At 68.6% G+C, this 49,423-nt stretch carries 49 protein-coding genes, 4 tRNA genes and 1 other RNA gene; 30 read left to right on the top strand and 24 right to left on the bottom strand.

Annotation, left to right across the window (positions count from 1 at the left end):
- Positions 1–267 precede the first annotated feature (267 nt).
- On the bottom strand, positions 268–1,335 hold the full coding sequence (gene hisC, locus AB0M24_RS45265; protein WP_363780940.1) for a histidinol-phosphate transaminase: 1,068 nt from the start codon (positions 1,333–1,335) through the stop codon (positions 268–270).
- Positions 1,336–1,411: 76 nt separating this feature from the next.
- On the opposite strand from hisC, the gene AB0M24_RS45260 reads away from it, so the two are divergent.
- The 7 genes from AB0M24_RS45260 to AB0M24_RS45230 all read left to right on the top strand — a co-directional run bounded on the left by AB0M24_RS45260 (position 1,412) and on the right by AB0M24_RS45230 (position 7,104).
- Entirely contained in the window at positions 1,412–2,053 is a 642-nt protein-coding gene (locus AB0M24_RS45260) for a dienelactone hydrolase family protein (protein WP_363780938.1), read from the top strand.
- 134 nt (positions 2,054–2,187) lie between these two features.
- Positions 2,188–2,706, top strand: coding sequence for a hypothetical protein (locus tag AB0M24_RS45255; protein ID WP_363780936.1), 519 nt, complete (start codon positions 2,188–2,190; stop codon positions 2,704–2,706).
- Positions 2,703–3,977: a hypothetical protein gene (locus tag AB0M24_RS45250; protein WP_363780934.1), complete on the top strand. Its 1,275-nt coding sequence runs from the start codon at positions 2,703–2,705 to the stop codon at positions 3,975–3,977. Before AB0M24_RS45255 ends, AB0M24_RS45250 begins: the two co-directional genes overlap by 4 nt.
- Positions 3,974–4,726, top strand: a complete 753-nt coding sequence (locus tag AB0M24_RS45245) for an ESX secretion-associated protein EspG (RefSeq protein ID WP_363780932.1) — start codon at positions 3,974–3,976, stop codon at positions 4,724–4,726. The genes AB0M24_RS45250 and AB0M24_RS45245 overlap by 4 nt, the downstream gene beginning before the upstream one ends.
- Before the next feature lie 75 nt (positions 4,727–4,801).
- Entirely contained in the window at positions 4,802–6,745 is a 1,944-nt protein-coding gene (locus AB0M24_RS45240; protein ID WP_363780930.1) for an acetoacetate--CoA ligase, read from the top strand.
- Between the two features lie 155 nt (positions 6,746–6,900).
- Positions 6,901–6,990 (top strand) — tRNA-Ser (locus AB0M24_RS45235).
- Between the two features lie 41 nt (positions 6,991–7,031).
- Positions 7,032–7,104 (top strand) — tRNA-Arg (locus AB0M24_RS45230).
- Positions 7,105–7,157: 53 nt separating this feature from the next.
- On the opposite strand, the gene AB0M24_RS45225 is transcribed toward AB0M24_RS45230, so the two are convergent.
- Positions 7,158–8,018: a helix-turn-helix transcriptional regulator gene (locus AB0M24_RS45225; protein WP_363780928.1), complete on the bottom strand. Its 861-nt coding sequence runs from the start codon at positions 8,016–8,018 to the stop codon at positions 7,158–7,160.
- 127 nt (positions 8,019–8,145) lie between these two features.
- Between AB0M24_RS45225 and AB0M24_RS45220 the strand changes: the two genes are divergently transcribed.
- The 3 genes from AB0M24_RS45220 to AB0M24_RS45210 all read left to right on the top strand — a co-directional run bounded on the left by AB0M24_RS45220 (position 8,146) and on the right by AB0M24_RS45210 (position 11,408).
- Positions 8,146–8,913 carry an SDR family NAD(P)-dependent oxidoreductase gene (locus AB0M24_RS45220; RefSeq protein ID WP_363780926.1) on the top strand — a complete coding sequence of 256 codons (768 nt, stop codon included), beginning with the start codon at positions 8,146–8,148 and terminating at the stop codon, positions 8,911–8,913.
- A gap of 81 nt (positions 8,914–8,994) precedes the next feature.
- A complete protein-coding gene (locus AB0M24_RS45215; protein WP_363780924.1) occupies positions 8,995–10,158 on the top strand; it encodes an LLM class flavin-dependent oxidoreductase in 1,164 nt (387 codons plus the stop codon).
- Positions 10,159–10,205: 47 nt separating this feature from the next.
- A complete protein-coding gene (locus tag AB0M24_RS45210) occupies positions 10,206–11,408 on the top strand; it encodes a cytochrome P450 (protein ID WP_363780922.1) in 1,203 nt (400 codons plus the stop codon).
- On the opposite strand, the gene AB0M24_RS45205 is transcribed toward AB0M24_RS45210, so the two are convergent.
- On the bottom strand, positions 11,405–11,884 hold the full coding sequence (locus tag AB0M24_RS45205) for a macro domain-containing protein (protein WP_363780920.1): 480 nt from the start codon (positions 11,882–11,884) through the stop codon (positions 11,405–11,407). The two genes, AB0M24_RS45210 and AB0M24_RS45205, sit on opposite strands and share 4 nt — an antisense overlap.
- A complete protein-coding gene (locus tag AB0M24_RS45200; RefSeq protein WP_363780918.1) occupies positions 11,878–12,582 on the bottom strand; it encodes a hypothetical protein in 705 nt (234 codons plus the stop codon). Before AB0M24_RS45200 ends, AB0M24_RS45205 begins: the two co-directional genes overlap by 7 nt.
- Before the next feature lie 204 nt (positions 12,583–12,786).
- On the opposite strand from AB0M24_RS45200, the gene AB0M24_RS45195 reads away from it, so the two are divergent.
- Both AB0M24_RS45195 and AB0M24_RS45190 read left to right on the top strand, forming a co-directional pair.
- Positions 12,787–13,632, top strand: a complete 846-nt coding sequence (locus AB0M24_RS45195) for an SDR family oxidoreductase (RefSeq protein ID WP_363780916.1) — start codon at positions 12,787–12,789, stop codon at positions 13,630–13,632.
- Positions 13,633–13,636: 4 nt separating this feature from the next.
- A complete protein-coding gene (locus tag AB0M24_RS45190) occupies positions 13,637–13,963 on the top strand; it encodes a hypothetical protein (RefSeq protein WP_363780914.1) in 327 nt (108 codons plus the stop codon).
- Here AB0M24_RS45190 and AB0M24_RS45185 read toward each other — a convergent pair.
- Positions 13,940–14,764: a serine hydrolase domain-containing protein gene (locus tag AB0M24_RS45185; protein WP_363780912.1), complete on the bottom strand. Its 825-nt coding sequence runs from the start codon at positions 14,762–14,764 to the stop codon at positions 13,940–13,942. The two genes, AB0M24_RS45190 and AB0M24_RS45185, sit on opposite strands and share 24 nt — an antisense overlap.
- A gap of 23 nt (positions 14,765–14,787) precedes the next feature.
- On the opposite strand from AB0M24_RS45185, the gene AB0M24_RS45180 reads away from it, so the two are divergent.
- Positions 14,788–15,699 (top strand): ribonuclease Z, encoded by a 912-nt coding sequence (locus AB0M24_RS45180; RefSeq protein ID WP_363780910.1) that lies wholly within the window; start codon positions 14,788–14,790, stop codon positions 15,697–15,699.
- On the opposite strand, the gene AB0M24_RS45175 is transcribed toward AB0M24_RS45180, so the two are convergent.
- Positions 15,644–16,501, bottom strand: coding sequence for an NAD-dependent epimerase/dehydratase family protein (locus tag AB0M24_RS45175; RefSeq protein WP_363780908.1), 858 nt, complete (start codon positions 16,499–16,501; stop codon positions 15,644–15,646). The genes AB0M24_RS45180 and AB0M24_RS45175 overlap by 56 nt on opposite strands.
- A 66-nt stretch (positions 16,502–16,567) precedes the next feature.
- Between AB0M24_RS45175 and AB0M24_RS45170 the strand changes: the two genes are divergently transcribed.
- Entirely contained in the window at positions 16,568–16,780 is a 213-nt protein-coding gene (locus AB0M24_RS45170) for a hypothetical protein (RefSeq protein ID WP_363780906.1), read from the top strand.
- Between the two features lie 126 nt (positions 16,781–16,906).
- Here AB0M24_RS45170 and AB0M24_RS45165 read toward each other — a convergent pair whose 3' ends face one another.
- Positions 16,907–17,119: a hypothetical protein gene (locus AB0M24_RS45165; protein WP_363780904.1), complete on the bottom strand. Its 213-nt coding sequence runs from the start codon at positions 17,117–17,119 to the stop codon at positions 16,907–16,909.
- 18 nt (positions 17,120–17,137) lie between these two features.
- Between AB0M24_RS45165 and AB0M24_RS45160 the strand changes: the two genes are divergently transcribed.
- Complete coding sequence (locus AB0M24_RS45160; protein WP_363780902.1) at positions 17,138–18,394, top strand: hypothetical protein; 1,257 nt, start codon at positions 17,138–17,140, stop codon at positions 18,392–18,394.
- Here AB0M24_RS45160 and AB0M24_RS45155 read toward each other — a convergent pair whose 3' ends face one another.
- Positions 18,395–19,159: a hypothetical protein gene (locus AB0M24_RS45155; protein WP_363780900.1), complete on the bottom strand. Its 765-nt coding sequence runs from the start codon at positions 19,157–19,159 to the stop codon at positions 18,395–18,397. It lies immediately after the preceding gene.
- Positions 19,160–19,221: 62 nt separating this feature from the next.
- On the opposite strand from AB0M24_RS45155, the gene AB0M24_RS45150 reads away from it, so the two are divergent.
- On the top strand, positions 19,222–20,427 hold the full coding sequence (locus tag AB0M24_RS45150; protein ID WP_363780898.1) for a DNA cytosine methyltransferase: 1,206 nt from the start codon (positions 19,222–19,224) through the stop codon (positions 20,425–20,427).
- A gap of 310 nt (positions 20,428–20,737) precedes the next feature.
- Positions 20,738–21,952, top strand: coding sequence for a thioester domain-containing protein (locus tag AB0M24_RS45145; protein ID WP_363780896.1), 1,215 nt, complete (start codon positions 20,738–20,740; stop codon positions 21,950–21,952).
- Between the two features lie 70 nt (positions 21,953–22,022).
- Here the strand turns inward: AB0M24_RS45145 and AB0M24_RS45140 are convergent, their stop codons facing one another.
- Entirely contained in the window at positions 22,023–23,348 is a 1,326-nt protein-coding gene (locus AB0M24_RS45140) for a BNR-4 repeat-containing protein (protein WP_363780894.1), read from the bottom strand.
- A gap of 189 nt (positions 23,349–23,537) precedes the next feature.
- On the opposite strand from AB0M24_RS45140, the gene AB0M24_RS45135 reads away from it, so the two are divergent.
- Together AB0M24_RS45135 and AB0M24_RS45130 are read left to right on the top strand one after the other, a co-directional pair.
- Positions 23,538–23,708 carry an antitoxin gene (locus AB0M24_RS45135; protein WP_082114497.1) on the top strand — a complete coding sequence of 57 codons (171 nt, stop codon included), beginning with the start codon at positions 23,538–23,540 and terminating at the stop codon, positions 23,706–23,708.
- Positions 23,709–23,789: 81 nt separating this feature from the next.
- Positions 23,790–24,350 (top strand): putative glycolipid-binding domain-containing protein, encoded by a 561-nt coding sequence (locus AB0M24_RS45130; protein ID WP_363780891.1) that lies wholly within the window; start codon positions 23,790–23,792, stop codon positions 24,348–24,350.
- Positions 24,351–24,416: 66 nt separating this feature from the next.
- On the opposite strand, the gene AB0M24_RS45125 is transcribed toward AB0M24_RS45130, so the two are convergent.
- Together AB0M24_RS45125 and AB0M24_RS45120 are read right to left on the bottom strand one after the other, a co-directional pair.
- Positions 24,417–26,486, bottom strand: a complete 2,070-nt coding sequence (locus tag AB0M24_RS45125) for a prolyl oligopeptidase family serine peptidase (protein ID WP_363780889.1) — start codon at positions 26,484–26,486, stop codon at positions 24,417–24,419.
- 28 nt (positions 26,487–26,514) lie between these two features.
- Positions 26,515–27,108, bottom strand: coding sequence for a DUF4097 family beta strand repeat-containing protein (locus AB0M24_RS45120; protein WP_363780887.1), 594 nt, complete (start codon positions 27,106–27,108; stop codon positions 26,515–26,517).
- A 145-nt stretch (positions 27,109–27,253) separates the two neighbouring features.
- Between AB0M24_RS45120 and AB0M24_RS45115 the strand changes: the two genes are divergently transcribed.
- Positions 27,254–27,949, top strand: a complete 696-nt coding sequence (locus tag AB0M24_RS45115; RefSeq protein ID WP_363780885.1) for a helix-turn-helix domain-containing protein — start codon at positions 27,254–27,256, stop codon at positions 27,947–27,949.
- Here AB0M24_RS45115 and AB0M24_RS45110 read toward each other — a convergent pair.
- The 6 genes from AB0M24_RS45110 to AB0M24_RS45085 form a co-directional block, all read right to left on the bottom strand.
- Positions 27,946–29,130, bottom strand: coding sequence for an acetyl-CoA C-acyltransferase (locus AB0M24_RS45110; protein WP_363780883.1), 1,185 nt, complete (start codon positions 29,128–29,130; stop codon positions 27,946–27,948). The two genes, AB0M24_RS45115 and AB0M24_RS45110, sit on opposite strands and share 4 nt — an antisense overlap.
- A gap of 18 nt (positions 29,131–29,148) precedes the next feature.
- Positions 29,149–30,870: a hypothetical protein gene (locus AB0M24_RS45105; protein WP_363780881.1), complete on the bottom strand. Its 1,722-nt coding sequence runs from the start codon at positions 30,868–30,870 to the stop codon at positions 29,149–29,151.
- A gap of 19 nt (positions 30,871–30,889) precedes the next feature.
- Positions 30,890–32,440: a hypothetical protein gene (locus AB0M24_RS45100; protein WP_363780879.1), complete on the bottom strand. Its 1,551-nt coding sequence runs from the start codon at positions 32,438–32,440 to the stop codon at positions 30,890–30,892.
- A 9-nt stretch (positions 32,441–32,449) separates the two neighbouring features.
- A complete protein-coding gene (locus AB0M24_RS45095; RefSeq protein ID WP_363780877.1) occupies positions 32,450–33,388 on the bottom strand; it encodes a prephenate dehydrogenase in 939 nt (312 codons plus the stop codon).
- Between the two features lie 46 nt (positions 33,389–33,434).
- Positions 33,435–33,635: a hypothetical protein gene (locus AB0M24_RS45090; protein ID WP_363780875.1), complete on the bottom strand. Its 201-nt coding sequence runs from the start codon at positions 33,633–33,635 to the stop codon at positions 33,435–33,437.
- Between the two features lie 258 nt (positions 33,636–33,893).
- Entirely contained in the window at positions 33,894–35,099 is a 1,206-nt protein-coding gene (locus tag AB0M24_RS45085; RefSeq protein ID WP_363780873.1) for a M20 family metallopeptidase, read from the bottom strand.
- Between the two features lie 60 nt (positions 35,100–35,159).
- Between AB0M24_RS45085 and AB0M24_RS45080 the strand changes: the two genes are divergently transcribed.
- The 3 genes from AB0M24_RS45080 to AB0M24_RS45070 all read left to right on the top strand — a co-directional run bounded on the left by AB0M24_RS45080 (position 35,160) and on the right by AB0M24_RS45070 (position 36,211).
- Entirely contained in the window at positions 35,160–35,648 is a 489-nt protein-coding gene (locus tag AB0M24_RS45080) for a tRNA adenosine deaminase-associated protein (RefSeq protein ID WP_363780871.1), read from the top strand.
- Positions 35,649–35,662: 14 nt separating this feature from the next.
- Complete coding sequence (locus tag AB0M24_RS45075; protein ID WP_363780942.1) at positions 35,663–36,094, top strand: nucleoside deaminase; 432 nt, start codon at positions 35,663–35,665, stop codon at positions 36,092–36,094.
- A gap of 32 nt (positions 36,095–36,126) precedes the next feature.
- Positions 36,127–36,211, top strand: a tRNA-Ser gene (locus tag AB0M24_RS45070).
- A gap of 43 nt (positions 36,212–36,254) precedes the next feature.
- On the opposite strand, the gene AB0M24_RS45065 is transcribed toward AB0M24_RS45070, so the two are convergent.
- Both AB0M24_RS45065 and AB0M24_RS45060 read right to left on the bottom strand, forming a co-directional pair.
- A complete protein-coding gene (locus tag AB0M24_RS45065) occupies positions 36,255–37,025 on the bottom strand; it encodes a maleylpyruvate isomerase family mycothiol-dependent enzyme (protein WP_363780869.1) in 771 nt (256 codons plus the stop codon).
- A 2-nt stretch (positions 37,026–37,027) separates the two neighbouring features.
- Complete coding sequence (locus AB0M24_RS45060) at positions 37,028–37,801, bottom strand: maleylpyruvate isomerase family mycothiol-dependent enzyme (protein ID WP_363780867.1); 774 nt, start codon at positions 37,799–37,801, stop codon at positions 37,028–37,030.
- A 199-nt stretch (positions 37,802–38,000) separates the two neighbouring features.
- On the opposite strand from AB0M24_RS45060, the gene AB0M24_RS45055 reads away from it, so the two are divergent.
- Positions 38,001–40,436, top strand: coding sequence for an endonuclease/exonuclease/phosphatase family protein (locus tag AB0M24_RS45055; RefSeq protein WP_363780865.1), 2,436 nt, complete (start codon positions 38,001–38,003; stop codon positions 40,434–40,436).
- 21 nt (positions 40,437–40,457) lie between these two features.
- Here AB0M24_RS45055 and AB0M24_RS45050 read toward each other — a convergent pair whose 3' ends face one another.
- The 5 genes from AB0M24_RS45050 to AB0M24_RS45030 all read right to left on the bottom strand — a co-directional run bounded on the left by AB0M24_RS45050 (position 40,458) and on the right by AB0M24_RS45030 (position 43,857).
- Positions 40,458–41,093: a GPP34 family phosphoprotein gene (locus tag AB0M24_RS45050; protein ID WP_363780863.1), complete on the bottom strand. Its 636-nt coding sequence runs from the start codon at positions 41,091–41,093 to the stop codon at positions 40,458–40,460.
- Between the two features lie 22 nt (positions 41,094–41,115).
- On the bottom strand, positions 41,116–41,715 hold the full coding sequence (locus tag AB0M24_RS45045) for a GPP34 family phosphoprotein (protein ID WP_363780861.1): 600 nt from the start codon (positions 41,713–41,715) through the stop codon (positions 41,116–41,118).
- 1 nt (position 41,716) lies between these two features.
- On the bottom strand, positions 41,717–42,370 hold the full coding sequence (locus tag AB0M24_RS45040; RefSeq protein WP_363780859.1) for a GPP34 family phosphoprotein: 654 nt from the start codon (positions 42,368–42,370) through the stop codon (positions 41,717–41,719).
- A gap of 20 nt (positions 42,371–42,390) precedes the next feature.
- Complete coding sequence (locus tag AB0M24_RS45035) at positions 42,391–43,674, bottom strand: glycosyltransferase family 39 protein (protein WP_363780857.1); 1,284 nt, start codon at positions 43,672–43,674, stop codon at positions 42,391–42,393.
- Positions 43,675–43,772: 98 nt separating this feature from the next.
- Positions 43,773–43,857 (bottom strand) — tRNA-Ser (locus AB0M24_RS45030).
- Positions 43,858–43,977: 120 nt separating this feature from the next.
- Between AB0M24_RS45030 and AB0M24_RS45025 the strand changes: the two genes are divergently transcribed.
- The 6 genes from AB0M24_RS45025 to AB0M24_RS45000 all read left to right on the top strand — a co-directional run bounded on the left by AB0M24_RS45025 (position 43,978) and on the right by AB0M24_RS45000 (position 49,145).
- Positions 43,978–44,607: a hypothetical protein gene (locus tag AB0M24_RS45025; protein ID WP_363780855.1), complete on the top strand. Its 630-nt coding sequence runs from the start codon at positions 43,978–43,980 to the stop codon at positions 44,605–44,607.
- Positions 44,608–44,744: 137 nt separating this feature from the next.
- The gene (locus AB0M24_RS45020; protein WP_363780853.1) at positions 44,745–45,083 is read left to right on the top strand and encodes a YciI family protein; all 339 of its coding nucleotides are present in this window, start codon (positions 44,745–44,747) and stop codon (positions 45,081–45,083) included.
- A gap of 7 nt (positions 45,084–45,090) precedes the next feature.
- Positions 45,091–46,269 carry a DUF6596 domain-containing protein gene (locus tag AB0M24_RS45015; RefSeq protein ID WP_363780851.1) on the top strand — a complete coding sequence of 393 codons (1,179 nt, stop codon included), beginning with the start codon at positions 45,091–45,093 and terminating at the stop codon, positions 46,267–46,269.
- A complete protein-coding gene (locus AB0M24_RS45010; RefSeq protein WP_363780849.1) occupies positions 46,266–46,838 on the top strand; it encodes a maleylpyruvate isomerase family mycothiol-dependent enzyme in 573 nt (190 codons plus the stop codon). The genes AB0M24_RS45015 and AB0M24_RS45010 overlap by 4 nt, the downstream gene beginning before the upstream one ends.
- Positions 46,839–46,855: 17 nt before the next feature.
- Positions 46,856–46,952: signal recognition particle sRNA small type (gene ffs / locus AB0M24_RS45005), an RNA gene on the top strand.
- A gap of 30 nt (positions 46,953–46,982) precedes the next feature.
- Complete coding sequence (locus AB0M24_RS45000; protein WP_363780847.1) at positions 46,983–49,145, top strand: DNA polymerase III subunit gamma and tau; 2,163 nt, start codon at positions 46,983–46,985, stop codon at positions 49,143–49,145.
- Positions 49,146–49,423 lie beyond the last annotated feature (278 nt).

Below are 49,423 nucleotides of genomic sequence, written 5' to 3'. Positions count from 1 at the left end.
TGGTGCGGTCCGGCGGGCCCCGTCACGAGTCGCGTCCGAGCGAGCCACACCAGAGGGGATGGGTCAAGTCGACGAAAAGCGTGTCGACTTGACCCATCCCCTCTGGCGCGGCAAACGTTCAGCCACGACTCGTGACGGGGCCCGCCGGAGCGCACGGAAAAGCAAGCTCGCCTTCGGCATCGCCCAAAGCAGCTCGGCTTCGCCTTCGCCCAGGCAGCTCGCCTTCGGCGTCGCCTAGGCAGCTCGGCTTCGCCTTCGCTTTGCGTGTTAGGCGGTGAATGAGCGGGCTGCGGCCAGGAAGGCGTCGTTCTCGTCCGGCTCGCCGATCGTCACGCGGGCGCCCTCGCCCACGAACGCGCGCACGACGACCTTGTGCGCCAGGCAGTGTTCGTTGAACGCTCCGGTGCGGTCGCCCAGCGGGAGCCACACGAAGTTCGCCTGGGTCTCGGGGACGTCGTAGCCCATGGCCAGCAGTTCGCCGCGGACCCGGCCCCGCTCGGCCACGATCGCGCGGCAGCGGACCATCAGCTCGTCCTCGGCGTCCAGGGAGGCCAGGGCGGCTACCTGGGCGAGGGCGTTGACGGAGAACGGCACGTAGACCTTGCGCAGGGCCTCGGCCACTACCGGGGAGGCGACCGCGTAGCCGACTCGCAGGCCCGCCAGGCCGTACGCCTTGGAGAAGGTGCGGAGTACGGCGACGTTGTTGTGGCCCGCTGCCCACTGCTGCTTGGCGAGCTCGACGCCGTCCGGGATGTGAGCGTCGTCCACGAACTCCTTGTAGGCCTCGTCGATCACCACGAGGACGTCGCGGGGGACGCGGGCGATGAAGGCCTCGATCTCCTCGGTGCGCAGGGCCGTGCCGGTCGGGTTGTTCGGGTTGCAGACGAACACCATGCGGGTGGCCGGTGTGATCGCCGCTGCCATCGCGTCCAGGTCGTGGACGTGCTCCGAGGTCAGGGGGACGCGGACCTGGCGTGCGCCTGCCACGTGCGTGACGATCGGGTAGGCCTCGAACGAGCGCCATGCGAAGAGCACCTCGTCCTGCTCCGTGCAGGTCGCCTGGATGAGCTGCTGGCAGAGCATGACTGAGCCGCAGCCGAGCGCCACCTGGTCCGCGGGGACGCCTAGTTTGTCGGCTAGGCGGGCGGTGAGTTCAGTGCAGCCCGAATCCGGGTACCTGTTGATACCGGTCGCCGCCTCGGCGATCGCCTTGACGACGCTCGGGAGCGGTCCGGCGGACACCTCGTTGCTCGCGAGCTTGATGGCGCCGGGGATGGTCCTGCCGGGCACGTAGGACGGCAGGGACGCCAGGTCAGCACGGGTTCGCACGGTCATGCCCCCGATCCTCGCATTGCTCCGTCCGATTGGACACGTTGACTGGAGTTCACCCCGGCGTGGAAGGGTGAGAAACATGACCACTACCCGCATCGAGACGCTTTCCCTCACCGACGGCCGTGAGCTGCGGGTGACGATCGCCGAACCTGACAGCGTCGTGCGCGGCGGGCTCGTCGTGTTGCACGAGGCCCGCGGCATCACGGAAGGGGTGCGGTCGCTCGTCAGCAGCCTGGCCGCGGAGGGCTGGCTCGCCATCGCGCCGCACCTCTACGACGCGGACCGCGTGCACGGAGACGACATCAGGGACCAGGTCAGCAAGCTGTCGGGCGACCGTTTGCTGGAGGACACCGACGTCGCGTTCGTCTGGTTGGGGCAGCGGGGTGTCAGTGCGGACCGGATGGGCGTCGTCGGGTTCGACATCGGCGGCACGGTCGCGATGGTGGTCGCCGCGAGTCGCACGATCGGGGCAGCCGTCACCGTTTCGGGGCCCGGCATTCTCGAACCGCTGTCGGACGGGCTGCCCGCTCTGGTGGACGTGGCGGGCGACCTCACGTGCCCCTGGCTGGGCATCTACCCCGACGGGGACTCGGAAGAAGTGAGCAAGCTTCGGGATGCTGTGATCAGCTCGGAAACCGCTTCGGATGTGGTCCGTTTCGACGTTTCCAGTGACGAAGCGTGGACTCGTGCGTTGAACTGGTTCGACGCACACATGAGGTAAGAGTCTTTACGGCGGATTGGAACCGAACCGTACTCCAGGTACATCTAAGGGATGCTTCGGACGGCTGACTGGGTGTAGCTGTGAGTAACACTCAGTGCTGCGGTGACGAGTAAGGCAGTGCAGGGGGTTGAGGGATGGCTGAAGGCACTGGGACAGGCACTGGGACTGACGCGTCGGCGGTGACGCCCGCGGTGTCGACGGCGACGACCACGCCGATCACCGCTGAGCAGCTGGCGGCGGTGAAACCTGTTCTCCAGCAACAGATGCTGGTGGACAAGGCGGAGGCGAGCCACGCTGCGGCGAAGCTCGACCAGGCGGCGGACAGCGGCAAGCTGACGCTGGACGTCGACGCCGCGGACGCGTTGATCAAGGCGGTCGACACGGCGCGTGACCAGGTCATGGACCTGTGGAAGCGCACGAGTGATCAGCTCGCGACGCCGTTGCAGCTGGGGGAGAACCCGGTCGCGAAGGCGATCAGCGCGCGGTTCTCCGAGCTCGCGGTCGGCGAGGACTCCGGAGCGGCGAAGGCGTTGCTGGACCTGTTCAAGGTTCTCGACGACATCAGCAACGCGCTCAGCAAGAACCGCGACACCATCCGCGCCGCAGAAGAGGAAGCGGAGCACGGCTTCCAGAAGGCCGGGGGATCCCAGTGACTCACGACAACAAGGGCAACAGCGGCAACAGCGGCAACGACAAGCACGAGCCCGTGAACCGCTACCACGACGACGACAAGTACGACCGCAACGACCTCCACGAGCCGGTCGACTGGATGGTCTACACGCACCAGCAGCTCTACGACATGGTGACCAAGGGCGTGAACCTCGCCGGTGCGCAGGCCGCCGCGACGAACTGGCAGAAGATCGGCGAGGACATCGCGGGCGTCCGGGCGAGCCTGCTCAAGGCCGTCGAGGACTCCGCGGTCGGCTGGAACAGCGAGTCGGCGCGCCTGGCCCGTGACGGCCTGACCGAGGTCACCAACTGGGTCGACGACACGTCGGCGTACGCGCACAAGGTGTCCGCGGCGATCACGACCGAGACCAACAACGTCGAGGCCGCCCGCACCGCGATGCCGCCGCCTCCCGCCCCGCCCGAGACGCCCGCGCCGGAGCCGGCGCCGGTTCCTCCGCGGCCTCTGCTCATGCGGGACCGGCTGACGATGATGGACTCGGCCGCAGACCTCGTGGGCGTCGAGACCGACCGCGCCGCCGCGCTGCGCCAGCCCGCCATCTCCGGCTTCCAGGGCTTCGCGACCGTCGGCACCAGCCCGGTCGAGGCCCTCGCGGCCAGCGACGCCTCGCACCGGCGTGCGGCGGACGTGATGGCGGCGTTCCAGCGCAACTCGGCGGCGGTCGACCAAACCGTTCCGCAGCAGTTCACGCCTCCCGTGAACCCGGTCAACCCGAACACCCCGACGCTTGGCGGCGGTGACCTCAGCGGCCGCACTCCGACGGACACCGGTGCCGGTGGCGTGGGCGGTCCGGTGACGGCGGCCGGTGTCCAGGGCAACCGCGGCACCACGAACGCCTCGCGCACCTACGGCGGTGGCGCCGGCGTCCGCGGTGGTGGCGGTGGCGGTGGTTTCACCGGCGGCATGATGCCCGGCCGGTTCGGGCAGAACTCCGGCAACCAGGGCGGTCCCGGTGGTGGCGGTGGCGCTGGTGGTCCCGCCGGCAGCGGTGGCATGGCGGGCGTGAACGAGCGCACCGCGGCGGGTGCTGCCGCAGCGGCCGGGTCGTCGGCGACCGGTGGCCAGACCAAGGCGTTCCAGAACCCGCTCGCGATGGGTGGCGCGCCGATGGCCGGTGCCCCCGCCGCGGGTCAGGGCCGTGACGAGCGCGAGCACAAGAGCGCGAGCTACCTGGAAGAGGACGACAACGTCTTCGGTCTGGACCGCAAGGCGGCCCCGCCGGTGATCGGTCAGTGAGCGAACGCCAGTACACGGTGAGCTCGCAGGAGTTCTTCCTGCTGTGGCAGGCCGTGCACGGCGAGGACCGCGTCGTGCCGCTCGGGACGCCCCACGTGGGCGCCACCCGAGCGGCGCGGCAGCGTCTCGTCGAGGACAGCTCGCAGACGCTCTACGCCCGCGGCCTCGGCACCGTGCTCCGTCCGGACCCGGACCTGCGCGCGCTGGTGGCCGGTCTGGGCGAGTTCGACCGCGCGCTGGAGATCGCGTACTTCAAGGGTGCCGAACTGGCGCGCGGCATCGCCTGCGCGGGCTGGAGCGGAGCGTTCGGCGCGCGGGTGAACAACGAGGTGCACCTGTACCCGTTCCGCCCCAACGCGCTGGCTTCGGCCACGGTGTCATCGTTGCCAGGCCTCGCACCTGGGACGGGACGGTCCGTGAACGTGCGCTGGGACGACTACCTGCGCGCGGGCAAGGCGGGGGAGCAGGACGGCAAGCAGGCGTTCCTGGACGTGCTGCGCGACGCGGGCATCCGCGAGCCGGAAGCCCACACGCTGATGCGCATCGTGACGTCCAGGATCGGCGGCGGCGAACTGGGTCTCACCGCCCGCAACCGCGACGGCGTACCGCGCCCGACGGGTCGTTCGGTGTCGTGGCTCGACACCCGCGAGGGCCGCTACCTGCTGCGCAAGCAGGACGGCTGGCTCGTGCTGGCTCCCGCGGACGCGCCGGGGCTGACCCGAGCGGTCGACGAGCTGCTCGCAGGGTAGTTCCACACTGATGGTGGACGTCTAGTCCGCCAATCACACATGGACGTGCGGTTGTGCCTCAACTAGACATGGGGCATGACCGACACCGACGTCGAACTGCTGTGGCGCCCCGACCCCACGAGGGACAACGGGATGACCGCCTTCCGCGCGTGGCTGCGCGACCGCGGCCACGACTTCACCGACTACGAGTCGCTGTGGGAGTGGTCCGTCTCCGACCTCGAGGGGTTCTGGGGCGCCATCGCTTCGTACTTCGACGTCCAGTTCCACACGCCGCCCGAGCGCGTCCTGGGCTCCGCGGACATGCCGGGCGCCCGGTGGTTCCCGGGTTCGACCCTGAACTACGCCGAGCACGCCCTGCGCCGTGGAGCCGACGACGACCTCGCCGTGATCTTCCACCGCGAGGACGGCATCGCTTCCTCGCTGACGTTCGGCGCCCTGCGTTCCCGCGTGGCCGCTTTCCGGGCCGCATTGGCGTCTCTGGGCGTCTCCGAGGGCGATCGGGTGGTGGCACTCGTCCCGAACGCTCCCGAGGCCTTGATCGCGTTCCTGGCGGCCGCCTCGCTGGGCGCCACGTGGTCGTCGTGCTCCCCGGACTTCGGCGCCCGAGCCGTGGCCGACCGCTTCACCCAGATCTCGCCGACGGTGTTCGTCGCCGTCTCCGGCTACGTCTACAACGGACGGTCCTTCGACTGCCGCCCGGTCGTCGAGGAGATCCGCTCGCAGATCCCCTCGCTGCGCGCCACGGTCCTGATCGACTACCTGGACAACGGCTCCTCGCTGCCGGACACGCACTCGTTCAGCGAGCTGATCGCCGCTAACGAGGGCGCCGCGCCGGAGTTCACGCCGGTGCCGTTCGACCACCCGCTGTGGGTGCTCTACTCGTCCGGCACCACGGGCCTGCCCAAGGGCATCGTCCAAGGCCACGGCGGCATCGTGGTCGAGCACCTCAAGATGCTCGCGCTGCACAGCGACCTGGGCCCCGGCGACCGCTTCTTCTGGTTCACCACCACCGGCTGGATGATGTGGAACTACCTGGTGGGCGGGTTGCTGGTGGGCACGACGATCGTGCTGTACGACGGCAGCCCGGCCTATCCGTCGCTGAACACGTTGTGGCACTTGGCCGAACAGCACCGCGTCACCTACTTCGGCACCTCGGCCCCGTACGTCCAGTCGTGCCTGAAGGAGGGCCTCGAACCGTCCTCCCGCTACGACCTGACGGGCCTGCGCGTCGTCGGCTCGACCGGCGCACCCCTTACGCCGGAAGGCTTCCGCTGGATCGCGTCGGCGGTGGGCAAGGACGTCCAGATCGCCTCGGTCTCGGGCGGCACCGACCTCTGCACGGCCTTCGTGGCGGCCTCCCCGGACCGCCCGGTCTGGCTGGGCGAGCTCTCCTGCCGAGCCCTTGGCGCGGCCGTCTACGCGTTCGACGAGGCCGGTGAGGTCCTGGACGACGCCGTCGGCGAGCTGGTGATCACGTCGCCGATGCCGTCCATGCCGGTCTTCTTCTGGGGCGACTCGGACGGCTCGCGGCTGCGCGACGCCTACTTCGACACGTACCCCGGAATCTGGCGCCACGGCGACTGGATCCGCATCACGCCAAGGGGTTCGGCGGTGATCTACGGCCGCTCCGACTCGACCCTGAACCGCGGCGGCGTCCGCATGGGCACCTCGGAGTTCTACCGCGTCGTCGAGTCGATCCCCGGCGTCGTCGACTCCCTGGTGATCGACACGTCCGGCGTCTCGGAAGGCGAGCTGCTCTGCTTCGTCGTGCTCGACGGCGTGGCATTGGCCGACGTCGAACCGTTGCTGCGGCAGGAATTGCGCTCGTCCCTGTCGCCACGCCACGTCCCGAACCGCTTCGTCGCCGTGGCCGAGATCCCGAGGACCCTCAACGGCAAGAAGTGCGAGGTCCCGGTGAAGAAGATCCTCGCCGGCATGGACGTCGACCGCGCCGTCAGCCGAGGTGCGCTGCGCAATCCCGAGTCCCTCCAACCGTTCCTGGAACTCGCCTCGGGATGATCTAGGTCACTCTCGCGCCGGTGAACAGGCGTTTAACGCCCCTCTCGACCCCTCCGCACGTGCCCTGACCAGCACGTTCTGGGGTTAGAGGGGGGCGTTTTGCAACTCGGTTGAGGACCTGTGTAACCTATGTCCCGTGGCCAAGGATGGTCCCGGGAGGCTTCGCCTAGTCTGGTCTATGGCGCCGCACTGCTAATGCGGTTTGGGGTAACCCCCCATCCCGGGTTCAAATCCCGGAGCCTCCGCAAGGCCGAGCCTCTAGAGGATCGGTTATAATTGAAGACCTGCGCTCGTAGCTCAACGGATAGAGCATCTGACTACGGATCAGAAGGTTACAGGTTCGAATCCTGTCGAGCGCGCTGCACAAGCCCCAGCAAGACTTCGGTCTAGCTGGGGTTTTGTTTTGTTCTGCTCATTTCTCCGCCTCTGAATCAGCCGTCTCCTGCAGGAGTCGGACTTTCGCCCACGTGTCCTCGTCCACCGGGGTGTAGGTGGTGAGCTTGATCTCCGAGCGCTCGCCGAGCCACAGCTGCGTGTAGTCGAGGGTGAGCAGGCCGACCTCGGGGTGCAAATAGCGTTTCGTGAAGTTCTCCGGTGCGCGCACCTCGTGCTGGTCCCACATCCGCTCGAAGTCCGGCGACTCCTGCCGCATCCTCCTGGCGAGGCTCTTCCAGCTCGCCTCGGTGCCGTGGGCCGCCATTCCGGCGCGGAATCGGGCGACCAGGCGCGCGGCGGCGTCGTCCCAGTCCAGGGTGGCCGCACGCCACCTCGGCGACGTGAAGACCAGCAGCAGCCAGTTGCGGTCCTCGATCGGCAGATGACCGAGCCCGCCGACCATCCGCTCGTAGGTGCGGTTGTAGGCGAGCAGGTCGAAGCGCGCGTTGATCACGGCGGCCGGGATCGGTTCCAGCTGGGTCAGCATCACCGGTATGGCGTTCGGGAGGGCCTTGCAGTCGCGGTCCAGGGGCGGCTCGGGATGGCCGGCCAGCGTGTAGAGATGGGCGCGCTCGGAGGGATCGAGCCGCAGGGTGCCCGCGATCGCGGCGAGCACCTGGTCGGAGACGTTGATGTCACGGCCCTGCTCGAGCCACGTGTACCAGGTCACGCCGACGCCTGCGAGCTGCGCGACCTCCTCGCGCCGCAAGCCAGGGGTGCGGCGTCGGCCCGACACCGTGACACCCATCTGCTCCGGGGAGATCCGCTCGCGCCTGCTGCGCAGGAAGGACGCCAGTTCCCGCCGCCTGAGCTGCTGATCCTCCGCGGACGTCGCCATGAGTCCACTGTGGCATCCCGCGAAACCTGGTGCCAGGTGGTGTGGATACCAGGATGAACAGGCTCTGGCACCAGGATGAATCGGCTCGCAGAGTCAGCTCAGGTACTCGTCTCTGGAGGTCTTTGCCGTGCTGGACACCACCCCACTGCGCTCGACGGTCGCCCTGGTCACGGGGGCCAGCAGTGGCATCGGTCAGGCCACTGCCCGCCGCCTCGCCGCCGAGGGCGCCACCGTCGTGCTGGTCGCTCGTCGCCAGGACCGGATCGACTTGCTGGCGAAGGAGATCGTCGAGCAGGGCGGCGACGCTCTCGCGCTGGCCGCCGACCTGACCGACGCCGTAGCCGCCGCCGGTGTGGTCGCCGCGACCGTCGAACAGCTCGGCCGGCTGGACACCGTGGTCAATGCCGCCGGCGTCATGCTCCTCGGCGACTCGGCCCAGGCCCCGTTGCACGAGTGGCAGCAGATGGTCGACGTCAACCTCAAGGGGCTCTTGCACGTCACCAAGGCCGCCTTGCCGCACCTCGTCGACGCCGCCACCACCAGCCCGCGGCAGGTGGCCGACGTGGTCAACATCAGCTCGATCGCCGGTCGTTTTGCCATCCCCAACGCCGCGGTCTACAACGCGACGAAGTTCGGCGTCACCGCCGCGACCGAGTCCTGGCGGCAGGAGTTCGCGCGGCGCAACGTCCGGTTCTCCGTCGTCGAGCCGGGACTCGTGGAGACCGAGCTCATGAGCCACCAGCAGGCGCCCGTCCGGGAACGCATGGAGGCCAGGTTCGCCGACGTCGAACAGTTGCGTCCCGACGACATCGCCGAGGCCGTCGCGTACGTCGTGACCAGCCCGCGCCGCCGTGCCGTGGCCGAAATCGTCATCCGTCCCACCGACCAGGTCTGAGAGTCGGTGTCACACATGGCCAGTGGAACGGAATCGACGTCCGGACCGTTCGCGGCGGCGAGCGCGACGAGCATGAGGACCATGGACAGGCTTCGATTCGGCTACTTCATCGCCCCGATGCACCGCCCCGGCATCAACCCGACCGTCGCGCTGCACCGCGATCTCGACTTCGTGGAGCACCTGGATCGGCTGGGGTACGACGAGGTGTGGATCGGCGAGCACCACTCCGCCGGCAGCGAGATCATCGCCTCGCCGGAGGTGTTCATCGCCGCCGCCGCGAGCCGGGCCCCGCGCATCACGTTCGGCACCGGCGTGGTGTCGCTGTCGTATCACAACCCGTTGTGGGCGGCCGATCGAATCGTGCTGCTCGACCACCTGACCCGTGGCCGCATCATGTTCGGCGTCGGTCCCGGCTCGTTGCCCACGGACTCGATGATGATCGGCCTGACTCCGACGGACACCCGTGAGCTCCTGGAGGAGAACCTCGACATCGTCGTCCGGTTGCTGGCCGGCGAGTCGGTGACCGCGACGACCGCCACCCACCGGCTCGTCGACGCCCGGCTCCAGCTGCGCCCGTACAACCAGAACGGCATCCCGATCTCGGTGGCCGCCGTCGCGTCGCCGACCGGGCCGCGGCTGGCCGGACGTCACGGTCTCGGTCTGCTGTCGGTCGGGGCGACTCTCACCGCCGAGGGCTTCGACGCCTTGGCACACCACTGGAACGTGATGGAAGAGCGCGCTGCGGCCCACGGCACGACGGTCGATCGTGACCGCTGGGGTCTGGTCGGCTTGTTCCACATCGCCGAGACGGAGAAGCAGGCTCGCGCGGAGGTCGAGCACGGGCTGGTGGAGTGGTCGCGGTACTTCGCGAAGGTCGCGGCGTTTCCTCAGCTCCCGGTGGAGACCGGCAGCGTCGAGGAGGTGATCGACTTCGTCAACAACTCGGGCATGGGCGTCATCGGCACGCCGGAGCAGGCACGAGCGCAGGTGCAGCGGTTGTGGAACCAGTCGAACGGGTTCGGCTCCATGCTGTTGATGGCGCACGACTGGGCGACCCCGGAGGCGACCACCCGTTCCGCTCAACTGGTCGCGGAGGAGGTCTTCCCCCACTTCCAGGGACAGGCGCAGCCCACGCTCGACGCCGCTGAGCGCGCCGCCGCCGCGCGCGACGGCCACAACCAGCGCCAGCTCGCCGCCATCGAGCACATGACCGCGAAGTACCAGCAGGAGTTGAAGCAGTTGTGACGTCTCCCGCCTTCGGCTAAGCAGAGAACCGAGCGTGGGGAGGCGCGGTGTCCACAGACACGTTGTTCAGCAAGCAGTACTTCAGGAACCCGGTGGCGACGCTGCAGGCGGTGCGTGAGCTCGGGCGGGTCCATCAGGCCGTGTTGCCGAACAAGCTGCCGGTGTGGGTCGTGACGTCGCACGACGACGCGAGGATCGCGCTGACCGACGAGCGGGTGCGCAAGTCGTCCGAGCAGCTGTCAGCGATCATGCTGCGGAAACTGGAAGAAGCCGGCGGTCAGGCCGAGCTCTCGGCGTTCTTCGCCGGGAACATGCTCGTGATGGATCCGCCGGACCACACCCGGCTGCGCAAGCTGCTGGCGCGCGACTTCACCGCGAAGCGCATGGCGGCGTTGCGGCCGCGGATCGAGCAGATCGCCGCGGACCTGCTCGACGCGCTTCCGGCAACCGAGCCGGTCGACCTGATCGCGGCTTTCGCCTTCCAGCTCCCCATGATCGTGATCTGCGACCTGCTGGGCGTCCCGGAGGAGTTCCGCGAGCCGATGCGCGAGTGGTCGCAGGCCATGATGGGCGAGGTCGCTCCGGCCGAGGGCCTCGTCGCGTCCAGGCGGATGACGGAGTGCTTCACCGAGCTGATCCAACGCAAGCGCGCGGAACCCGGCGATGACCTGCTGTCGGCGCTGACACGTGCGAGCGACGACGCGGACCAGCTCACCGAGGCCGAGGTGCTCAGCACCGCGATCCTGCTGGTGGTCGCGGGCCACGAGACGACGGTGAACCTGATCGGGTCCGGCGCCGAGTTCCTGTTGCGCGACACGGAGACCCGCGATCGGCTGGTGGCCGAGCCCGACCTGGTCCCGAAGGCGGTGGAGGAGCTGCTGCGGCTCACCAGCCCGCTCGCGATCGGCACCACCCGGTACACGGCGGCCCCGATCACGTTCGGCGGCGTCGAGGTGCCGGCCGGGGAGATCCTGCTCGTGTCCCTGGCGGGTGCGAACCACGATCCGGAGCGGTTCGAGCGTCCCGGCGAGCTGGACCTGGACCGCGGAGCCGGGCACCTCGCGTTCGGTCACGGGATCCACCACTGCATCGGCGCACCGCTCGCCCGCATGGAAGGCGAGATCGCGCTGCGCGAGCTGCTGAGCCGGTTCCCGCGGTACGCCGGTGTCGTTCCCACCGACGAGCTCAGGCGCCGGCGCTCCTACATGGTCAACGGGTTCCGCGAGCTTCCGGTGATCCTGAGTTCCTAGTCGAAGTCGTAGACCGTGGTGGCGATGCCGGCCGCCAGCAGGGTCTGCTCGATGAGCGGCTCGATCCGTTCCCACTTGCCGCCCGCCAGGCCGCAGCCGATGCGCGGCATGTGCACGCTCGCCCCGAGCCGCACAGCCTCGGAGGTCACCGTGGCCAGGCAGGTCGAGATCGCCTCGTACCGGACGGGCGGCCCGTTGCTCCCGACGCGCATCCCGTGCTGCCCCACCATGTTCGCGACCCAGATGTCCGCGCGAACCTGCACCAGCTGCACGGCTCCGAGCCCGAAGTCGTTGCGCGCTCGCCCTCGATGCCACTCGCGGTAGGCGCGCTCCGGCTCCGGCCAGCGCTTCGACACGGCCAGCACGAAACCCTTGCCCCAGCCGCCGAGGTCGTTGCAGACGTGCGCGATGATCTTCGGCCCCTTGGCCTGGGGACTCGTCGCGTCGCCCTTGATCACCCGAAGCACGGTCAGCACCACACCACGGGGTTGCCGGACGCCACCGACGCCTCGAACAACCGGACAAGAGCGTTGACGGTGTAGGAGTAGACGTCGGCGTCCTCAAGCCGGGACCGCACTTCGAGGTTGCGGGCGCCGAACGGGGTGCCGGGCACGCCTGCCGCGTTGAAGGCCATCGAGCGGAACAGCTCCAAGCCCTCCTTCTGCACGAAGAACCCGTCCAGATCGACGCCGTACGCCACGCCATCGGCAAACACGTTCAGGCCACCGAAGGCGTGGATCTGCTCCAGCAGCACCTCACCGGTGTCCGCGTCGCACAGCACCGCCTGCAGGCCCATCACAGCGTGCGAGGTGTAGAACTGCAGCTCCTCCAAAGCGGAAGCGGCTGAGGACGCGGGCGTGCATCCGCCGTTGCCGTTAGGCAGCGTCCCCTGCAAGACGGGGAAGTGCTCCCAGCCCATCGTGCCGAGCGCGCGCTGCAAGCCTCGATAAGAAGCCCAGTTGCCCACGTGTTCGCACACCAGGTCCATGTCCTCGTGCGAGCACGCTGAACTGACCCACTTGTCGAGGGCGTTGTGGAGGGATTCGTGGCCCTCCCACGGCACGGACAGACCGAGGTACTCGTCCTCGAGCACGATCAGTCCGGCCAGTGCGGCAGGAGGCGTCACCACGCCGTCCTGCCAGCAGCGGCAGCGAACGAATGCGTCGAGTCCCATGAGCGAACGATGCCACTTCACAACCGATGAACGCTGCTCATTTTTCTACTGCCGACAAAGACCGGAAGCAATCGTTTCCACAGTGGTTGATCTGCGAAAAGCGGTTTGAACCGGTCGTCGTTCGACGTACGCCGTTCGGCGCGGGCAGCGGCCACTCACCGACGTGGCAGACCCTTGAACAAATGGCTTGGCCACACTCGGGGTATGGCGATTCTGGCGGGTAAGGCCGTGGTCATCACCGGCGCCGGGCAGGGTTTGGGTCGGGCGTTCGCCACCCACGCTGCCCACAGCGGAGCCGCCGTGGTGATCAACGACGTCGACGAGCCGCTCGCCAGGCAGGTCGCCGAGCTCATCACGCTGCAGGGCGGCAAGGCTGTCGTGAGCGCCGGCAGCGTCACGGATCCCGAGCAGGCGCAGGCCATGATCGACACGTGCACGGCGGCGTTCGGCCGGATCGACGGGCTCGTCAACAACGCCGGCATCCGCTACCAGGCCGCCGTCGGTCAGGACGATCCAAGACGCATGCGCGAGCTCATCGAGATCAACGTCCTCGGCACCCTGTACTGCACCAACGCGGCTGTGCAGAGCATGCGCCGCGGTTCGATCGTCAACCTCGGCTCGCTCGCGATGGTCGGGCAACCCACCGCGCTGGCGTACTCGGCCTCGAAGGGGGCCGTCGCCAGCATCACGGCAGGGGCGGCGGCGGAACTGCAGGACAAGGGCATCCGGGTCAACGCCGTGTGCCCGATCGCCTGGACGCGGATGGCCGCGGCGGACTCCAAGGCCGTGCCGAGCGGACCGCCCGAGACGATCGCGCCGCTGGTCACGTACCTGCTCAGCGACCGTGCCGCGAAGATCACCGGGCAGCTCATCCGGTTCGCCAACGGGCGGTTGCACGTCATGGGGCAGACGTCGCCGAAACACCCCGTCATCGAGCACGACGAGTGGGACGTCGACGCGATCGCCGAGGCCTTCGAGGAAAAGATCGAACTCGAGGACCCCGCATGGGTGCGTTGGGGTGTCGGAAGGTCAGCCGACGAGGCAAAGTGACCGTGTGGAGCAGCGGGAGATCATGCAGCGGGCGCTCGGCGTCCTGACGCTCAGCTACGACGGCGCCGAGTCCAGCGACTACCTGCGCATGGCCCTCAAGTCGTTGCAGGAGGGTGTGTTCAGCTACGAGGTCAAGGTCGACGGCGAGCTGAACGAGGCCGGTGCGCAGGCGCTCAAGCAGGCGATGGACCAGGTGTTGTCGCAGTTCGGGTGGTTCACCGCCGGCCTGCTGTACGCCTTCCACGGGGTCGCCCAGGCGTACGAGAACGACTACGAGGACGCCGACGTACAAGAGGTGCTCAGGCAGCTAGCCCTGCGACTGGCCGACTAGCTCCGCGCGGACGCCGTCGGAGAACGGCGTCCAGGCCTCGACCGCCCACGGGCCGAAACGCAGATCCGTCAACGCGACGCAGGCAGCGGAAACGTCCGGGTCGACCCACAGGAACGTGCCGGACTGCCCGAAGTGGCCGAAAGTCCGCGCGGAATGGGAAAGCCCGGTCCAGTGCGGCGACTTGCCGTCCCGGATTTCGAAGCCGAGCCCCCAGTCGTTCGGCTTCTGCATCCCATAACCAGGCAGAACACCGTTCAGGCCGGGAAACACCACCGAAGTCGCCTCGGACACCAGCTCGACCGAAACGAGCTTCGGCGACAACAGTTCAGCGGCGAAAACCGCCAAATCCGCGGCACAGGACTCGGCACCGGCGCCGGCTGAGCCGACCAATGCCGAGGAATTCATCCCCAGCGGCGCGAAAACAGCTTCGTGCAGATACGTGGCGAACGGCATCTCGCACGCCGACCCCACAAAAGCAGCCAGCACGTCGAACCCGGCGTTCGAGTAGATCCGGCGAGTACCGGGCGCCGCCTGCACCTCGGCCTTGTCGAACGCGTACCCGGCCGTGTGCGAGATCAGGTGCCGCACGGTCGCACCAGGAGGACCCGCCGGCTGGTCCCACTCGACCGCGCCCTCCTCCACGGCCACCAGCACCGCGTAGGCCGTCAGCAGCTTCGTCACCGACGCCAGCGGGAACACCCGCTGCTGGTCGCCCAGCGAGCCCACGACGGCCCCACCGGACACCACGGCCACCGCCACGTTCTCAACAGGCCACGACGCCGCCGCTTCCACGCTCCGCATAGGACTCACGTTAACGTCAGGGGGTGACAGTCCGGGAACTGATCGTCCTGGGAACAGCCAGCCAGGTTCCCACGCGCCAGCGCAACCACAACGGCTATCTGCTGAGGTGGGACGGCGAGGGCTTCCTGTTCGACCCCGGTGACGGCTCCCAGCGCCAGCTGCTGCGGTCCGGTGCCGCTGCGAGCGACATCACCCGGATCTGCATCACGCACTTCCACGGCGACCACTGCCTCGGCGTTCCCGGCATCGTCCAGCGCCTGTCCCTGGACCGCGTCCCGCACACCGTCCACGCCCACTTCCCGAAGAGCGGCGCGCACTTCTTCGAGCGCCTCCGCTACGCCAGCGCCTTCTACGACGCCGCGGACGTCAAGGAAGAGCCGGTGACCGAGGACGGCCTGCTCGCCGAGGGGAAGTTCGGCCGGCTCGAGGCCTACGAGCTCGACCACGGCATCGACAGCTTCGGCTACCGCCTGGTCGAGCCGGACGGCCACCGCATGCTGCCCGAAAAGCTCAAGGAGCACGGCATCCAAGGGCCGCAGGTCCGCGTTCTGCAGCAACAGGGCGAGCTCGACGGGATCAAGCTCGAAGACGTCAGCGAACCCCGCCCCGGCCAGAAGTTCGCGTTCGTCATGGACACCCGCCTGTGCGACAACGTCTACGAGCTCGCCGACCAGGCCGACATGCTCGTGATCGAGTCGACCTACCTCGCCCGCGACACCAAGCTGGCGGGCGACCACGGCCACCTCACCGCGCAGCAGGCGGCGCGGGTGGCCAGGGACTGCCGGGTTCGCAAGCTGGTGCTCACGCATTTCTCCCAGCGCTACGAGGACCCGGCGGAGTTCCAGGCAGAAGCCGCGGCCGAGTTCGACGGCGAGATCGTCATCGCGAAGGACCTGGACCGGGTTCCGGTGCCGAAGCGCTCCACTGGTCCTTGACGATGTCGATCAACGCCGAGTGAGAGGGCTCCCACCCCAACGCTCGCAGCCGTGACACGTCTGCCCGTTGCGCCCGCACCTCGCCGGGATGCGCGGGCTTCCACGTCACGTTCACGGACCGTCCTGACACACCGGCGACAGCCTCCAGAACGTCCCGCACGGATGCGGGGGTGGCTCCGACGTTGTAGACCTCGGCCGAGCCCACCTCGCACGCCTCCAGCGCCACCACGAACGCGGCCGCAACGTCCCGCACGTGCACGAAATCGCGCACGGCCGACCCGTCGCCGTAGACGTCCATCCCGTCGACGGTTCCGGCGGCAGCGGCCACGGCACGGGCGATCACCCGAGTGGTGTCCGCGTCACCACCTCCAGCGACGTTGAACAAACGCAGCGTGGTCGCCCCGATCCGTCCGGACCGCGCCGCCCACGCCACGAGATCTTCGGCGGCGGCCTTCGAAGCCGCATAGGGAGAAGAAGGTTCCCGGACCGACTGCTCGGTCAGCGGATCGGACGAGGGCGCGTACACCCCGGCAGTCGACGCGAACAGGAATCGCTGTCCCTCCAACGCCTTCAGCAGGTTCAGCGTCCCGCCCACGTTCGTCTCGAAGTACGAAAGCGGATCTTCGAACGACTCTCGCACGCGGGCCGCACCGGCCAGGTGGATGACGGCGTCGCAGGAGAGTGACCCGAACGGCTCGGACAGGCGCTGACGGGACGGAATCGGTTCATGCCCGTGAACCCGCAGCTCATGCACCACGGCACGGCCGACGTACCCAGTGGCGCCGGTCACCAGAACTCGCACAAGTTGACCCTAAAGGTCGACCCTCACTGCGCCGATAACACACGAGTGAGTTACCCCCATCGCGCTGTGCACACGAGCATCGCTGGACTTCTGCACGACGTAGCCGTGCACGAGTTCAAGCGGCAGGAGTTCCTGCGCAACGTGGCTGAGATCGTGGGAGCCGCACCCGCGCTTCAGCCCGCCCCCGCAGAGCTCACCGGGCCGCTGCCGGCGATCAACCCCAAGCGCAGCTTCCTCAACCGCGTTGACCAGGTCCTTCGGGACGCGGCTCGCGCCTAGGGCGCAGGTACTTCATCGACTGATCCACTTGCCGTGAGGCCCGCCTGAGCGGGCCCGCCGCAAGATTCATCCGGCCGTTGCCGGACCGTGCTTCGACACACATACCGGGTGGCTCTACGCTACGCGTCACCCGGCGATCGCCGGTCGCATCCTTCTGCTTCTTCTCAAAGCGGGTTCTCGGCGATGGATCATGTCTTCGCAGCGCTCAACGAGCGCTTGGGCAGGTTGTTCGGTGACCGGTTGGTCGTGCTGGCCGGTGGCACGCGTCTGGCGAAACGTGCGCATGAGCTTCATGCGCTCGGTGCTCGCCATACCCTGGTGCTCGATACCGACGACCATGCCCCGCTGCATGATTCGGTGATCGCGCGCTGGGTCTCCCTGGGCATCAAGGGCGGCTTCGTCGCGGTCGAGCAGCGCCGTCTGGGCAAGCTGCTGACCAAGCCGTCGGCCGAGGTGCGCAAGATCCTCAGGGACTTCGACCCCAAGGCCGAAGCCGTCGTGATCAGCACGCCCTACAACGAGATCGGCTCCTTCCAGGGCCGTCCCGTGCTCAACGCTCGCCAGCACAAGTGGGTCGAGCTGGAGAACAAGACCACCATCGACGCGCTGTGGGACGAGCTGTCCGCTCGCCGCGCGCCCGCGATGGTGTTCGACCTCGACTTCGAACGCCTCTGGGGCGCCTCGGAGATCCTGGACCGCGGCGCCGGCGTCGTCTGGTCCGGTGACGGCCCCGCGATCAACGGCGGTGCCAACTTCGTGCGTCGCGTGCGGACGTACGAAGAGGCCAAGGAAGCCTTCGAGGTGCTCGCGCCGAAGTGCGACCAGGTGCGCGTGATGCCGTTCCTGGAAGGCATTCCGGTGAGCGTGCACGGCATCGTGTTCCCCGACGGCACCGCGGTGCTGCGTCCGATCGAGATGGTCGTGCCGCGCCGCCAGGGCCAGGCCAAGTTCCTCTACGCGGGCTGCGCGTCGTACTACGACCCGCCCGTGTGGATCCGCGACGAGATGCGCAACCTGGCCCGCCGCGTCGGCGAGCACCTGCGCGAGACCGTCGGCTACCGCGGCACGTTCACGCTGGACGGCATCGCGACCGAGGACGGCTTCCTGCCGACCGAGATCAACACCCGCTACGGCGGCGCGATGGTGTGCTTCGAGGACGCCGTTCCGTCGCTGCCCCTCGCCCTCGTCCAGGTCGCCCTGGTCGCCGGCTGGGACCTCGGCATCTCCTCCATGGAGTTCGAGGAGACGGTGCTGCAGGCCGCGGACACCATCCGCTCGGGTGCGGTGGGCGCCAACGTGCGCGCCGTGCAGCCGACCGAGGTCGACGAGCGCCGGGTGATCTTCACCGGCTGGGCGTGCCGGCTGGCGCACCCGGACGAGCCCGCGCACGCGACGCTGCGGCTGTCCCCGTCGCCGATCGGTGGCCGCCTGGACCTCGACCTGCACCGCGAGAACATGCCCATCGGCGCTCCGGTGGCCGCGCTGACGGTCGCCGCGTTCGCGCTGGCGGACCAGGAGTGGGGGACGGGCCTCGGAGCCCTGGAGCCCGCCATCGCGATCGAGGACGAGGCTCAGGTCGAGCAGGAGTTCATCGAAGAGGCTGTGATCGCCTAGTCACCAGGCGCCCTCGTCGCCGTACGCGGAGATGAGGGCGAACCGGTAGCCCATCAGGGCCGCGGCGACCTCACGTGGCTGGTGCGCGGGCCGCACCAGCCCTTCGCCGAGCACCTTCGGCCGGGGCAGGTCCACGCCGAGTAACTCGGGCGACCGCTTCAGCAGCGACACGGCGATCTCCGCGGCGTCGGCGAGCATCTCCTCGTTCGGCAGCTCGACCATGTCCTGCATCAGCCCGACGACGAACTTGGGCAGCTTCTCCGGTACCGCGCACGCGAGCGCCACGAGGCACGCGACCCGTTCGGACGCCAGTGCCTCGAAGATCTTCGGCGCGCCCTGGGCGACGGCGTGCCGGGTCTGGGTCAGCCAATCGGGTGCCGTGCGGGGCAGTTCGCGGCCGAGTGCGTTCCAGCGGCGGTGGGTGCGGCGCCCGTCCTCGGTGAAGCCCTTGCCCGCCAACGCCATGGCGGCCAGCAGGAAGATCACCCGGTCCCGCACGTCGCCGGCGACCTTGTAAGAGGCCCCCAGCTCCACCAGGTACGGCACGGCGCAGAACGAGGCCTCGGACACCGTGTCGTCGGTCAAAAGGCGCTCTGCCAACGAACTGAGCGCGTCCAGGCGCACGTCGGCGCCGGGGTCCATGAGCTCGCGGAGCAGACGGGGCACCCGACCGGCGCCACCCCGGCCGTCGAACACCTCGGGCCAGGAAATCCTGTCGAGTCCACGCAACGGCTCCGGCCGTTGCCAGGCACGCGGCAGCTCCATAGGCGGGAAAGGTACGGGATGTCACGGAAGGCTCCTCGGAGCCTCGCCCGTACGATCTCGTGGTGTCCTTCTCGGTGGCCGACATCTTCTCGGGTGCGGGCGGCATGAGCTTCGGCTTCCACGCCCACCGCGACTTCCGGGTCGTCGGTGCCGCTGACGCGCAGATCGGCAAGCCGTCGTCCCGCCTGGGTTCGTTGCGCTGCAACGACACGTACCGCGCGAACATCGGCGTCGACCCGTTGGAGGTCGACCTCTCGAAGGTGTCGCCGTCGGCGTTGCGCGAGGTCTGGGGTCTGCGGCGCAGTGAGCTCGACGTGCTGCTGGCGTGCCCGCCGTGTTCGGGCTTCAGTCGCCTCACGTCTCAGAACCACCTGCGTGACGACCCGCGCAACTCTCTCGTGGGCCGTATCGCGGTCTACGCCGAGGAACTGCGCCCGAAGGTCGTGCTGGTCGAGAACGCCCGCGAGCTCGTCAAGGGCAAGCAGCGGCACCACTTCGACAGCCTGGCCGAGGAGTTGACCCGGATCGGGTACTCGGTCGCGGGCGGTACGCACATGCTGTCCAAGTTCGGCCTGCCGCAGCTGCGCGAGCGGACGTTGATGGTGGCGGTGGACCGGGGCCTGCCGCTGCTCACGCTGGACGACCTGTGGGAAGGCCGGGTGATCCGTCCCGCGGCGGTGACGGTCCGGCGGGCGATCGGCAAGCTGCCCCGGATCGAGGCGGGTCTCGCGGACCTGGAAGACCCCATTCACGTGTCGCCGACGTTTTCCCAGGACCGCAGTCTCGAAAGAATGCGTGCAATTCCCGCGAACGGTGGCTCGTGGGCGGACCTGCTCCGGTCACCGGAGACCGCGGAGTTGTTGAATCCGGCACAACGCAAGATCGTCGAGCAGGAGAACTGGGGTTCGCACCCCGATGTGTACGGCCGGATGTGGTGGGACGAACCCGCCAGAACCATCAAGCGGGAATGCGGTCACGTGGGCAACGGCCGTTATGCCCATCCCGAGCAGCACAGGCTCTGCACGGTGCGCGAGATGGCCCTCTTGCAGGGCTTTCCCCGGCAGTTCAAGTTCGACGTGTCGATTCTCGGCAACGCCTACCGGCACGTCGGCGACGCCGTTCCGCCGCTCATCGCCTACCAGTTGGCGGGCCTCACCCGCTGGATTCTGACCGGCCGCCGCCCGGAACCCCGCGAGATGTGCCTGCGTGGCACCTCACTGCGTCCAGGGGACATTCGGCCGGTCGAAGTTACCGAATTGGTGGCATAGGCCGCTGAACCGTTGGCGCAGGTCAGCCGTAGCGGGACGTCTCAATTGATAACCGTTCGGCAACGAATTTAACGTCACCTGACAAAATTATTGCATCACACCCCTATCCACTGTGGACACCCTGAGTAGCTTTTCGCTGGTCACGGGCGGTGTGGAGGGGTACTCATACCTCACTCCATCGGGTGTAACTCGATCGGCTAGTGTCGCCGTCGCTTCCTGTCGGTTCAGTGTCGATCTCGGAGTATCGACCGCTCTGACGGGCTACTGACTTCCCACGCGTACGGGCTAACTTCAGCGAGCAAGGAGACCCATGGCTTCCCGTTTGAGGATCGGCGCGGCGCTGTTCGGTGCCACCGCCCTCCTGTCCATGTCGACGCTGGCGGCGTCCGCTGACGTGATCGTCAAGCCCGGTCCTGACAGCCAGAAGAAGTACGGCCACGACATCTCCTTCCTGGAGAACGTCGGCAACCACACGGACAAGGACGAGTACAGCACCGCGCTGATCCCGCTCACCGTCACGAACGACGGTGAGGTCGAGAAGGTCTTCGCGTACTGCGTCGAGCTGCCGACCCGCCTCCAGGACAACGTTCCCCTCCGGGAAGCGAAGTGGGAAGAGAAGCACCCCAACCCGGACACCAAGTTCAACGAGAACAAGGGCAAGATCCTCTGGATCCTGACCAACTCGTTCCCCGTCCTTGACATCGACGCCTTCCGCGAGAAGTGGGGCGACCAGTACGACGAGCGCGAGGCCATCGGCGCCACGCAGGCCGCGCTCTGGCACTTCAGCGACGGCGTCGAGATCGACGAGAAGCGTGAGAACAAGGACAACGCGGACGTCGTCACGCTCTACAAGAAGCTGATCGAGCAGGCCAAGGACGAGGGCCAGGCGCTCAAGCCGACCCTGGAGATCAAGCCGGACAGCAAGTCGGGCAAGGCCGGCGAGAAGATCGGCCCGTTCACGATCACCACGACCGCGTCCGAGGTCAAGCTGACCGCGAAGCTCCCCAAGGGCGTCACGATCACCGACGGTGCCGGCAACCCGCTCGCCCTGGAGAAGGACGGCGACAAGGTCAAGGCCAAGGCCGCCGCGGGCGACAAGGTCACCGAGTTCTTCGTCAACGTGCCGGGTGACGCCGACAAGGGCGAGGCGACCATGAACGTCTCCGCCGAGGCCGTGCTGCAGGCCGGTCGCCTGTTCATCGCCGAGGACTCCAAGCACAAGACGCAGTCCCTGGTCATCGCGAAGAACTCGAAGGTCAAGGTCGCGAAGGACGCCAAGGCCGACTGGACCGCCGGTGTGAAGCCGTCCGAGCCCACCACGCCGACCACCACGACCACGACGGAGCCCACGACTCCGACCACCACCACGACCACGAACAACCCGGCTCCGGGTGGCAGCACGGACGACCTCGCGTCGACCGGTGCGTCGATTCTGTGGCCGCTCGTCGGTGGTCTGGTGCTCGTCGGCGCCGGTGTCGGTGCGCTGTTCGTCGTGCGCCGCAAGAAGGCTGGTGCTGCTGAGTAATCAGCACCCCTGAGACGAACGCCCCCTGTTTCCGCGCCGGAGCAGGGGGCGTTTGCCGTTCTCGTGAGGTTTACCGGCGGCTGAGTCCAGCCACGCTGATGTCGCCGTCCGCGATCGAGACGTCGCGGTCGGACGAAGCACCCGAGAAGAGCGCACGGGCCGGGTCGCGGAAGTTCTCCAGGACCTCGACGCGCTGCACCGGCTTGGCGGTCGGGATGACCGTCTCCGGCGTCCACGTGCAGCCGAACCGCACCAGGTAGGTGTTCACGTTCGGCTTGCCGTCCTCGGTGGCGTACACGCGCCACGTGAACGGGTCGATCTGCTCCATGTCACGGGTGCGCAGTCCCCGTGCCACTTCCTTGGTCTCCCACTTGCGGCCGGTCCAGGTGGACAGGTAGTTGCGCAGCGGACCCTTGTCCGGGTCGCCCGTGAACCACAGCAGGAACGGCTTGCCGAGCGTCGTGCCCACCAGCTGGATGTAGTCGGGGGACTTCACGTTGTTCGGCAGGGTCAGCGGGGTCTCCGCGACCTTCAGGTACGTCTCCTGGTCGGCGTCGTCGATCTGGGTGCCCAGGTCCTTGCCGGCCGCCGAGTAGAAGTGCAGGTTCCTCGGGTCGAACCACGCGTAGTACATGTTGCGGTGGTAGCGGTCGTGCAGATGTCCTTCCGTGCCACCACCCGCGAGCGTGTAGACGATCCGGACGCGGCCGTTGTCCTCCTGCCGCAGCTGACCGATGTAGATCTCGTTCATGTTGTCGGCACGGGACGTCGAGCCGATCGCGAAGCGGTCACCGGTGAGGTCCGTGGAGGTCTTCCACGTCTTGCCGTTGTCCTTGGAGACCACGTAGAGCATCGGACGCGTGTCCGTGGGCGTCACGTGGTCGAGGTCGCGGGTCGTCTCGCGGTAGAAGACGTAGATCGTGCCGTCCTTCGTGACGAACGGCATCGGGTACGTGGCCGCGTTCTTCGAGATCAGCGTCTCTTCCCACACCCCGTCGGCCGAGTTGGCCTGGGGCGAACGGGACATGCGCAGCTCGACGTTGTGCATGCCGCGGAAGATCAGCAGATGCCCGTCCTTGGCCTGAACCATGGTCGGGTAGTTGTGCGAGTCCTTGTCGCCGTCCGCTACCCGGTTGGGCGCGGACCAGGTGGCCTTGCGGTGGTCGTACGTCTGGACGTAGGTGTCCTCGTACTGACCCGCCCACGAGATGAAGGTCTTGCCGACCTTCTTGTCGTAGAGCCCGCCTGCGACCGGGCGACGGTCACTTCTGGCCGCGACGCTCGTGGCCGTGTTCGTCACCGTGAACTTGGCTTTGCCCAGGTCGGAGCTCTGCGTGTCGGCTGTGGCGTGGGCCGACGAGACAACGACGAGCGGCAACAGCAGTACAGCGGACATAACTCCACGCAGGAGCCGTGTCATGTGGCGTGTCCTCCTGGTTCTGGCCGCGACGGCGGCCGACCAGGCGGCGGCGGGGTCATCATCCGCGTCGCCGAGCCGACTTGTCCAGGCGGAGTTAGCGTGATCGCGGCTATCAACACGCGGGGCCCACTCGGGTACCCTGCGTCAGGAGCGGAGGAGCATCACATGAACTTCGACGAGATCAAGAACAAGGCCATGGACCTCGCTGAGGAGCACCACGAGCAGGTCGACAAGGGCGTGGACGCCGCGGCGGACTTCGTCAGCGGCAAGTTCGGTCACGACGAGCAGGTCGACTCGGTTGCCGAGAAGATCAAGGACATCCTTCCAGGTGGATGAGTGAACTCCTCTAACGCCACTGACGCAGGGCGGGTCACCTCGAACGGGGAGACCCGCTCTCCTTCTGCCCGCAGGCCAGAGATGATCACCTGGCAGGGCATCCACGAGCCACGGCTGGAGCAGGTCCGCCTGCTTCTCTCCAGCGACCAACGCCTCCGCGCGTCCGGCCGTCTGGTCGCCGCGGGCCCCGACGAGCAGTTCAACGCCTCCTTCGAGGTCTCCGTCGGCGAGAGCGGCCAGGTCAACCGGCTTCTGCTCCGCACGGCGACCGTGCTGGAGGAGCGCCAGTGCTCGCTGTCCCGCACCGAGGACGGCGCCTGGCTGGTCGACCACGGCCAGGGCAGCAAGCGCGAGACGTTCAACGGTGCCCTCGACGTGGACGTCCAGTTCGCCGTGCTGTTCAACGCCATCCCGATCCGGCGCCTCGGTCTGCACCGCGAGGAGGGTGAGCACGCGCTGCCCGTCGTGCGCGTGAACCTGCCCGATCTGTCGGTGAAGGCCGTGACCCAGACCTACAAGACGGTCTCGGTCGGCGACGACGCCTCGGTGATCAGGTTCAAGAGCGGCGGCTTCGAGCAGAACATCAAGGTCGACCGCAACGGCCTCGTCGTCGAGTACCCGCTGATCTCGAAGCGGATCTAGAGCGCGAGGCGCCGACCACGCACCTGCCCGTGTCGGACGAGGCGTGGTCGGCGTTCCTCACCGAGGTCAGAACATCTCGCTGAGCACTTCCGGGTCGATCAGGATCGGCGCCGGGCGGTAAGCCGGCGGCTCCACGCCCATGAGCGAGCGCACCAGGAAGTCCCAGCAGCGCGTCCGCACGTAGGCCAGCTTGTCGATGAACAGGTGCTCGGCGCCCGGCACGATGAGCATCTCGAAGTCCTTGTTCGCAGCGATCAACGCGTCGGCGAGCCGGAGCGTGTGGTCCGGGTGCACGGTGTCGTCCATCTCGCCGTGCACCAGCAAGAGCTTGCCCTGCAACCGATCCGCGATCGCGACGTTCGACGCGCGCTTCCACGCCTCCGGGTTCGAAGCGCCGTCGCAGGTCTCGGCCCACCCCAGCGACATGCACAGGCCGTCGTGCGAACCGGACATCGCGACCCCGGCCCGGAACGTCTCCGGGTGGTCGAGCATCGCCCGTGCCGCCGCGAACCCGCCGCCGGAGTGGCCCATGATGCCCACGCGGGACATGTCCATCCACGGTCGGGTTTCCGCCAGTTGGTGGAGGGCTGCCACGTGGTCGTCGAGGCTGCCCGCGTCGGCCAGGTGGCCGTACGAGGCGTCGTGGAAAGCCTTGGAACGGCCGGGAGTGCCGCGTCCGTCGAGCGCCACGACGACGAAACCGACTGCTGCCAACGGTTCCGCGTCCAGGCCCATGCCGCCGGGGTCGAAGCACGGCTCGACCCTGGTGACCTGCGGGCCGGGGTAGATGCTGTCGACGACCGCGTAGCTCGACGCAGGGTCGAAGTCGTGCGGCTTGTACAGGACGCCGTAGATGTCGGTCTCGCCGTCAGCTGCCTTGACGCAGAAGCGTTCCGGAGCGGTCCAACCCGTGGCGTTCAGGCGGCTGATGTCGGCGCGTTCCAACGTGACCAGCACTCGGCCGGACCAGTCCCGAACCGTGGTCACCGGCGGGGTGTCCACAGTGGACGCCGAGTCGACGAAGCAGTTCGCAGCCGGGGTGACGACGTGGTCGAGCGTGTCGTCGGTGACGATCGTGAAACCCTTGCCGTCCAAGCCGATCGAGCAGACCGTGCGGCGGTACGGGTCTTCCGCCACCAGGCCGGACGCCGTGAAGTAGACGACTCGTGCGGCCTCGTCGACGTGCAGGATCTCGCGCACCAGCCACGAACCCGACGTGACCTGGCCGAGAAGTGCGCCGGTGTGCAGGTCGTAGCGGTAGAGGTGGCCCCAGCCGTCGCGCTGCGAGAACCACAGCACCTCGTCGGCCAGCACCCGCACGATCGGCAGGCCGTAGATCAGCTGGTTGGGGCCTACGCGGGTCGGGCCGGTCTCGCTCAGGATCACCGTCACCTCGCCGGAAACCGGGTCGAGGCGGTTCAGCGTGAGGGTGTGCTGGTCGCGGGGACGGCTCAGGAAGTAGACGGTCGAGCTGTCGTCGGACCACCACGCCCAGCCCGCCGTGATCGGTGAGAACTCGGGCATGAGCAGCGGTTCGCAGGCAGCGCGGACCATCGTGCCGGCCGCGATGTCGAACACGACCAGCTCGGCGAGCGGCATGTGTTCGTCACCGGGGTAGGCGTAGCGCTGGGTGTGGACGGTGGGGGCGCTGCCGTCGGCCGGGCTGGACTCGATGAGGTGGGTCTGGCGGACGTTGCGTTCGTCGGTGCGGTGCGTCAGTACCTTCTTCGAGTCGGGCGACCAGGCGAGGGCGGGTGGCAGGTGCGGCACGCCGAACTTGCGCATCAGCGTGCTGTAGCTCATCGCCGATGGGCCGTAGCCGTACCCGTAGTCCGCCGAGCCGTCGATGGTCAGCGCCCATTCGCTGTCGCCGGAGTGGGCCCACAGGTCGTGGCCACGACGGGAGATCTCCACCGGGTTGGTCGGTACCGGCAGGAACGGGGTCGGGTCGAAGTCCGGGGTGCGGGTGCCCGCGGCCGGGTCGACGACGTAGAACTTCCGGTCGGCGCCGTCGCGGACCTGGTACCAGAAGCGGGCGCCGTCCTCGATCCACTGTGGACGGACCTTGTCGCCGACCACGAGCTCGCCGGGAGCGGCGGCGCGGCGGAGGAGTTGTTCTGCGGCTTGGTAGTTCACGGTGGTCTCCCCAGTGAGCAAGAAGGTGTCAGAGGCTGGTGGCGGTGATGTCGCCGTACGCCGTGGTGGCGCGGATCGCGACGTCCGTGGTGCCGTTGTTCTTGAGGGAGTTGGTGATCCGGCCGTAGGAGGTGCCGGCGTCCAACGAGGCGGAGAGGGACGTGGCGACCGTGATGTCGCCCTTCTGCGTGCTGATCTCGGCGGAACCGTTGAGGCGTCCGACGAAGACGTCGCCGGCCTGGGTGGTCACGCGGACGGCGCCGGCTTCGTCGATCTTGATGTCGCTCTGCGCGGCCTCGAAGGCGATGTCGCCGAGCTTGCCGACGCCGCGGAACTCCACGCTGGCGGCCTTCGCCTCGACGCGGGAACCGGTGGGCAGCTGCACGGTGACCTCGACCGAGCCGGACGGGCCGAGCGTCCCGGCGGCACCCTTGATCCGCAGGACGCCGTCGGTGAACGAGACCTGGGTCTGCTCGGCGGCCTTCACGTCGCGGCTGCTCGAGGCGTTGACCGGGCGGACGTCGACGGCGGTGTCGGAGCGGTCGCTCGCGATGAGCTGGACGAGGCCGGCGGGGATGTCGAGGACGGTGGTGATCGGGGCGGTGGTCTCGAAGTTCGTCATGTGGGAAAAGCTACGTTGCGTTCACGAGTGCAGCAACGAACTCCGTTGCACTGAAGTCGCATAAGACCAGCTTAAGGTGCATAAAGTGTTGCAATGGGTTTGAAATCTAATGCAACGAGCGTTGCAATGAGGTACGCTGAAAGCTATGCCAGGAGGTCGACTCACCCAGCAGGAACGCCGCCAGATCGCGCTCGGCCTGGCCGACGGCCTCGCCTACGCGGAGATCGCCAGAAGCCTCGACCGGCCCACGTCGACGATCACGCGCGAGGTGATGCGCAACGGCGGCCCGTCCGGCTACAAGGCCGACATCGCGCAGCTCGGCACCGAACACCGCGCCAAGCGCCGCAAGGCCACGCCACGGCAGGCAGTCCCGCGCGCGGACGGACGTGACCCGGAGGCCATGCGCGAGTACGAGGAGTCGTTCGTCGCGATCCTGGAGCAGTCGGGGCTGCCGAAGATGACGGCCAGGATGCTGACCGTCCTCTACACGTCCGACACGGGCAGCGCGACGGCGGCTGAGTTCGTCGCCAGGCTCCAGGTCAGCCCGGCGACCGTCTCCAAAGCGATGGCGACTCTGGAGGGCCTAGGTCTGATCAGGCGAGAACGCGACGAGGGCCGCCGCGAGCGCTACGTCGTGGACGACGACGTCTGGTACCAGTCGATGATCGCGGGAGCGAGGGCCAACGCGCAGTTCGCCGAGACCGCACGCCAAGGCGTCGCGGTGCTCGGCGCGGGAACTCCAGCCGCCACCAGGCTGGAGAACATCGCACGGTTCATGGACTTCGTCAGCGAGAACATCTTCCGGTCTGCGGAACAGGCCCGCGACATCCTCAAGAGCTAGACGCGCACCGCCACGGCCACACCCTGGCCCACGCCAACGCAAGCAGCCGCAATACCGATGCCACCGCCCCGTGCGCGCAGGTGCCGCGCCACGTCGATGATCACGCGCGGCATCGAAGCGCCCAGAGGGTGTCCGTAGGCGATCGCGCCGCCGTGGACGTTGACCTTCTCGCGGTCGATCTCCGGCAGGTGGTGCAGCACCGACAACGCCATGGCCGCGAACGCCTCGTTGATCTCCCACAGGTCGATGGCGCCGGCTTCGAGGTTCAGGCGCTTCAACAACTTCCGGATCGCCGACACGGGCGCGATCGTGAACCGGTGCGGCTCCTCGCCGGTCACTGCGGACCCGAGCACCTCGCCCAGCGGCTCGACACCCAGCTCGGAGGCCATGGCTTCGGTGCCCAGCAACGCGGCCAAAGCGCCGTCGTTCAACGGGGAAGCGTTGCCGGCGGTCACCGACCCGTTCTCGGAGAACGCGGGCTTCAGCTTCGCGAGCTTCTCGACGCTCGTGTCCGCGCGGACGTTCTCGTCGCGCCGCACCGCCGTCCCGTCCGGCAGCTGCACGGCGAACGCAAAGCCTTCGTGCACACCGGCATCCCACGCAGCAGCAGCGCGCCTGTGCGAGCGCAACGCGAAGTTGTCCATCTCCGCGCGCGTGATGCCGAGCTCGACCGCCACGTTCTCAGCGGCCAGGCCCAACGGAACCGTGTAGTGCTTGGGCATCCGCGGGTTCACCAGCCGCCAGCCGAGCGCGGTCGACACGGTCTCCATGCGGTCGGGGAAGGCCTTGTCCGGACGCGCTGTCACGAACGGCGCCCGCGACATCCCCTCCACGCCACCCGCGACGATCAGGTCCGCGTCACCGGCGGCCAACGCGCGCGCGGCCTGCACAACGGCCTCACCGCCAGAAGCGCACAGCCGGTTCAGCGTCACGCCGGGCACCGACACCGGCAGTCCGGCGAGCAGCGCGGCCATGCGGGCGACGTTGCGGTTGTCCTCGCCCGCGCCGTTCGCGTCGCCGAGCAGCACGTCGTCGATGCGGGCCGGGTCCAGGGAGGGGTGGCGGCGCAGCAGGTCGACGATGGGCAGCGCCGCGAGGTCGTCCACCCTGATGCCGGAGAGACCTCCCCGGTACCTGCCGAACGGCGTGCGGGCTGCGTCGAGGATCAGTGCGCGGGCCATGCCCCCATCTTGCGCCAATCAGGGCTTGAGCAGGAATGGAACGTAACCCGTTTCGGGGTGCACGTCTGAATCGGTGCTGAACGCCCTGACCTCGATGGCGTGCGCTCCCGCGGACAGCGCCGACGTGTTCAGTGAAATCCGCCACCGACCTGCGGCGGCTGGTCCGTCGGCGGTGGTGGGCACTGTCGCGATGTGGTTGCCGTCGAGCCGGATCTCGAACCCGGCGAGGCCCGCGACGGAGGCGTCCAGCGCGTTGACCCGGACCTCCAGCACGACGCGGCCGCGGTTGAAGGCGGCACCGTTCTCGATCGGCTGGCCACCGGCGTCGAGCATCTCGGGGACGGGGTCGGCGAGCACCGGGCGAGCGTCGACGAGAGGCTCGCCGGACTGGCGTTGCGGCGGGCTCTTCGGGCCGGTCAGCTCGACGTCGGTGTGCGTGACCTGGACGCGTTCCTGGGTCACCAGCGCGACGTTGAGGTTGTCGGTGAACGCTTCCTTGGGCAGGTCCGCGATGGCGGGGTACTCGGCGCCCGGTTTCCACTGCGTGCCGGGCACCGCGGGTCTCAGCGGCACCTCGACACCGTTGATCTTCACGGCCGTCACGGGCTCGCTCTCGCGCGACGGGATCAGGGCGATCCGCAGCTGGCCCGAGGTGACGTCCGGAATCTGGTAAGCGCTGCTCACAGGGCCGTCGATGCGGACCTGCGGGGTCGGCACGGCAGGCGGGGCGTCGGACTTCGCCGTCCGGTAGCCGATGAGGTCGATGCCCGCGCGGATCCGGTCGCCCGCGAGTGCCGCGACGCCGATCAGCACCGTCGCTTCCTTCCACTCCGGCACGAACGGCGACGTGGCGACGACCTCGCCGTCGCGCGTGACCTGCGTGCCGGACTTGGTCAGCACGATTTCCCAGCGCACGGTCATCCCGGGCACGGAGGTGGGGATGGCCTTGGCCGGGGTGCCGTTCGGGACGAGCTCGACGATCGAGTTGCCGACGACGTCCGTGGAGATGGTCGCGCGGATCGCACCGGGCAGCACCGGCTCGCCCTGGACGCTGACCGGGCCGGGCACGAGGTCGAGCAGCATCTTGCCGCCCGTGCTCGGGGCGTCGGTCTCGATCACGAAGCGGCTCTCGTCGTCGTCGCGCACGAACGGTGTGCGGGACCGCAACGTCACCGCGCGCGTGCCGCAGCTGCTGCTGATGATCAGCCTGTCGTGGTCTTCCTCGTCGCCCGAGGTCGCGCGGGCGCAGTCGGTGCGCTTGGCGAGGCGCCAGCGTTGGAGATCGGGCTCGTCAGGGCTGTCGAAGCGGTCGACGAACGTGTACGGGGCGTTGTCGGCACGCGGTGTGGCCTTCGTGCGAGCGGGCTCGGAGCGCTGGCCGAACGAGTCGACCGCGCGGATCTCGATCTGCTGTTCCTGGTCGTTCGCCAGGCCGTTGAGCTGGGTACCGGGTCGCGTCACGAGCTTGGTCTTCGAGCCCCACTTCACCTCGTAGGCGGGAGCCTCGCCGGACCAGTTGAGCTGGACCTTGTGGTGGCCTGCGCGTGCGACGACGCTCGCGGGTCTCGCCGGACGTCCCTGCGCGGTCGGCACCAGCACCTGGTCCGACACGAACGGCTTGAGCTTCGTCGGCGGCGGGGGAGCCGTGGGCAACGTCGAGTTACCCCCGTCGGTGTCGCGCAGAACGATCACGCCGATCACCAACGCGAGGCCTGCGACAGCGAAGGCGACCCGCTTCATGCGAGTCACGCTAAGGCGTTCACCCCAGCTCGAACACGGTTTCGGTGGTAACAGGTTCACCCTGGTCCGCCGGAAGGACGCTCAGCTTGAGCCGAGCGTGCGAGGCCGAGCCCAAGTTCTTCGCGTCGAGCCAGAACTCGTGCCTTCCCGGCACACCCGCACCCTGCTCGTTGGTCGGCAGCGCGACGATCCTCTTGCCGTCGAGTTCGAGCTCGATCCCGCGGTGCCCGATGGCGTTGACCTCCGCCGTGACGAGGATGCGTCCGGTGCGCGGGAGGGGCTGCGGAGGCTTGGTGCCGTCCTCGTGCATGACGTGCAGCCTGGGGCCGCCGGTCTTGATGCCACCGGGGCGGTCGGTGAGCTTCGGCAACGCGCCGGGGCGGCTCTCGGGCTTGCGGATCACCACGAGCCGGGCGGGGTGGGCAGCGACGATCTTGCCAGGCCTGATCGGGACGTCGGCGACCCTGACCTGGTTGCCGGCCTCGGGCGCGACGATCTTGGCGGCCACCGCGTCCTGCGGCACCTCGGTGTCCGTCAAGATCGGGATGACCTCGGTGGGCACGGCTCGTTCGGGAACGCCACCGACGCCGAACGCGTCGAGGAAGCCGCCGCCGTCGATCCGGACCCTGGGGTGGACCAGCGGTTCCTTGAGAGCCACCGGTTCGTAGGCGACGACCACGCCGTCTCGCAGCGCCAGGACCGCGTCCGGCAGCACCCGCATCTCCCACCGGTGCCGCACACCCGCCACGAGCCCGGTCAGCGGCGCGTCCCCGAGCTGAACCTGCTTGCCGGTGCGGGGCAGATCCGGGTCGGCGACGATCCGCGTGCCCTGGGTCGTGATGTCGAGGCTCACCGCGCCGCGCGGCTGGACGTCGGTCTCGTTGAGGTACTGCCACGGATCCGGCAGCAACGTCAGCCGCACGTGACTCGACTCGACGGCTCCGGCGACGCTGATGATCGCCCGCCCGGTGGCGCCGTCCGTTGCCGGGACGCCGAACCTGATGGGCGTGTTCGACTGGAACGCGGCCATGGGGCAGTCGACGTCGATGCGCTTGCTCGGCCCGAACGGCCTTAAGCCCAAGCACTCCTCGTCGCTCTCGACGCGCCACTTCCGCGGGTCGAGCGCCTCGGGGCCGTCGAACTTGTCGACCTGGCCGACGAGCTGGTCGTCCCACTTGTCGTTGTAGAGGTCCTTCGGGGTTGCGGCGATCTTGAGCGGCTCCGACCGCTTGCCCGTCGCGCTCACTGCTCGAATCTCGACCTGGACCTCGGCGTCGGGGCTCAGTCCGGGGATCTCGACCTCGGGTCCGGGGACGAGCTGCTCGTTGCCGTTCCAGCGCACCTCGTAGGCCGACGCCGAGCCGTTCCACGCGATCTGCAGCGCGTCGGCGTCGAGCGCCTGAGCGCGCGCGTTCGTCGGCTTGCCGGGTTCCTGCTGGTCCACGACCTGGACGACATCGGCGATCTCGCGCTTCAGCGTGTCCGGCGCGTCACCGGTTCTGAGCGCGACCACGGCAGCGATGACGAGCGCGAGTCCACCGAGCCCACCGGCGAGCGTCCGTCGATCCACTCGCAGACCCTACGACGTTTCCGCTTCCGCGGTGCTGCCGTTCAGCCCAACCACGCGTCCGCCGCGCGACCCGAGATTCCGGAGGGCCGCGAGTGCTCCCGGCTTGGTCAGGTCGATGGTGATACGCGTGCGTTGCGGCTGGTTGACCAGGGTGTTGCGGCCTTCGTGACCGGCCTCGATCGTCTTGGCGAGACCACCGGTGGAGGCGAGCGATCCGCGTGCCGCGCCGAGCCTGCCGAGGGCGTCGTCGACGGCCATCAGGAGCGCGTCCCGGTTGCCCTCGCACATCGCGCGGACGAGCTCGGGCCTGCTGCCCGCGACCCGTGTGCCGTCACCGAAGCTGCCCGCCGCCAGCGCCATCGCCAGCGGTCCGCCGTCGGCTCCCGTCGCGGCCAGGATCGCGGCCATGACGTGCGGGAGGTGGCTGATCCGCGCGACGGCCTCGTCGTGCTCCTCCGGCGTGGTCGGCACGACGTGGGCGCCGAGGTCGAGGGCGAGCTGCATGACGTCGTTGAGGTGGTCGTCGGCTTCTTCCGGCGTGACGACCCAGGCCGCGCCCTGGAAGAGGCCTGCCGATCCCGCGTCCCAGCCGCTCTGGCTCGTGCCGGCCATGGGGTGGCCGCCGACGAACTTCGCGTTGGGCGCATACCGGTGGACGGCGTCGTGGACGGGTCCCTTCACGCTGGTCACGTCCGTGAGCCGGGCGCCGGCGGGGATCTTGCGCAGGAGGTCCGGCAGCGCGGGCAACGGCACCGCGAGCACGACCAGCGCCTCGGGGTCGCGGCCGAGGGCTTCGTCCACGCTCGTGATGTCGAAGCCCTCGGCCCGCGCCTTGTCCGCGTCCTCTTTGCTCGCCGTGGCACCCCACACCGTGCGCCCGGCAGCCTTGGCGGCCCGCAGCACGGAGCCGCCGATCAGTCCCAGTCCGATCACGCACACGTCTCGCACGTGCCCATCATTCCGTGCGACGCGTGCTCGGACGAACGGCGCCCGGTCAGGGGCTGCTGGTGAGTCGCCTCAGGACGGAAAGAGCGCCTCGCCAGCTGACTCTGGTCACCACCACCGTGCCCGCGAGCGCGGCGAAGGTGATCAGCAGGGCCGAGTGAGGTTCCTGGCCACGCTCGATCAGCCACCCGGTGAAGCCGAAGGTCATCGCCACCACCAGGGCATGCGCCAGCGTGAACGGTTGTGCCACAGCACATCTCCATGGTCAGAGTGATTGCGCCAGTTCGTCAGCGCGAGATGGCGCATCCTTGCACGAGGAACTGTGCTGTGGCAAAAGCTGTCCTGTTCGACCTCTTTTCCAGAAAATGTTCATGTGGTCGAGTCTGTGCAGGTGCGGGGTGGTGTCCCGGCTGGCGGATCGCCCATTTAGTGACCACGTTTAGTTGGTCAGGTAATTCGCTGAACGCCGACGGCTGTGGACAATTGTTCAGGTTCGCTGTCGTTCGTTTCAGCGCAGTGCGTCCAGCGCGAACGCCGCGTACGTCGCCACCCCGTGCTCCATCGCGGCTTCGTCGAACAGCACCCGGTTCGAGTGGTTGGGCGGGGCGTCGTCGAGGTCGATGCCGCGCGGGCAAGCACCGAGGAACGCCAGCGCGCCCGGCACCCGTTGCAGCACGTAGGAGAAGTCCTCGGCACCCATCAACGGGTCGAGCATCGGCTCGCTCCACGTCGGCCCCATCGCCTGCGCCGCGAGGTCCACGACGTGCTGGCCCACCACGTCGTCGTTCACCGTCACCGGGTAGCCCGGCACGATGCTGACCTCGGCGTGGCACCCGTAGGCGGCGGCCGTGTGCTTGATGACCTGCTTGAGCTCCTTGTGCACGAGCTTGCGGGTGGCCTCCGACAGCGTCCGGATCGTGCCGTCGAGCGTGGCGGTCTCCGGGATGATGTTCGTGGTCGTGCCGGCGTTGATCTGCGCGACCGTCACCACGGCCGGTTCGTGCACGCTCACCCTGCGCCCGACCATCGTCTGCAGCGCCCCGACCATCGCCGCGGCCGCCGGGACCGGGTCGAGCGCGTTGTGCGGCATCGCGCCGTGTCCGCCCTTGCCCTTCACGTGGACGTGGAACGTGTCCGCGGACGCCATGATCGGGCCCGGCCGGCACGTCACCACGCCCGACTTCATGCGGGACGTGATGTGCAGCGCGAACGCCTTCTCCACGCCGTCGTCGAGCAGGCCTTCCTCGATCATGTACCGGGCGCCGTGGTAGCCCTCCTCGCCCGGCTGGAACATGAAGAGCACCTTGCCGCGCAGCGCGTCGCGTCGGTCGGCGAGGAGCCGGGCGGACGACGCGAGCATCGCCACGTGCGTGTCGTGACCGCAGGCGTGCATGTTGCCGTCCACTTCGGACGCGTACGGCAGCCCGGTGTCCTCCTGGAGCGGCAGGCCGTCCATGTCACCGCGCAACAACACCGTCGGCCCCGGCCGGTCGCCCTCGAGCACCGCCACGACCGACGTCGTCGACTCGCCCTTCGTGACCTTGAGCGGCAGCCCCTCCAACGCGTGCAGGATCGCCGCCTGCGTCTTGGGGAGCTGAAGTCCCTGCTCAGGGTGGCGGTGGATCGCCCTGCGCAACGCCACGGTGCGGGGCTGCAGCGAGCGCGCCCCTTCGAGCAGTCCGGCGAGACGGGGGTCCGGCGTGTTTGTGCTCATCTATCGATGGTGCCACCACCTCGGCTACCGGGAAGGTCGTCTGGGCCCTACGGTGTGCACATGACACAGCAGGAGCCGGTCAACGGCTTCGCGGTCGCGGTCGTCCGGGAGGACGGCCGCTGGCGGTGCAGCAGGATGGACAGCTCCGCGCTGTCGGAGCTGGACGCGGCGATCACACAGCTGCGCCAACTACGGTCGACCGGCGCTGTGTTCGGTCTGCTGGCCGTGGACGAGGAGTTCTTCATCATCCTGCGCCCCGTGCCAGGCGGTGTGGCGCTGCTGCTCTCCGACGCGGCCGCCGCCCTCGACTACGACATCGCGGCGGATGTGCTGGACCTCCTGCGCGTCGAACCGCCGGACGAAGAGGACAACGACATCTGGCCAGAGGGCGACCTCGGCGTGCTGTCCGACCTCGGCATGCCGTCGCACGAGCTCCAGATCATCGTCGACGAGGTCGACCTCTACCCGGACGAGCAGCTCCAGATGATCGCCCAGCGCATCGGCTTCATCGACGAGTTCACGAAGCTGCTCGACACGATCCAGGCGTGATCTCCTCAGAGGACATGGTCCGAGCCGCTTTGCGCGCGGCTTCGGACTCCGGCGCGGACGTGCCGATCGGTGCTGTCGTCTTCGCACCGGACGGTTCGGTGCTGTCCGAGGCCTGCAACGCGCGCGAAGCCCTCGGTGATCCGACCGCGCACGCCGAGATCCTGGCTCTGCGCTCAGCCGCGGCGAAGTTCGGCGACGGGTGGCGGCTCGACGGCTGCACTCTCGTGGTGACGTTGGAACCCTGCACGATGTGCGCGGGCGCGTTGGTGCTCGCGCGTGTTTCTCGTCTCGTTTTCGGTGCCTGGGAGCCCAAAACGGGTGCTGTGGGGTCGCTTTGGGACGTCGTGCGCGACCGCCGGCTCAACCATCGGCCGGAGGTGCAGGGCGGCGTGCTGGAGGCAGAGTGCGCTGACCTGCTCGAACGCTTCTTCCGGACCCAGCGTTAACCGGGTGGATCCGGCTGTGTATTGTTCTTATCGGTGGCGTGTCCGAGCGGCCGAAGGAGCACGCCTCGAAAGCGTGTGAGGTGAAAGCCTCCGTGGGTTCAAATCCCACCGCCACCGCTGACGAAGGGCCCCGGAGCGATCCGGGGCCCTTTTCGCGTCTTCAGAACCTCGCGCGACTCAGGAACTCCTTCAGCAGCGCCGAATCCCCGGCCACGTCGAGCCCGTCCGGCCCTCGTCGCCGGTAGAGCGCCAGCACGAGTTCCGCGGCCGGTCCGCGCACGGTCACCGCGCCCGCACCCTCGCCCTGACGAGCCGCCGGCGCGGTCCCGGTCAGATCCACGTGCCACGAGACGTCGACATCGGTCGCCTCGAAGGCCAGCGTGCCTGTTCCGAGCAGCTCGGCGAACTCGGGTCGGCGCAGGTGGACGATCTGCAGCCCCGTGGTCATCCACTCGTACAACCCGTCGGCGGCGACGACAGGATCCACCGAGAACGGCAGCCCGAGCGCCTCGAACGCGTCGTGGCGGTGGACCCACGTCTCGTGCGCCATCCGCCGTGCCCAGAACCGCGGCCCCGGCTGGTCGGGGAACAGCACCGCGATCGGTTCGTCCGGCGACACCGAGCGCATCGCCGTGGCCAGCAGTGACGCCCCCTCGGACAGCCACGGGCCCAGCTCGGCGGCGGTCTCGCCGGCGTACTCGGAGACCGAGTGCGCCTTGCTGAGCGAGCGGTCCGCGGTCGGAATCCGCTCCCTGACCAGTTGCTCGATCCACCTGTGCGCGTATCCGAGGTGGCGCAGCAGCTGGTTCAGCGTCCAGTCCGGTGTCGCGGGCACCGGCACGCTCAGGTCTGCGTCCGCTACCCCGGAAACGAGCAGTTCTGTCTGCGCGACGCCCGCGTCGAGCCGTTGCGCGTAGGTCAGCATCCCCATGATCAGAAACGTACGCTCGCCAGCAGCCGGTCTAGCAGGTCGCGATCACCGAACACCTCAAGGCCGTCGACAGATCGCCGCCGGTAGACGAGGAGCATCAGCTCGGTCACCGGCCCGCGCACCGCCACGGCCGCCTTCTCGTGGCCCTCCCGCAAGGTCGGACGCGGCTCGGTCAGGTCGAGCACCAGCTCGCAGTCGATGTCCGTCGCGTGCAGGTGGACCGTGTTGCCGGGGCCGACCAGCGCCGCGGTCTCGGTCGGCCAGCGGAAGAACGCGAACGGCAGCGCGAACTGCGCCCACTCGGTGAGGCTGTCGGCGGCCAGGTCGAGGTCGAGCTCGAACGGGACGCCCAGCGCGTTGACGGCGTCCCAGCGGTGGATCACGGTCTCCTGCGCCATCCGGCGTGCCCAGAGCTTCGGGCCGGGGTTGCCGTACAACGTGGCGATCATCTCGTCCGAGTCGACGGCCAGCAGCGCGGACGTCAGGGACGTGGCGGTCTCCTCGATCCAGGGACCGACAACGGAGGCCTTCTCGTCCGCGTAGCCCGAGACGTCGACCGCCTTGTTGCGCGTCATGTCGACCTCGGGACGCTTCTCGCGGATCATCTCGTCCGTCCAGCTCAGCGCGAGGCCGACGTGGCGCAGCAGCTGGTTCAGGGTCCAGTCCGGGCACGACGGCACCTGAACGCCCAGGTCAGCGCCATTCAGTGCGGAAACGAGCAGAGAGGCTTGATCGGTGATCTCGGCGCAATGGCGCTCGTAGCTCAACTTCCCCATGTACTAAAAGTAGGGACGCCGACCGGCGCCTGGGAGGGGCCCACCGGTCAGCGTTCCGATTTCGAGCATACACCATGATCGAACACTTGTTCGAGTGATCATTGATAGGCCAACCGGTTAACCGTTAGTAACAACGGCTACCAAACATCACCTGATCGAGGAAGGATGCGTCGGTCCGCCGCATCCCCTGGAGGAAGTTTTGAGACCCACCCTGCCCGGCGTCGGGACAGCGGTGGCGGCGCTCGTGTTCGCCGCCGTGCCCGCAGTCGCCGCACCCAGCCCCGACGCGCTGATCTCCGAGGTCTACGGAGGTGGCGGCAACTCCGGCGCCACGCTCAAGCAGGACTTCGTCGAGCTCGCGAACAAGGGCGCCGCTCCGATCTCCCTGGACGGCTACAGCGTCCAGTACATCTCGGCCACGCCCGGCGCGAGCACGCAGTGGGGCGTGACCCCGCTGACCGGTTCGATCGCGCCCGGCAAGACGTTCCTCGTCGCCGAGGCCAAGGGCACCGGCGGCACCGTCGAGCTGCCCACCCCGGACGCCACCGGCACGATCGCCATGAGCGCGACCGGCGGCACCATCGCGCTGGTCAACGGCACGGCCGCGCTCACCTGCAAGACGGCCGCCGACTGCGCCGCCGACGCGCGGATCAAGGACCTCGTCGGCTACGGCACGGCGGTCGTCCGCGAAGGCACCGCGACCAACGCCCTGAGCAACACCACCTCGGCGTTCCGCAACGTCGACCTCGGCGACACCGACGACAACTCGGTCGACTTCAAGGTCGGCGACCCGAGCCCGACCAACTCCAAGGGCGAGACCCCGGGCGGCGGCAACCCGGATCCCGACCCGGACCCCACCCCCGGCGACAAGCGCATCCACGACATCCAGGGTGTCGCGCGCATCTCGCCGTTGCTCGGCCAGAAGGTCACCAACGTCCCCGGCGTCGTCACCGGCACCCGCGCCACGGGTGACCGCGGCTTCTGGATCCAGGACACGGTCAGCCCCGACGCGGACCCGCGCACCAGCGAGGGCGTCTTCGTCTACACGGCCGGCACCGCGCCGACCGTGGCCGTCGGCGACAACGTGCTGGTCAGCGGCACGATCGCGGAGTACCGGCCGGGCGGTGAGACGGGCTCCAACCAGACGCTCACCGAGATCACCCAGGCCACCACGATCACGGTGTCGAAGGGCAACCCCGTCCCGGCGCCGGTCGTCGTGAAGAACATCCCTGGCGGCTACCTGCCCGCGCCGGGCGGCAGCATCGAGCAGCTCCCGCTCGAGCCGGAGAAGTACGGCCTCGACTACTTCGAGTCGCTCGAGGGCACGCTGGTGCAGGTCAACGACGCCCGCGTCGTCGGCCCGAGCAACGCGTTCGGCGAGGTCTGGGTCACCACGAACCCGGACCAGAACAAGAACGAGCGCGGCGGCACCACCTACACCGCCTACGACCAGGCCAACAGCGGCCGCCTGAAGATCAAGACCACGGGCGGGCTGACCGCGTCCAACGTCGGTGACGTGTTCACCGGCGCGACCGTCGGTGCCATCGAGTACACGAACTTCGGCGGCTACACCCTGGCCGCGTTGTCGTTGGGCCAGCACGTCTCCTCGAACCTGCAGCGCGAGATCACCGCGCAGCAGAAGGAGAGCGAGCTGTCGGTCGCGACCTACAACGTCGAGAACCTCGACCCGTCCGACCCGCAGGAGAAGTTCGACCGGCTCGCCGACGGCGTGACGACGAACCTCCGCAGCCCGGATGTCGTTGTGCTGGAAGAGATCCAGGACAACAACGGCGCGGTGAACGATGGCACCGTCGCGGCGGACCAGACGCTGCAGAAGTTCTCCGACGCGATCTTCGCCAAGGGCGGCCCGCGCTACCAGTGGCGCCAGATCGACCCGGAGAACCTGAAGGACGGCGGCGAGCCCGGCGGCAACATCCGCGTCGGCTTCTTCTTCAACCCGCAGCGGGTGTCCTTCGTGGACCGTCCTGGCGGCGACTTCAAGACGCCGGTCTCGGTCGTGAAGAAGAACGGCCGCGCGGCGCTGTCCGTGTCACCGGGCCGCATCGACCCGCTGAACGACGCGTGGGCGAACAGCCGCAAGCCGCTCGCCGGTGAGTTCAAGTTCCGCGGCCGCACGGTCTTCGTGGTCGCGAACCACTTCAACTCCAAGGGCGGCGACGAGGCCATCCACGGCCGCAACCAGCCGCCGAACCGGTCGTCCGAGGTGCAGCGCGCCAAGCAGGCCGCCGCGCTGAAGGCGTTCACGGAGCAGCTCCGCGCGATCGACAAGGGCGCCAACGTGGTGTTGGCGGGCGACCTGAACGACTACCAGTTCTCGCCCGCGGTGAAGGCCCTGACCGGTGACGGCAACCTCAAGGCGCTGATCGACACGCTGCCCGTCAACGAGCGGTACAGCTACGTCTTCGAGGGCAACTCGCAGACGCTGGACCACCTCGTGATGAGCAAGAACATCACCCGGTTCAGCTACGACGTGGTGCACATCAACGCCGAGTTCGCCGACCAGGCGAGCGACCACGACCCGCAGATCGTCCGCGCCCGCCCGTCCACGGGTGACGCGAACGTCGACAAGATCGTGTTCGCCCTCGAGGACATCCTCGACTGCCTGAAGAAGTAACCGCTGCCCGGTGCCGCCGCGTCACTCACCCGAAGCGGCGGCACCGGCCGCGGCGTGCACACCGGCCTGGATCGCGTCCACCGCACGGCGAACGGCATCGCCAGCCCAGCTGCCCCGCGCGATCTCCTTGGCCCGTCGCTTGATCTCGCGCTTGTCGCCCTCGAACACCTTGTGCACGGCGTCCACCGCGTACAGCAACGTGATCAGCGACCCGGTGCGCGCATCCGCACCCCGATAGCCGTGCACGACGTCGCCGACGGCCTTCCGCAGCTTTTCGGCCCTGTGCTCGTCGACGATCGGATAGCTCTTCGCCGGGAAGATCCCGAGCACCTTCCGCGGCTCCACGCGAACGGCCCCGCGGTCCTGCAGCTGCCTGATCACGTTGTGCCACAAGCGCTTCCGCACGCGCTCGACCGCGGACTGCGGCGGCATCGGCTTGGTGAGCCGCCCGAGCGCCTCGTGCAGCACCGGGTCGTTCAACGGCGTCGGATCGACCACCGTGAGCTTCTTGCCGTTGGGCGTGAAAGAGACGCGCTCCGCCTCCGCCAGCTCGATCAGCACGGCTCCGGCGAGCGCGTTCTCGATCGACGTGGAACTGACGCGCAGTCTGCCGTTCCGCGGGTCGATGAACAGCAGCATCAGGTCTTCGGGCAGCATGAAGTCACGGTAGGTGCCGCGCTTACCGCAGGAATCCAACTTTCGTCTCGGCCAGCACGACTTCCGCCGCGACCGCGTCGTGCACCGCGACCACCGCGGGGGAATGGCCGTCGGCGATCACCTTCGCGCGAGCGGCCAGCTCGTGCCGCTCGCCGCCGAACACCTTGTGCACCCGCTTCACCGCGTGCAGCAGTGAGATGAGCGCCCCGCTGCGCGCGTCCGGAGGCCGATGCCCGAACAGCACGCTGCCCACCGCCGTGCGGACGTCGTTCACCGCCGCGTGGTCCCCGATCACGAAGCCGCCGAAGACTTGGTTCCGCGCAGTCAGCACACCACGGGCCTGCAGACCGGTCATCACGTTGTCCCGCACGTGGTTCCGGATCCGCTGAACCCCGCGTCGCGGTGACAGCGGAGGCCTGAGCCTCGCCACCGCCTCCTCGAACGGGTGCGGTGGCGGCGTCGCGTCGGCAACCGAGAGCTGCCCGCTGTACGCGAGTCGTCCGGTGTGCACCAGCTCGATCAGCATCGCCCCGGCGAGCACGTTCTCCACGACGACTCGGTCGGCCACCGCGTGCCCGGTCTGCTGGTCGACGAACAGCAGCAACGCGTCCTCGGGCAACACCTCAGTTCGACGCGACCGACGTCGCCGCCACCGTGGTGGCCACCATCATCATGATGATCGCGGCCTGCACCGCCTCCATCGACTTCTTGACGGCCGTCCCCGCCCAGTCCCCGGCAGCGATCTGCTCGGCCCGCGCGTTCATCGCGCGCTTGTCGCCGTCGAACACCTTGTGCAGGGCCTTCACCGCGTACAGCAACGAGATCAGCGCCCCGGACCGCTCGTCCGGCTCCCGGTTGCCCAGCACGACGTTGCCCACGAGGTCGCGGAGCTCGCTGACCGCCTCGACGTCGTTGATCACGTAGCTCTTGGTGGGGAAGATGCCGAGCATCTTGGTCTTCTCCAGCGTGAGCACCCCGCGCCCCCGAAGCTGCTCCATCACGTTCTCCCGCACGTGATGGCGCAGCTTCTCCACGGCCTGCTGCGGCTTCATCGGCTTGGTCAGCCGGGTCAGCGACTCCTGCAGGAACTCGTTGGGCAACGGCGTGGGGTCCACGACCGAGAGCTTCTTGCCGTCCTCCTCGAACGCCACCTGTCCCGACTTGACGAGCTCGACCAGCACGGCGCCGGCGAGGGCGTTGTGGATCGAGGTCGTGTCCATGAGCACACGGCCGTCGGTCTCGTCGAGGAAGAGCAGCATCAGGTCTTCAGGCAGCATGAACCCACGTTAACGCCTGCTCACGCCATCCACCTGCCAACCGCGTAATACGCGGTGAACAGGCCGAAGAACGCCAGCGTCACCACGAGCAGCAGCTGCTGCCAACGGGCCTTTTTGGACAGCACGGCGTACGCCACGGCGACCGGGAAGGTGCCGCCCAGGTGCCGTCCGATCGAGGCCAGCGGCTCTTCGGGGCCGGTGGGGACCGAGATCGTCATCGCGAAGATCGCGAAGCCGAACAGCACGTACTCCAGCGGGAGCTTGCGCCACGTCAGGCCGAGCGCGACCAGCGGGAGGAAGAGGAAGAGCAGCTCCCACAGCGAGTCGGTGCTGTTGAACTTGCTCGCCGTCTCGGTCGCGCTGGGGGACAGGATCACGTTCTCGAACGCCTGGTAGATCGGCTGCCACGGCCACTGCGAGGTCCGGCCCCAGAAGTTCGTCTGCCAGCGGCTGAACGCGAACGGGTCGTCGTACTTGATCCACAGGAACGCGATGTAGCTCAGCAGCCCGAGCGGGACCATCGCGGCCGATCCGACGATCTTGAGCTTGGCGGCGAGCTGGTCACGGGTGAACAGGCCGCCCCAGCCGAAGCGCTGCACGAGCACGACCGCGAACACGATCATGACGAGGATGCCGTTCGGCTTGGTCAGCGTCAGCGCCGCGCCGGCCAACCCGGCGAACAGCCACTGTTCCTTGCGCACGAACAGGAACACGGCGATCGTCAGCGGGATGAACAGGGCCTCGCCGTACCCGGCGGCGAAGGTGACCGTGAACGGGTTGAACGCGAGGAAGAACACCGCCCAGCGCGCGGTCTGGTCGTCGAAGCGCTCGGCGACGAGCCGGTACAGCAGCCAGAAGGTGACGAGCGCCAGCAGGTTCGCCAGCACGAGACCGACGTAGAAGGCGTGGTAGTAGGTCTGGCCGAACGGGATGGACACCCACCCGACGAGCTTCGGCCAGAGCGGGAAGAACGCGACCGCTTCGGGATAGCCGGTGCGCTGGCCGTTCGGCAGGTAGTCGATCGGCATCTTCGGGTCCCAGTACCCGTGTGCCGCGACCTGCAGGTAGTAACCGAGGTCGAAGCGGATCCACTTCTTCCCGCAGTCGAGCACCTGGTCGAAGCACTGGAACCCGCCAGGACCCGGCTCGCTGACCGACACGACGGTCAGTCCGAACAGGGCGACGCGGCTCAGCAGGAAGATCCACAACGCCTCCCGCCAAGCCACCCGTCTGGGCGGTCTGGTGCTGATCTGAGGCAGCAGGTCGGGATTCTGGACGTCGTCGACCGCGGTTCTGACACTCACCTTGCTCGAGCCCCCACTCGTTTCGTGCCTGTGATCACCGGGCGGCCTTGCTGACGACAGCGGCCCGGCACCTTGACGGTGCCGGGCCACATGATCAGCGGAGGATACGGGATTTGAACCCGTGAGGGGGTGAACCCAACACGATTTCCAGTCGTGCGCACTAGGCCGCTATGCGAATCCTCCGTCGAGAACCTTACCGGACGGGTGTTCCGCGACCCAAAACGGGTGCCCACTGTCCAGCTGAGACGGATCTGCATGGATTGCGAATACACCCACAGCAAGCCGCTGACCAGGCTTTTGGTCATGGCGAAAACGAAGAGCCGCCTCGGCTCCGCGATCACAGCTCTCGTCCTCGCTGTGGTCTCCACCACCGCGCTGGCCGCTCCCGCCCACGCCGGCGAGGCGCTCTACAAGACGGACGACGCGTACATCACCGGCACGGCCAAGCGGACCGCCGTCCCGCTCGCTCGCCGTCAACCGCTCCAGTCCGAACCGGCGGATCGCGTCCAGCATCCGATAGCGGCCTGCAGAGTCCTTCTCCAGCAACGACTTCTCGCGCAGCTCGGCCAGCACTGTCCACACCGGACCGCCGCACAGGACGTCGGCCAGGTTGTCGTCGAAGCCGCCGCGTGCCGCCGCAACGGGATCGAACGGGTTGACGACGTGCACCACCTCGCCCTCGACCCGCAGCGCCTCGCGGCTCGTCGCGACCACGCGCACCGCCGGGAACCGGGCCGGCAGGGCCGCGCAGCCCGTCAGCACGTGCTCGCAGGTGTCGAGGGCCAGCACCGGCTTGTCCACGTGGAGCCGCTCCACCTGTGCGTCGTGGGTGAACGCGGACAGGCCGACCCACCGCACGTCGTGCCCGCGCAGGAGTTCCACTGCGGGCTGGGTCTTGCCGACTCCTGGTGGTCCGACGAGCGTGATCAGTAACGCCGCCTTCTGCAGCTCCGCGTCCTGTGAGTTCGTTGTGGCGTCGCTGTGGCGTCGAAAAAATCTTGGAAGGTCGTGTCGATCTGGCGGTGGCCCGCTCGTCGTGATCCCGTAAGACCGGACCGAGGAGGGCATTCGTGAAGTACATGCTGTTGATCTACGCGGCCTCTGACCAGCAGGCGACCTGCACGGTCGAGGACTGGATCGCCTACGAGAAGGAGATGAAGGACGCGGGCGTGCTCGTCTCCGGGCACTCGCTCGCCGACCTGGTCACCGCGACCACCGTCCAGGTCGGGCAGGACGGCAAGCGCTCGGTCACCGACGGCCCGTTCGCGGAGACGCGCGAGGTGCTGGGCGGCTACGACATCATCGACGTGCCCGATCTCGACGCGGCACTCGAATGGGCGGCGAAGTGTCCCGGATCGCGTGACGGCGGCGCTGTCGTCGTGAGGCCGATCGCCGAGTTCGACTTCTGAGTTCGCGATGAACGTCGAGCAGGTGTTCCGGGAGGAGCGCGGCAGGCTGCTCGCCACCCTGGTCAAGCGCTTCGGCGACCTCGACCTGGCCGAGGAGGTCACCTCCGACGCGATCGAGGCGGCGCTGCGGCACTGGCCGGTGGACGGGGTGCCTGATCGGCCCGGCGCGTGGTTGCTCACGACCGCGCGCCGCAAGGCCGTCGACCGCCTGCGCCGCGACCAGGCCTACGCGGCGCGGCTGGCGTTGCTGCAGGTCGAGGTCTCGCGGGCCGATGCTCCGGTGACAGGGTCGTTGCCGGACGAGCGGCTGGAGTTGTTCTTCACGTGCGCGCACCCGGCGTTGCCCGCGGAGGACCGCGGCGCGCTGATCCTGCGCTGCCTGGCCGGGTTCACGACGCCGGAGGTCGCGCGGGCCTACCTGGTGCCGGTGGCGGCGATGCAGCAGCGGATCGTGCGGGCGAAGAAGAAGATCCGGGAGGCGCGGATCCCGTTCCGCGTGCCGGATCCCGACGAGCTCCCGGAACGCCTGCCCGGCGTGCTGCAGGCCGTGTACTCGATCTTCACCGAGGGGTACGCGGCTCAGCGCGCCGATCTGGCCGACGAGGCGATCCGCCTGGCGCGGATCCTGGGCGGCCTGATCTCCGACCGCGAGGTGACGGGGCTGCTGGCGTTGATGCTGCTGGTTCACGCCCGTCGTGATGCCCGTGAGGAGCTGCTGGAGGACCAGGACCGCGCGCTCTGGGACAGCGACATGATCGCGGAGGGCTGCGCGTTGGCGGAGGTCGCGCTGACCGGTGGTTACGGCCCGTACGGCGTGCAGGCGGCCATCAACGCGGTGCACGCCGAGGCCGCGGACTTCGCCCGTACCGACTGGCGGCAGATCGTCGCCCTCTACGACGTGCTCCTGAAGCTGACGCCGTCGCCGGTGATCGCGCTGAACCGCGCCGCCGCCGTGGCCATGCGCGACGGAGCTGCCGCAGGGCTCGCGTTGCTGGACGAGCTGGCGGACGAACCGAAGCTCCGCGACTACCACCCGTACCGCGCGGCCCGTGCCGACCTGCTGCACCGCCTGGGCCGTCGTGCCGAAGCCGCCGAGGCCTACCGCGAGGCCATCGCACTGGCCGGCACCTCATCCGAACAGGACTTCCTGCGCCGCAGGCTCACCGCCGTCGAGGAGCAATCATGATCATGAAGTGGCTGGAGGCCGAACGCCTGAGCGTCGCGGACCTCCTCGAGGATCTGACCGACGCCGAGTGGCAGCGCGAGACCCTCTGCACCGGCTGGACCATGCAGGAGATGGCCGCGCACCTCACGACCTCTACCCGCACGGGCTGGGGTGACGTGCTGGTCGGCGCCTTCCGCGCACGGTTCGACTGGAACCGGATGGAGGACCTGAAGGCGCGCTCGCTCGCCGCGAGGTTCACCCGGTCGGAGTTGATCGCCCAGATCCGCTCGTCCGCGGCCTCCCCGAAGCGCGCGCCGATGGCGTCCCCGATCGACCCGCTGGTCGACTTCCTGGTCCACGGCCAGGACATCGCCCGCCCTCTCGGCCGCGCCCGTGAGATGCCGCTCGAACCGGCCCAGGCGGCGCTGGATCATGTGATGAAGAGCCCGTTCTGGGGCGCTCGCAAGCGTTTCCCCGACGGCGTTCTGCCTGCTCTTCCTGCCCCTGACCTGCTGATGCTGGCAACGGGCCGCGTGTTGTCCCCACCTGTGGACAACACTGTGGGCAACTCGAACACACGTTCGATCTAGACCCTTCGCTACACTTGCGTCGGACCTCGTGCGGCACACATCTCGCGAACCTCCCCAGGGCCGGAAGGCAGCAAGGATAAGCGGGCTCTGGTGGGTGCACGGGGTCCCCTTTTTGTGTCGGTGGTCCCCGGTACTGTCTGCGGCGTGGCGCTCGCTCTGTATCGCAAGTACCGTCCGGCCACGTTCTCCGAGGTCGTAGGCCAGGAGCACGTGACCGATCCGCTGCGAGTCGCGCTGGCGGCGGGCAGGGTGAACCACGCGTACCTGTTCAGCGGCCCGCGAGGCTGCGGCAAGACCTCGTCGGCCAGAATCCTGGCCCGCTCCCTCAACTGCGTGCAGGGCCCGACGCCCGACCCGTGCGGCGAGTGCAACAGCTGCATCGGCCTGGCCCCCAACGGCACCGGCAGCGTCGACGTAGTGGAACTCGACGCGGCCTCCCACGGCGGCGTGGAAGACGCCCGCGAGCTCCGCGACAAGGCCTTCTACGCGCCGGCCGAGTCCAAGTACCGCGTCTTCATCATCGACGAGGCCCACATGGTCACCACGCAGGGCTTCAACGCCCTGCTGAAGATCGTCGAAGAGCCGCCGGACCACCTGATCTTCATCTTCGCCACCACGGAGCCGGACAAGGTCCTCCCGACCATCCGCTCCCGCACGCACCACTACCCGTTCCGCCTGATCCCGCCCGGCGTGATGCGCGGCCTCCTGGAACGCAACTGCGCCGCGGAAGGCGTAGCCGTGGAACCAGCGGTCTTCCCCCTGGTGATCCGAGCAGGCGGCGGCTCGGCCCGCGACACCCAGTCGGTCATGGACCAGCTCCTCTCCGGCGCGGGCCAGGACGGCGTCAAGTACGAGCAGGCCATGACCCTCCTGGGCGTGACCGACTCGGCCCTGATCAACGACGTGGTCGACGGCCTGGCAGCAGGCGACGGCGCAGCGGTCTTCGGCACCATCGACCGCCTGGTGGAAGCAGGCCACGACCCCCGCCGCTTCGCCTCCGACCTCCTCGACCGCCTCCGCGACCTGGTCCTGCTCTGCGCAGTCCCGGACGCCGCCGACCGCAACCTGGTCAGCGCCCCGGAAGACGAGCTGGCCACCATGTCGGCCCAAGCCCAACGCCTGGGCCCGGCCGCCCTGACCCGCTACGCCGAAATCGTCCACACGGGCCTGGTCGAAATGCGCGGCGCCACAGCCCCGCGCCTGCTCCTGGAACTCCTCGTCTCCCGCATGCTCCTCCCGTCGGTGAGCCAGTCGGAAGCCGCACTGCTCCAACGCCTGGAACAACTGGAACGCCGCCCCCCAGCCGCCATCGCCGCGGGCGACCCGGCAGCGGCCGCCCCACCAGCAGGCGCCCCGGTCTTCACCCGCAAGTCCCAGCAACCAGCCGAGCCCGCCCAACCGGAGGCAGCCCGCCAGGCCCCGGCAGCAGCCCAGCCACCGGCCGCAACGCAGGCCCCGGCAGCATCCCAACCGCCAGCCGCAGCGCAGGTGCCCAGCACGACCCAGCCGTCCGCCGCACCGCAGGTGCCAGGCTCGGCCCAGCCATCAGCCGCGACGCAGTCGTCGGCCCCAACACAAGCTCCGACCGCAGCCCAACCGCCTGCCGCAACCCAGGTCCCCCCTGCCCAGCCACCAGCCGCGACGCAGTCGTCGGCCCCGGCTCAGCCCGCAGCCCCCTCAGCGGAGCAGTCCGCCCAGGCCGCCCCAGCGGCCGAAGGCACCCTGGACGCGGCAGCGGTCCGCAGGATCTGGTCCGAACTCCTCGCGGCAGTCCGAGCCTCCAGCCGCAGCACCGAGGCGATGCTGACCAACGCCATGGTCAGCGAGGTGGACGGCAACGTGGTCACCATCGCCCACACCTCAGCCCCTCTGGCCCGCCGCCTGGCTGAACCCCGCAACACCGAGGCAATCGCCAACGCTCTCACCACCGTCCTCGGTGGCACCTGGCAAGTCCGCTGCGTCCACGGCACCCCAAGCGCAGCCCCCCAAGCCACCCAACCCCCCAAAGCAGCCCGCCCGGCCCCAACCCGCCCAAGCCAGGCGCAGCAACAGCCTCCACGCCAACCAGAACCCCAACGCCAGCCCACACCCCCGTCGCGCCCACCAGCAGACGACGTCCCGCCGCCCCCAGAACCGCCGGAGCCGGACGACCCGCTACCGCCGGAACCGGACGACGAAGAAGCAATGCTGGCCGAAGCGGCCCGCCCAGTGGACCCGGACTCAGTGAGCAAGGAGCAGGACCCAGAAGCGGTAATGCTCAAGCTCCTGGCCGACGAACTAGGCGCCCGCCCCCTGAAAAAGGCCTAACCCAGCACCACAGCCCACCCGCCAGAAGACCCCGACGGTGACCACCGCCGGGGTCTTCGCACGTAGGCAGCCCTCGCACGCCGAAGGCGGCCCCAAGCCCGAGGCCGAAGGCGAGGCGACCCGATGGCGAAGCCGAGGCGCTTTGGCGAAGGCGAAGCCGAGCTGCAGTTAGCAAACACTCTGAGGTGGGGTGGGTCCCGTCACGAGTCGTGGCTGATCGTTGGCCGCGCCAGGTCAGGGGTGTCAACTCGACACGCTTTTCGTCGAGTTGACACCCC

The organism is Lentzea sp. NPDC051838, from assembly GCF_040681245.1.
GTDB lineage: Bacteria > Actinomycetota > Actinomycetes > Mycobacteriales > Pseudonocardiaceae > Lentzea.
The sequence above is the reverse complement of the archived record's forward strand: the minus strand, read 5'-3'. Positions and strand labels throughout refer to the sequence as shown.

What these genes read in the sequence shown, in the direction of transcription:
- AB0M24_RS45165 (WP_363780904.1), bottom strand. Translation starts at nt 17,119, where the DNA reads ATGGTCGTCGGTATCGAGCACCAGGGTATGGCGAGCACCGAGCGCATG.
- AB0M24_RS45015 (WP_363780851.1), top strand. Translation starts at nt 45,091, where the DNA reads ATGAACGTCGAGCAGGTGTTCCGGGAGGAGCGCGGCAGGCTGCTCGCC.
- AB0M24_RS45240 (WP_363780930.1), top strand. Translation starts at nt 4,802, where the DNA reads ATGACCGACACCGACGTCGAACTGCTGTGGCGCCCCGACCCCACGAGG.
- AB0M24_RS45255 (WP_363780936.1), top strand. Translation starts at nt 2,188, where the DNA reads ATGGCTGAAGGCACTGGGACAGGCACTGGGACTGACGCGTCGGCGGTG.
- AB0M24_RS45120 (WP_363780887.1), bottom strand. Translation starts at nt 27,108, where the DNA reads ATGACGAACTTCGAGACCACCGCCCCGATCACCACCGTCCTCGACATC.
- AB0M24_RS45200 (WP_363780918.1), bottom strand. Translation starts at nt 12,582, where the DNA reads ATGGGACTCGACGCATTCGTTCGCTGCCGCTGCTGGCAGGACGGCGTG.
- AB0M24_RS45110 (WP_363780883.1), bottom strand. Translation starts at nt 29,130, where the DNA reads ATGGCCCGCGCACTGATCCTCGACGCAGCCCGCACGCCGTTCGGCAGG.
- AB0M24_RS45185 (WP_363780912.1), bottom strand. Translation starts at nt 14,764, where the DNA reads ATGCGGAGCGTGGAAGCGGCGGCGTCGTGGCCTGTTGAGAACGTGGCG.
- AB0M24_RS45155 (WP_363780900.1), bottom strand. Translation starts at nt 19,159, where the DNA reads ATGGAGCTGCCGCGTGCCTGGCAACGGCCGGAGCCGTTGCGTGGACTC.
- AB0M24_RS45260 (WP_363780938.1), top strand. Translation starts at nt 1,412, where the DNA reads ATGACCACTACCCGCATCGAGACGCTTTCCCTCACCGACGGCCGTGAG.
- AB0M24_RS45115 (WP_363780885.1), top strand. Translation starts at nt 27,254, where the DNA reads ATGCCAGGAGGTCGACTCACCCAGCAGGAACGCCGCCAGATCGCGCTC.
- AB0M24_RS45215 (WP_363780924.1), top strand. Translation starts at nt 8,995, where the DNA reads ATGGACAGGCTTCGATTCGGCTACTTCATCGCCCCGATGCACCGCCCC.
- AB0M24_RS45065 (WP_363780869.1), bottom strand. Translation starts at nt 37,025, where the DNA reads ATGGGGATGCTGACCTACGCGCAACGGCTCGACGCGGGCGTCGCGCAG.
- AB0M24_RS45025 (WP_363780855.1), top strand. Translation starts at nt 43,978, where the DNA reads ATGGCGAAAACGAAGAGCCGCCTCGGCTCCGCGATCACAGCTCTCGTC.
- AB0M24_RS45080 (WP_363780871.1), top strand. Translation starts at nt 35,160, where the DNA reads ATGACACAGCAGGAGCCGGTCAACGGCTTCGCGGTCGCGGTCGTCCGG.
- AB0M24_RS45040 (WP_363780859.1), bottom strand. Translation starts at nt 42,370, where the DNA reads ATGCTGCCTGAAGACCTGATGCTGCTCTTCCTCGACGAGACCGACGGC.
- AB0M24_RS45145 (WP_363780896.1), top strand. Translation starts at nt 20,738, where the DNA reads ATGGCTTCCCGTTTGAGGATCGGCGCGGCGCTGTTCGGTGCCACCGCC.
- AB0M24_RS45140 (WP_363780894.1), bottom strand. Translation starts at nt 23,348, where the DNA reads ATGTCCGCTGTACTGCTGTTGCCGCTCGTCGTTGTCTCGTCGGCCCAC.
- AB0M24_RS45130 (WP_363780891.1), top strand. Translation starts at nt 23,790, where the DNA reads ATGATCACCTGGCAGGGCATCCACGAGCCACGGCTGGAGCAGGTCCGC.
- AB0M24_RS45060 (WP_363780867.1), bottom strand. Translation starts at nt 37,801, where the DNA reads ATGGGGAAGTTGAGCTACGAGCGCCATTGCGCCGAGATCACCGATCAA.
- AB0M24_RS45225 (WP_363780928.1), bottom strand. Translation starts at nt 8,018, where the DNA reads ATGGCGACGTCCGCGGAGGATCAGCAGCTCAGGCGGCGGGAACTGGCG.
- AB0M24_RS45085 (WP_363780873.1), bottom strand. Translation starts at nt 35,099, where the DNA reads ATGAGCACAAACACGCCGGACCCCCGTCTCGCCGGACTGCTCGAAGGG.
- AB0M24_RS45195 (WP_363780916.1), top strand. Translation starts at nt 12,787, where the DNA reads ATGGCGATTCTGGCGGGTAAGGCCGTGGTCATCACCGGCGCCGGGCAG.
- AB0M24_RS45075 (WP_363780942.1), top strand. Translation starts at nt 35,663, where the DNA reads ATGGTCCGAGCCGCTTTGCGCGCGGCTTCGGACTCCGGCGCGGACGTG.
- AB0M24_RS45010 (WP_363780849.1), top strand. Translation starts at nt 46,266, where the DNA reads ATGATCATGAAGTGGCTGGAGGCCGAACGCCTGAGCGTCGCGGACCTC.
- hisC (WP_363780940.1), bottom strand. Translation starts at nt 1,335, where the DNA reads ATGACCGTGCGAACCCGTGCTGACCTGGCGTCCCTGCCGTCCTACGTG.
- AB0M24_RS45135 (WP_082114497.1), top strand. Translation starts at nt 23,538, where the DNA reads ATGAACTTCGACGAGATCAAGAACAAGGCCATGGACCTCGCTGAGGAG.
- AB0M24_RS45050 (WP_363780863.1), bottom strand. Translation starts at nt 41,093, where the DNA reads ATGCTGCCCGAAGACCTGATGCTGCTGTTCATCGACCCGCGGAACGGC.
- AB0M24_RS45105 (WP_363780881.1), bottom strand. Translation starts at nt 30,870, where the DNA reads ATGAAGCGGGTCGCCTTCGCTGTCGCAGGCCTCGCGTTGGTGATCGGC.